The organism is Polaromonas sp. (assembly GCF_016185115.1).
Lineage (GTDB): Bacteria > Pseudomonadota > Gammaproteobacteria > Burkholderiales > Burkholderiaceae_C > Polaromonas.
In genome coordinates this window covers 1-54509 of the sequence record NZ_JACPOF010000017.1, presented here as the reverse complement: position 1 = coordinate 54509, position 54509 = coordinate 1, and the positions used below count along the sequence as shown (strand labels likewise).

58 protein-coding genes (1 of these 58 running past the window's edge) are annotated in these 54509 nt (G+C 61.2%); 25 read left to right on the top strand and 33 right to left on the bottom strand.

The window, feature by feature from the left end; all coding sequences use genetic code 11:
• The 3 genes from HYX42_RS10380 to HYX42_RS10370 all read left to right on the top strand — a co-directional run.
• Positions 1-181, top strand: the final stretch of a protein-coding gene (locus tag HYX42_RS10380; protein ID WP_293402595.1) for an HlyD family efflux transporter periplasmic adaptor subunit. Its footprint begins 1148 nt before the window's first position; only the last 181 of its 1329 coding nucleotides appear in the window; the start codon falls outside the window, past its left edge; its stop codon occupies positions 179-181.
• Positions 182-340: 159 nt separating this feature from the next.
• Positions 341-1858 carry a DHA2 family efflux MFS transporter permease subunit gene (locus HYX42_RS10375; RefSeq protein WP_293403471.1) on the top strand — a complete coding sequence of 506 codons (1518 nt, stop codon included), beginning with the start codon at positions 341-343 and terminating at the stop codon, positions 1856-1858.
• A gap of 63 nt (positions 1859-1921) precedes the next feature.
• Positions 1922-2773, top strand: a complete 852-nt coding sequence (locus tag HYX42_RS10370) for a tetratricopeptide repeat protein (protein WP_293402593.1) — start codon at positions 1922-1924, stop codon at positions 2771-2773.
• Here HYX42_RS10370 and HYX42_RS10365 read toward each other — a convergent pair.
• Together HYX42_RS10365 and purM are read right to left on the bottom strand one after the other, a co-directional pair.
• Positions 2770-3801, bottom strand: coding sequence for a ParA family protein (locus tag HYX42_RS10365; protein ID WP_293402591.1), 1032 nt, complete (start codon positions 3799-3801; stop codon positions 2770-2772). The genes HYX42_RS10370 and HYX42_RS10365 overlap by 4 nt on opposite strands.
• 151 nt (positions 3802-3952) lie before the next feature.
• On the bottom strand, positions 3953-4984 hold the full coding sequence (gene purM, locus HYX42_RS10360) for a phosphoribosylformylglycinamidine cyclo-ligase (protein WP_293402589.1): 1032 nt from the start codon (positions 4982-4984) through the stop codon (positions 3953-3955).
• 154 nt (positions 4985-5138) lie between these two features.
• Here purM and HYX42_RS10355 point away from each other — a divergent pair, with 154 nt between their 5' ends.
• From HYX42_RS10355 to folK, 5 genes are read left to right on the top strand one after another with little or no spacing between them, the layout of a single operon-like run.
• Entirely contained in the window at positions 5139-6209 is a 1071-nt protein-coding gene (locus HYX42_RS10355; protein ID WP_293402587.1) for an AI-2E family transporter, read from the top strand.
• 22 nt (positions 6210-6231) lie between these two features.
• Entirely contained in the window at positions 6232-6918 is a 687-nt protein-coding gene (hda, locus tag HYX42_RS10350) for a DnaA regulatory inactivator Hda (protein ID WP_293402586.1), read from the top strand.
• 9 nt (positions 6919-6927) lie between these two features.
• Positions 6928-7608, top strand: coding sequence for an HAD family phosphatase (locus HYX42_RS10345; protein WP_293402584.1), 681 nt, complete (start codon positions 6928-6930; stop codon positions 7606-7608).
• A 34-nt stretch (positions 7609-7642) separates the two neighbouring features.
• Positions 7643-9259, top strand: a complete 1617-nt coding sequence (pcnB, locus tag HYX42_RS10340; RefSeq protein ID WP_293402582.1) for a polynucleotide adenylyltransferase PcnB — start codon at positions 7643-7645, stop codon at positions 9257-9259.
• Positions 9219-9785: a 2-amino-4-hydroxy-6-hydroxymethyldihydropteridine diphosphokinase gene (gene folK, locus HYX42_RS10335; protein WP_293403469.1), complete on the top strand. Its 567-nt coding sequence runs from the start codon at positions 9219-9221 to the stop codon at positions 9783-9785. The genes pcnB and folK overlap by 41 nt, the downstream gene beginning before the upstream one ends.
• A gap of 91 nt (positions 9786-9876) precedes the next feature.
• Here folK and pdxH read toward each other — a convergent pair whose 3' ends face one another.
• A complete protein-coding gene (gene pdxH, locus HYX42_RS10330; protein ID WP_293402580.1) occupies positions 9877-10527 on the bottom strand; it encodes a pyridoxamine 5'-phosphate oxidase in 651 nt (216 codons plus the stop codon).
• Between the two features lie 20 nt (positions 10528-10547).
• Between pdxH and HYX42_RS10325 the strand changes: the two genes are divergently transcribed.
• Positions 10548-11108, top strand: coding sequence for a nucleotidyltransferase family protein (locus HYX42_RS10325; protein WP_293402576.1), 561 nt, complete (start codon positions 10548-10550; stop codon positions 11106-11108).
• Here HYX42_RS10325 and HYX42_RS10320 read toward each other — a convergent pair.
• Positions 11105-11653: a gamma-glutamylcyclotransferase gene (locus tag HYX42_RS10320; RefSeq protein ID WP_293403467.1), complete on the bottom strand. Its 549-nt coding sequence runs from the start codon at positions 11651-11653 to the stop codon at positions 11105-11107. The genes HYX42_RS10325 and HYX42_RS10320 overlap by 4 nt on opposite strands.
• 116 nt (positions 11654-11769) lie before the next feature.
• Here HYX42_RS10320 and HYX42_RS10315 point away from each other — a divergent pair, with 116 nt between their 5' ends.
• The 3 genes from HYX42_RS10315 to eda all read left to right on the top strand — a co-directional run bounded on the left by HYX42_RS10315 (position 11770) and on the right by eda (position 15012).
• Positions 11770-12315 carry an OmpA family protein gene (locus HYX42_RS10315; RefSeq protein ID WP_293402574.1) on the top strand — a complete coding sequence of 182 codons (546 nt, stop codon included), beginning with the start codon at positions 11770-11772 and terminating at the stop codon, positions 12313-12315.
• A gap of 112 nt (positions 12316-12427) precedes the next feature.
• Positions 12428-14353: a dihydroxy-acid dehydratase gene (locus tag HYX42_RS10310; protein WP_293402572.1), complete on the top strand. Its 1926-nt coding sequence runs from the start codon at positions 12428-12430 to the stop codon at positions 14351-14353.
• On the top strand, positions 14344-15012 hold the full coding sequence (eda, locus tag HYX42_RS10305) for a bifunctional 4-hydroxy-2-oxoglutarate aldolase/2-dehydro-3-deoxy-phosphogluconate aldolase (protein WP_293402570.1): 669 nt from the start codon (positions 14344-14346) through the stop codon (positions 15010-15012). The genes HYX42_RS10310 and eda overlap by 10 nt, the downstream gene beginning before the upstream one ends.
• A gap of 241 nt (positions 15013-15253) precedes the next feature.
• Here eda and HYX42_RS10300 read toward each other — a convergent pair whose 3' ends face one another.
• From HYX42_RS10300 to HYX42_RS10285, 4 genes are read right to left on the bottom strand one after another with little or no spacing between them, the layout of a single operon-like run.
• Positions 15254-15871 (bottom strand): DUF599 domain-containing protein, encoded by a 618-nt coding sequence (locus HYX42_RS10300; protein ID WP_293402568.1) that lies wholly within the window; start codon positions 15869-15871, stop codon positions 15254-15256.
• Between the two features lie 17 nt (positions 15872-15888).
• Positions 15889-16326: a DUF6691 family protein gene (locus tag HYX42_RS10295; protein ID WP_293402566.1), complete on the bottom strand. Its 438-nt coding sequence runs from the start codon at positions 16324-16326 to the stop codon at positions 15889-15891.
• Positions 16327-16338: 12 nt separating this feature from the next.
• Positions 16339-16773 carry a YeeE/YedE family protein gene (locus HYX42_RS10290; protein ID WP_293402564.1) on the bottom strand — a complete coding sequence of 145 codons (435 nt, stop codon included), beginning with the start codon at positions 16771-16773 and terminating at the stop codon, positions 16339-16341.
• 11 nt (positions 16774-16784) lie between these two features.
• Complete coding sequence (locus HYX42_RS10285) at positions 16785-17108, bottom strand: metalloregulator ArsR/SmtB family transcription factor (RefSeq protein WP_293402562.1); 324 nt, start codon at positions 17106-17108, stop codon at positions 16785-16787.
• Between the two features lie 99 nt (positions 17109-17207).
• Here HYX42_RS10285 and HYX42_RS10280 point away from each other — a divergent pair, with 99 nt between their 5' ends.
• Positions 17208-18098 (top strand): MBL fold metallo-hydrolase, encoded by an 891-nt coding sequence (locus HYX42_RS10280; RefSeq protein WP_293402560.1) that lies wholly within the window; start codon positions 17208-17210, stop codon positions 18096-18098.
• Here the strand turns inward: HYX42_RS10280 and HYX42_RS10275 are convergent.
• The 4 genes from HYX42_RS10275 to HYX42_RS10260 all read right to left on the bottom strand — a co-directional run bounded on the left by HYX42_RS10275 (position 18095) and on the right by HYX42_RS10260 (position 20821).
• Positions 18095-18895 (bottom strand): transporter substrate-binding domain-containing protein, encoded by an 801-nt coding sequence (locus HYX42_RS10275; protein ID WP_293402558.1) that lies wholly within the window; start codon positions 18893-18895, stop codon positions 18095-18097. The genes HYX42_RS10280 and HYX42_RS10275 overlap by 4 nt on opposite strands.
• A gap of 12 nt (positions 18896-18907) precedes the next feature.
• Positions 18908-19318, bottom strand: a complete 411-nt coding sequence (gene gloA, locus HYX42_RS10270; RefSeq protein WP_293402556.1) for a lactoylglutathione lyase — start codon at positions 19316-19318, stop codon at positions 18908-18910.
• A 31-nt stretch (positions 19319-19349) separates the two neighbouring features.
• A complete protein-coding gene (locus tag HYX42_RS10265) occupies positions 19350-20177 on the bottom strand; it encodes a hypothetical protein (RefSeq protein ID WP_293402554.1) in 828 nt (275 codons plus the stop codon).
• Between the two features lie 83 nt (positions 20178-20260).
• Positions 20261-20821 (bottom strand): PaaI family thioesterase, encoded by a 561-nt coding sequence (locus HYX42_RS10260; protein WP_293402552.1) that lies wholly within the window; start codon positions 20819-20821, stop codon positions 20261-20263.
• A 59-nt stretch (positions 20822-20880) separates the two neighbouring features.
• Between HYX42_RS10260 and HYX42_RS10255 the strand changes: the two genes are divergently transcribed.
• The 5 genes from HYX42_RS10255 to HYX42_RS10235 all read left to right on the top strand — a co-directional run bounded on the left by HYX42_RS10255 (position 20881) and on the right by HYX42_RS10235 (position 25494).
• On the top strand, positions 20881-21393 hold the full coding sequence (locus tag HYX42_RS10255) for a MarR family winged helix-turn-helix transcriptional regulator (RefSeq protein ID WP_293402550.1): 513 nt from the start codon (positions 20881-20883) through the stop codon (positions 21391-21393).
• The gene (locus HYX42_RS10250) at positions 21386-22627 is read left to right on the top strand and encodes an MFS transporter (protein WP_293402548.1); all 1242 of its coding nucleotides are present in this window, start codon (positions 21386-21388) and stop codon (positions 22625-22627) included. Before HYX42_RS10255 ends, HYX42_RS10250 begins: the two co-directional genes overlap by 8 nt.
• An 8-nt stretch (positions 22628-22635) precedes the next feature.
• Positions 22636-24030, top strand: coding sequence for an MATE family efflux transporter (locus HYX42_RS10245; RefSeq protein WP_293402546.1), 1395 nt, complete (start codon positions 22636-22638; stop codon positions 24028-24030).
• Between the two features lie 284 nt (positions 24031-24314).
• Positions 24315-25025, top strand: a complete 711-nt coding sequence (locus HYX42_RS10240; RefSeq protein WP_293402544.1) for an SDR family oxidoreductase — start codon at positions 24315-24317, stop codon at positions 25023-25025.
• A 16-nt stretch (positions 25026-25041) separates the two neighbouring features.
• Entirely contained in the window at positions 25042-25494 is a 453-nt protein-coding gene (locus HYX42_RS10235; RefSeq protein WP_293402542.1) for a MaoC family dehydratase, read from the top strand.
• A 201-nt stretch (positions 25495-25695) separates the two neighbouring features.
• Here HYX42_RS10235 and HYX42_RS10230 read toward each other — a convergent pair whose 3' ends face one another.
• Both HYX42_RS10230 and HYX42_RS10225 read right to left on the bottom strand, forming a co-directional pair.
• Positions 25696-26337 (bottom strand): DNA-3-methyladenine glycosylase I, encoded by a 642-nt coding sequence (locus HYX42_RS10230; protein WP_293402540.1) that lies wholly within the window; start codon positions 26335-26337, stop codon positions 25696-25698.
• Positions 26338-26379: 42 nt separating this feature from the next.
• Positions 26380-27642 (bottom strand): DUF4010 domain-containing protein, encoded by a 1263-nt coding sequence (locus tag HYX42_RS10225; protein ID WP_293402538.1) that lies wholly within the window; start codon positions 27640-27642, stop codon positions 26380-26382.
• Positions 27643-27960: 318 nt separating this feature from the next.
• Between HYX42_RS10225 and HYX42_RS10220 the strand changes: the two genes are divergently transcribed.
• Entirely contained in the window at positions 27961-28344 is a 384-nt protein-coding gene (locus HYX42_RS10220; protein ID WP_293402536.1) for a hypothetical protein, read from the top strand.
• 63 nt (positions 28345-28407) lie between these two features.
• Here the strand turns inward: HYX42_RS10220 and HYX42_RS10215 are convergent, their stop codons facing one another.
• A complete protein-coding gene (locus HYX42_RS10215; RefSeq protein WP_293402534.1) occupies positions 28408-30153 on the bottom strand; it encodes a DEAD/DEAH box helicase in 1746 nt (581 codons plus the stop codon).
• A 287-nt stretch (positions 30154-30440) separates the two neighbouring features.
• Between HYX42_RS10215 and ettA the strand changes: the two genes are divergently transcribed.
• The 3 genes from ettA (at position 30441) to HYX42_RS10200 (ending at position 35158) form a co-directional block, all read left to right on the top strand.
• Positions 30441-32102 carry an energy-dependent translational throttle protein EttA gene (gene ettA / locus HYX42_RS10210; protein ID WP_293402532.1) on the top strand — a complete coding sequence of 554 codons (1662 nt, stop codon included), beginning with the start codon at positions 30441-30443 and terminating at the stop codon, positions 32100-32102.
• A gap of 108 nt (positions 32103-32210) precedes the next feature.
• Positions 32211-32747, top strand: coding sequence for a DUF1415 domain-containing protein (locus HYX42_RS10205; protein WP_293402530.1), 537 nt, complete (start codon positions 32211-32213; stop codon positions 32745-32747).
• An 80-nt stretch (positions 32748-32827) separates the two neighbouring features.
• Complete coding sequence (locus HYX42_RS10200) at positions 32828-35158, top strand: DUF1631 family protein (protein WP_293402528.1); 2331 nt, start codon at positions 32828-32830, stop codon at positions 35156-35158.
• Positions 35159-35176: 18 nt separating this feature from the next.
• Here the strand turns inward: HYX42_RS10200 and HYX42_RS10195 are convergent, their stop codons facing one another.
• The gene (locus HYX42_RS10195) at positions 35177-36493 is read right to left on the bottom strand and encodes a TAXI family TRAP transporter solute-binding subunit (RefSeq protein WP_293402526.1); all 1317 of its coding nucleotides are present in this window, start codon (positions 36491-36493) and stop codon (positions 35177-35179) included.
• 598 nt (positions 36494-37091) lie between these two features.
• Between HYX42_RS10195 and HYX42_RS10190 the strand changes: the two genes are divergently transcribed.
• Both HYX42_RS10190 and HYX42_RS10185 read left to right on the top strand, forming a co-directional pair.
• Complete coding sequence (locus HYX42_RS10190; protein WP_293402524.1) at positions 37092-37505, top strand: hypothetical protein; 414 nt, start codon at positions 37092-37094, stop codon at positions 37503-37505.
• Positions 37506-37588: 83 nt separating this feature from the next.
• Positions 37589-39742: a copper-translocating P-type ATPase gene (locus tag HYX42_RS10185; RefSeq protein WP_293403466.1), complete on the top strand. Its 2154-nt coding sequence runs from the start codon at positions 37589-37591 to the stop codon at positions 39740-39742.
• Positions 39743-39850: 108 nt separating this feature from the next.
• On the opposite strand, the gene HYX42_RS10180 is transcribed toward HYX42_RS10185, so the two are convergent.
• From HYX42_RS10180 to HYX42_RS10150, 7 genes are all read right to left on the bottom strand, one after another.
• Positions 39851-40204 carry a copper-binding protein gene (locus HYX42_RS10180; protein WP_293402522.1) on the bottom strand — a complete coding sequence of 118 codons (354 nt, stop codon included), beginning with the start codon at positions 40202-40204 and terminating at the stop codon, positions 39851-39853.
• Positions 40205-40295: 91 nt separating this feature from the next.
• Positions 40296-40808 carry a cupredoxin family protein gene (locus HYX42_RS10175; protein ID WP_293402520.1) on the bottom strand — a complete coding sequence of 171 codons (513 nt, stop codon included), beginning with the start codon at positions 40806-40808 and terminating at the stop codon, positions 40296-40298.
• Positions 40809-40848: 40 nt separating this feature from the next.
• The gene (locus tag HYX42_RS10170) at positions 40849-42291 is read right to left on the bottom strand and encodes a copper oxidase (protein WP_293402518.1); all 1443 of its coding nucleotides are present in this window, start codon (positions 42289-42291) and stop codon (positions 40849-40851) included.
• A gap of 29 nt (positions 42292-42320) precedes the next feature.
• Positions 42321-43751, bottom strand: coding sequence for a TolC family protein (locus HYX42_RS10165; protein WP_293402516.1), 1431 nt, complete (start codon positions 43749-43751; stop codon positions 42321-42323).
• Positions 43748-44092, bottom strand: a complete 345-nt coding sequence (locus HYX42_RS10160) for a hypothetical protein (protein ID WP_293402514.1) — start codon at positions 44090-44092, stop codon at positions 43748-43750. Before HYX42_RS10160 ends, HYX42_RS10165 begins: the two co-directional genes overlap by 4 nt.
• 111 nt (positions 44093-44203) lie before the next feature.
• A complete protein-coding gene (locus HYX42_RS10155) occupies positions 44204-44671 on the bottom strand; it encodes a hypothetical protein (RefSeq protein ID WP_293402512.1) in 468 nt (155 codons plus the stop codon).
• A 70-nt stretch (positions 44672-44741) separates the two neighbouring features.
• On the bottom strand, positions 44742-45395 hold the full coding sequence (locus HYX42_RS10150) for a cation transporter (protein WP_293402511.1): 654 nt from the start codon (positions 45393-45395) through the stop codon (positions 44742-44744).
• A gap of 80 nt (positions 45396-45475) precedes the next feature.
• Here HYX42_RS10150 and HYX42_RS10145 point away from each other — a divergent pair, with 80 nt between their 5' ends.
• Positions 45476-45949 (top strand): Cd(II)/Pb(II)-responsive transcriptional regulator, encoded by a 474-nt coding sequence (locus HYX42_RS10145; RefSeq protein WP_293402510.1) that lies wholly within the window; start codon positions 45476-45478, stop codon positions 45947-45949.
• 14 nt (positions 45950-45963) lie between these two features.
• Here the strand turns inward: HYX42_RS10145 and HYX42_RS10140 are convergent, their stop codons facing one another.
• The 10 genes from HYX42_RS10140 to HYX42_RS10095 form a co-directional block, all read right to left on the bottom strand.
• Positions 45964-46242 carry a hypothetical protein gene (locus tag HYX42_RS10140; RefSeq protein WP_293402508.1) on the bottom strand — a complete coding sequence of 93 codons (279 nt, stop codon included), beginning with the start codon at positions 46240-46242 and terminating at the stop codon, positions 45964-45966.
• A complete protein-coding gene (locus tag HYX42_RS10135; RefSeq protein WP_293402506.1) occupies positions 46239-47420 on the bottom strand; it encodes an MFS transporter in 1182 nt (393 codons plus the stop codon). Before HYX42_RS10135 ends, HYX42_RS10140 begins: the two co-directional genes overlap by 4 nt.
• A 38-nt stretch (positions 47421-47458) precedes the next feature.
• On the bottom strand, positions 47459-48427 hold the full coding sequence (locus HYX42_RS10130) for a glycerophosphodiester phosphodiesterase (protein WP_293402504.1): 969 nt from the start codon (positions 48425-48427) through the stop codon (positions 47459-47461).
• A gap of 69 nt (positions 48428-48496) precedes the next feature.
• Positions 48497-49279, bottom strand: a complete 783-nt coding sequence (locus tag HYX42_RS10125) for an amino acid ABC transporter ATP-binding protein (RefSeq protein ID WP_293402502.1) — start codon at positions 49277-49279, stop codon at positions 48497-48499.
• Positions 49263-49916, bottom strand: a complete 654-nt coding sequence (locus tag HYX42_RS10120; protein WP_293402499.1) for an amino acid ABC transporter permease — start codon at positions 49914-49916, stop codon at positions 49263-49265. The genes HYX42_RS10125 and HYX42_RS10120 overlap by 17 nt, the downstream gene beginning before the upstream one ends.
• Positions 49917-49919: 3 nt before the next feature.
• Positions 49920-50582, bottom strand: coding sequence for an amino acid ABC transporter permease (locus tag HYX42_RS10115; RefSeq protein ID WP_293402497.1), 663 nt, complete (start codon positions 50580-50582; stop codon positions 49920-49922).
• A 153-nt stretch (positions 50583-50735) separates the two neighbouring features.
• Positions 50736-51524 (bottom strand): transporter substrate-binding domain-containing protein, encoded by a 789-nt coding sequence (locus tag HYX42_RS10110; RefSeq protein ID WP_293402495.1) that lies wholly within the window; start codon positions 51522-51524, stop codon positions 50736-50738.
• Complete coding sequence (locus tag HYX42_RS10105; RefSeq protein WP_293402493.1) at positions 51521-52309, bottom strand: GntR family transcriptional regulator; 789 nt, start codon at positions 52307-52309, stop codon at positions 51521-51523. The genes HYX42_RS10110 and HYX42_RS10105 overlap by 4 nt, the downstream gene beginning before the upstream one ends.
• A gap of 154 nt (positions 52310-52463) precedes the next feature.
• Positions 52464-53426 (bottom strand): tripartite tricarboxylate transporter substrate binding protein, encoded by a 963-nt coding sequence (locus HYX42_RS10100; RefSeq protein WP_293402491.1) that lies wholly within the window; start codon positions 53424-53426, stop codon positions 52464-52466.
• Between the two features lie 71 nt (positions 53427-53497).
• Positions 53498-53935, bottom strand: coding sequence for an OsmC family protein (locus HYX42_RS10095; protein ID WP_293402489.1), 438 nt, complete (start codon positions 53933-53935; stop codon positions 53498-53500).
• Between the last annotated feature and the right edge of the window lie 574 nt (positions 53936-54509).

The window sequence follows — 54509 nt, the reverse complement described above, 5'->3', positions numbered from 1 at the left end:
TTACGGCGTGCCGGGTGATGCAGCCGACCAGGATGTCAAACGTGTGATTGCCGCGAACATGGGCAAATCCGTCGTGGCAGCCAACGCCGGGAAAGCCAGTGCCGCGAAAGTGGACGCCAGTTCAAACCTGGCAAAAGCTGCCGTGGTGTCCAAACCCGTCCTGGTGACCTCGACGTTCTAAACCCCGGGTTACTGATTTCTTCAACGGCATTTTTCGGCATCTTCCCGGGCTTTCATGGCTACTGAAACTCTTACTGATACGGCTGGCGTAGCGCCTGCACCAGTGGCCGAAAGGCCCTACGAGCACATCGAGCTGCCGCCGCTGACGGGCTCGGCCCGCATGTGGGGCACGCTGGCCCTGTCGGCTGCAACCTTCATGAACGTGCTCGACACCTCGATTGCGAATGTGTCGCTGCCTGCGATTGCGGGGGACCTTGGCGTCAGCCCCAACCAGGGCACCTGGGTCATCACCAGTTTTGGTGTGGCCAATGCCATATCGGTGCCGCTGACCGGCTGGCTGTCGCAGCGCTTCGGTCAGGTGCGCCTGTTCATGATCAGCGTGATTTTGTTTGTCATCAGCTCCTGGCTGTGCGGCCTGGCGCCCAACATGACGACGCTGATCATCTTCCGCATCATGCAGGGCCTGGCTGCCGGCCCGCTGATCCCGCTCTCGCAAACGCTGCTGCTGTCGAGTTACCCCAAGGCACTGGCGGGGCTGGCGATGGCGCTGTGGTCCATGACGACGCTGGTGGCGCCCGTGCTTGGACCTCTGCTGGGCGGCTGGATCACCGACAACATTTCATGGCCGTGGATTTTCTACATCAACATACCGGTCGGCTTTGCCGCAGCCTTCATGATATGGAAGATTTACCACAAGCGCGAAAGCCAGATACGCAAGCTGCCGATCGACTCGGTGGGGCTGGCGCTACTTGTGCTGTGGATTGGGGCGCTGCAGATCATGCTCGACAAGGGGCAGGAGCTGGACTGGTTCCACTCCGGCGAAGTGATCGCGCTGGGCATCGTCGCATTGGTGGGACTGATTGCGTTTGTGATCTGGGAACTGACTGAAGAACATCCCGTCGTCGATCTGCGCCTCTTCAAACGGCGCAACTTCTGGGCCGGTGCACTGGCGCTGTCGGTTGGGTATGGCCTCTTCTTCGGCAACGTGGTGGTGCTGCCGCTCTGGCTGCAGCAGTTCATGGGCTACACCGCCACGCAGGCCGGCATGATCATGGCGCCGGTCGGTTTGATGGCGCTGGTGTTCTCGCCCATCGTTGGCAAGAACATCGGCAGGGTTGATCCGCGCAGGATGGCGACCTTTGCCTTTTTGACCTTCGCGCTGGTGCTGTGGATGCGTTCCCACTTCAACACCCAGGCCGACTTCTGGACCATCATGATCCCCACCATCATCCAGGGTGTGGCCATGGCGTTCTTCTTCATTCCGCTGGTCACGCTGACGCTGTCTGGCATTTCGCCCGACAAGATTCCGGCGGCCTCGGGTTTGTCGAACTTTGCGCGCATCACGGCCGGTTCGTTCGGCACCTCGATTGCCACCACCGTCTGGCAGGACCGCGCCGCCATGCACCATGCGCATATCACCGACAGCGTCAACACCGGCAGCCAGGCGGCGAACAGTGCGATGGCCGGTCTGGGCAGCGCCGGGCTCACGCCCGACCAGGCGCTGGGCACCATCAACCGGCTGGTGGACCAGCAGGCTTACATGCTTGCTGCATCCGATGTGTTTTATGTGTCGGCGCTCATCTTCCTGGCGCTGATACCGCTGGTTTATCTTGCACGCCCGGCCAAACCTGGTGCCGGCGGAGCGAGCAGCGCGGATGCTGCGGCAGGGGCGCATTGACCACGTTGTTGCTGTGAGTCAACGGGCGTCGCCATGGCGCCAAAATTGTGAGACAGTAGGGCCATGGCATTAAATCTGGACGTTCCTTCACCGCTGCAGTACTTCGCCAGCCTGGTCCAGAGCGACGAACACTTTCCGCTGCTTGAAGCCGCCATCAGCCTCGCGCAGGACGAATACCCCGACCTCGACGTGCAGCAGGTGCTGGGCGATGTGGACCAGTTGATGGCGCGCATCAAGCGCCGCCTGCCGGCCGATGCCTCGGCCCTGCAAAAACTCCGCCTGCTGAACCAGTTCTTCTTTCACGACCTGAATTTCGGCGGCAACATCAATGACTATTACGACCCGGACAACAGCTACCTGAACGCCATGTTGAAAACCCGGCGCGGGATTCCCATCACGCTGGCGGTGTTGTGGCTGGAACTGGCAGGAGGGTTGGGTTTGAATGCGCGCGGTGTGGCTTTCCCCGGGCATTTCATGGTCAAGGTCAATCTGCCCAAGGGCCAGGTGGTGATAGACCCGTTTACCGGCCAGTCATTGAGCCGCGAAGAGTTGTCAGAACGTCTTGAGCCTTTCAGGCAGAAAAGCCGGCTTGATGAAGAGTTTGAAATGCCTATCGGCCTGTACCTGCAGTCGGCCCCGCCACGCGAGATCATCAGCCGCATGCTGCGCAACCTGAAGGAAATCCACAAGACGCAGGAAGACTGGCAACGGTTGATCGCGGTGGAAGACCGCCTCATCGTTCTTCAGCCCGACGCATGGCCCGAGTACCGCGACCGCGGCCTGGCCTGGGCTGTTCAGGGGCATGCCGAAAGGGCGGTGTCTGATCTTGAGAAGTATCTTGAACAGGCCGAAGACGCGCAGGACCTGGATTCAGTCGCCAAACGGCTGGAGCAACTGCGCCGCGAAACGAGCTAGTTTTGACCGCTCCGGAGTGGCGTACGCTTGAGGAATTGCGGAATCTGCAGCCCATCCTGCGAATTGACATTGCGCGTCATGGCCGGTTTGCCGCTGGCCAGCACCGGTGAGCTGCCGACGCGGCCGCTGCCGTGTACGGACAAACGCCCGCCGTGAACCAGCGACTCCTGCGCCGGTACAAGACTGTTGGGCAAAGAGCTTTTTACCGCCGGTGCGGCTACTGCCTGATGCCCGCCTGATGCAGCAGGGGCGCCAGGCCTGAGCCTGCTGGCAGTCGCAGAGGCGGCGTTGACTGCAAGCCCCGTCAGCGAATGGCGGACGGACTGCTCGACGGGTCTGTGGGCTGGTGATATGAGGGGCGCTGAAGCTACCACGGCGTCATTGGCTGCCTGCTGCGGGTAGAGCACCTGCTCCAGCCATTCGAGAATCGGCTCCCACTGCTGAAGATCGGTGGCGGCCACCTGACTTGGCAGGTCAAAAATTGTCATGCCGCGTTCGAGGCTTTTGACATAGAGCTGGGTTTCACGCAAGGCACCCAGAAAGGGCACGCCCAGGTTTTCAGACCAGTCCCTGAGCGTCTGCGAGGCGTTGGTGCGTCCATCAATGCGCATGCCTATGGTGACCAGCTTGCAGCGGCCGCTGGCGACACGCGGCATGGCCATCAGTTCGGCATGGCATGCGGCGGCGGATTCGCGGTCAAACATGGAGTTGCAAACCGGCATGACGATGGCGTCGGCAAACATCACGACCCGGGCAAGCTCGAAACCATGCATGCCGCCCGGTGTATCGAGCACGACATGGGTGATGCCGGTGGGCACGCGCAGCATGTTTTTCTGGTCAACCGCCCAGGGGGCAATGGCGGGAAGGGATGCATCGCGGCGCTTGAGCCAGTTGCGCGCAGACTGCTGGCGGTCTACGTCGCCCAGCATGACGGAACTGCCATGGCGCGAGCACCAGGCCGCGATATGTGCGGCGAGGGTACTTTTACCGCTACCGCCCTTGCGGTTGACGACTGCGATGACTGGCATGGCTGTTCCGTGAGCGAATCGGAGGCACAGTTTGATACAACTGGGCCTGATTGTCCAGCAGGCCTAACAGCCACAAGCCTGCCCAGCTAGGGTTTTTGTAGCAAAAAGGCCTCATTTGAGGCCTTTTTGATGGTCTGGAGTGGGCTGGGTTTCAGGCCACAAGCACCGGGGCGGTATCCCCGAGCGCTGCAATTACGCCAATCTCGTAGACCTTTTCACCCGCGTCGCCCAGTGTTTTGGCGGTGGCCCGGGCGTTGGCCGCGTCCACCACAACGACCATGCCGATGCCGTTGTTGAAGGTCCGGTTCATCTCGAAATCGTCAATGCCGGCGGTTTTCTGCAGCCAGGCAAAAAGCTCTGTCTGCGGCCAGCTGCCCTTTTTGAGGTGGGCTGCAGTGCCTTCTGGCAACACGCGTGGAATGTTCTCCAGCAGGCCGCCGCCGGTGATGTGGGCCAGCGCCTTGATCGGGTGGGCGGCCAGTGCCGCCAGCACATTCCTGACGTAAAGGCGGGTAGGCTCCATCAGGGCCTCTTTGAAGGGCTTGCCGTCCAGTTGGGCGGGTGCGCCGCTGCCGGCGCGCTCAATGCATTTGCGGACCAGGCTGAAACCGTTGGAATGCACGCCGCTGCTGGCCAGGCCCAGCACCACGTCGCCGGGCTTGACTTCCTTACCCGTCAGGATTTTTGACTTCTCGACGGCGCCCACGGCAAAACCGGCCAGGTCATATTCACCTTCGGGGTACATGCCGGGCATTTCTGCCGTTTCGCCACCTATCAATGCACAGCCGCTCAGCTCACAGCCCTTGGCGATGCCGCCGACAACTGCGGCGGCGGTGTCTACATCGAGCTTGCCGCAGGCGAAATAGTCGAGGAAGAAGAGGGGTTCTGCACCCTGTACCAGCACGTCGTTGACGCTCATGGCCACCAGGTCAATACCCACGGTGTCGTGCATATTCCACTCAAAAGCCAGGCGCAGCTTGGTGCCCACGCCGTCGGTACCGCTCACCAGTACCGGCTCCTTGTAGCGCTTGGGCACTTCAAACAGGGCGCCGAAACCGCCAATACCTGCCAGCACGCCTTCACGCATGGTCTTTTTGGCCAGAGGCTTGATACGTTCGACCAGCGCGTCGCCCGCGTCAATATCAACGCCGGCGTCTTTGTAGGAAAGGGGGGTATTCGTCATGTGGGGTCTTGGGGGCGGCTGGTGGAGTCGGGAGGGACGCGGGCCTTGCCGGCAGTCTTTGCCGGTATTTCGAGCCCGATAGAATCAAGGCATGATTCTAAAGGCTCTGCAAAGGGCCGATTTCCAGGCCTTAGCCGGCGCTTTACAGGGCTTTATGCAATTCACCAACACCCAAAAACGCGCATCTGCCTGGTGCCTGATTGCCGCGGTGGTTGTTCTGGCCCTGTGGCTTTTGGGCCCGGTGCTCACGCCGTTTGTAGTGGCGGCCGTGCTCGCATATGCGCTGACGCCCCTGGTCAACCGCATTGACCGCATCGGCAACGGCCGCATGCCGCGCGTGATCGCCGTCATCATCGTCGAGGTGCTTTTCCTGATTGCGCTGCTGGGCCTGCTGCTGCTCATCGTGCCCATCCTGGTCAAGGAACTGCCCATGATGCGCGAGCAGATTCCCGTGCTGGCGGACCGCCTCAACACCGGCCTGTCGCCCTGGCTGGCGCAGTTCGGCATCAATGTGGCGCTCGACGTGCCCAGCATCAAGGCCTTCGCCCTCAAGTACCTCAATGCCAATTACGAAGACGCCTTCGGCTCGCTGTTGTCGTCACTCAAGCTGGGTGGCAGCGTGGCGTTGACCCTGGTTGGCAATGCCATGCTGATTCCCGTCGCGCTGTTTTACCTGCTCATGGACTGGGACAGGTTTGTCTCGCGCCTGCTGGAACTGGTGCCCCTGGGCATGCGCGCCGGTGTGGACAGTTTTACCGATGAGGCCGACAGCGTGCTGGGCCAGTACCTGCGCGGCCAGTTGCTGGTGATGCTCATCATGGCGGCGTTTTATGCCATAGGGCTGGCGCTTTTCGGGCTGGACCTGGCCCTGCCCATCGGTGTATTCACGGGTCTGGCCATGTTCATTCCCTATGTCGGCTTCGGCATCGGCCTTATCCTGGCCGTCCTGGCTGGCCTGCTGCAGTTCGCCGGGCTCAAGGTGCTGGTCATGGTGAGTGTGGTGTACGGCATCGGGCAGGTGGTCGAGAGCCTCTTCCTCACGCCTCGCCTGGTGGGTGAGCGCATAGGCCTGCACCCGCTGGTGGTGATTTTTGCACTGCTGGCATTCGGCCAGCTCTTCGGTTTTGTCGGTGTTCTCATTGCGCTGCCCGCCAGCGCGGTGCTGCTGGTGGCCATCCGCCGCATCAAGGTGAGCTACATGACCAGCAAGCTTTACCAGGGCTGATGCACAGATACATATGTCAGGCATGAAACAGATTGCACTTGATATCGGGCTGGCTTCTGTTCCGTCGTTTTCCAATTTTTTTGCCGGCCCGAATGAGGCTGCGCTCAGGCATCTTGAGCTCTGGGCCGGCAACAGCCTGCGCTCACCCGTGCCAACCTATCTTTGGGGCGCACCCGGAAGCGGAAAAACCCATTTGCTGAAAGCGGTGGCCGAGTCATTGCGGGAGCAGGGCGCCCGCACCGGCTGGCTGGATGCTTCTGTACTGGAGCCGCCGGCGTTTGACGAGTCCTGGGCCGGTGTGATCCTCGATGAATGCCACCTCTATACGGCTGTGCAGCAGCAGGCCGCGTTCAACTGGTTTGTCAATGCGCTGAGTTCGGCCGACGGCCACCCGCGCTGGGTGCTTGCGGCGGGCAACCTGCCGCCGGCCGACCTTGTGCTGCGTGATGACCTGCGTTCGCGCCTGGGCTGGGGCCATGTGTTTGAGCTGCATGCACTGACCGAAACCGAACGCCGGGCCGTGCTCAGGCGTGAGGCTGATGCGCGTGGTGTCTTCCTGAGTGACGAGGCCATGGACTTCATGCTGACCCGCTTTTCGCGCGATCTGAGCAGCCTCATGCAGTTGCTTGACCAGCTCGATGCTTATGCCCTGCAAACCCAGCGCGCCATCACCATACCGCTGATCAAGTCCATGCTTGAAAACCAATAACGATTGCCCATGACTGCCCGCAAAAAGATAGCGCTATTTGACCTTGATCACACCCTTATCCCGCTGGATTCCGATTACGAATGGGGTGAGTTCACCATCGCCGAAGGCTGGTGCGACAGCACGGAGTTCAAGCGCCGCAACACCGAATTTTTTGAGCAGTACCGGGCCGGCACGCTGAACATCAACGAGTACGTGCGCTTCGCCACCCAGGCCATCCGCGAGAAGGGCGAGGCCGAAGCGTTGGCCGGCCATGGGCGTTTCATGAAAGCGGTTGTAGGCAAAGGCATCACCCAACAGGCGCTTGAGCTGGTCAAGGGCCACCAGGATGCCGGTGAAGAGGTCGTCATCGTCACGGCCACCAATGAGTTTGTGACACGCCCCATCGCCAGCGTTTTTGGCGTGAAGGACCTGATCGCGGTAGAGCTTGAGCGTGATGATTCTGGCTGGTTTACAGGCGACATCAAGGGCATACCGTCGTTTCGCGAAGGCAAGGTCACCCGCGTTGAAGCCTGGCTCGCAGAGCGTGGTCTGGGCTGGAACGATGTCGAAACCACTTTCTACACCGACTCCATGAATGACCTGGCCCTGCTTGAAAAAGCGACCCATCCCGTGGCCACCAATCCGGACGAGCGCCTGCGTGCACTCGCCACAAAGCGCGGATGGCGCATACTTGACCTGTTCGGGGCCTGAATCAGGTTTTCAGGCTTCCCTAAATCGCGACCTCATGATCAAAAAATTTATCGACAAGCTGTTTGGCAAGTCCGGCACCACCGAAGCCGCCACCAAACGGGTCAAGAAATCCCCCTACGGAACCCGCCAGGAAATCGGCGTCAAGGACCACGGCATCAACCCCAAGCTGGTCGATGAACGTGCTTGGGACGTGGTGCATACGCTGAAGGAAGCGGGTTTTGAAGCCTACATCGTCGGCGGCGCGGTGCGCGATCTGCTGGTCGGCTTGCGCCCCAAAGACTTCGACGTGGCCACCGACGCCACGCCCGAACAGGTCAAACAGCTGTTTCGCCGCGCCTTCATCATCGGCAGGCGTTTTCGCATCGTGCACGTCATTTATGGCCGCGGCCGCGAGCATGAGGTGATCGAGGTGTCGACCTTCCGCGCGCACCTCGACAGCGCCTTGGCCGAGCAGGTGGGCGGCAATGAACGGACCAGCAAGAGCGAACTGGCCGGCATGAAACACGCGGTCGATGCATCTGGCCGCGTGCTGCGCGACAACGTCTGGGGCCCGATGGAAGAAGACGCGGCGCGCCGCGACTTCACCATCAACGCCATGTACTACGACCCTGAGACCCAGATCGTCGTCGATTACCACAACGGTATTCGCGATGCCAAAAAACGCATCATCCGCATGATAGGCAACCCGGTTGTGCGTTACCGCGAAGACCCGGTGCGCATCATCCGGGCGGTGCGTTTCTCGGCCAAGCTGGCAGCGCTGGGTTTCAAGTTCGAGGACAAGACCGTTGCCCCGCTTGCGGAGATGAAGGGCTTGCTGGCCGACGTGCCGCAGTCGCGCCTGTTTGATGAAATGCTCAAGCTGCTGCAGACCGGGCATTCGATTGCCAGCGTGGCGCAACTCAAGGCGCTGGGTCTGAACACCGGCATCTATCCCTTGCTGGACGTGGTGGTCGAGGCGGCCGAAGAGCCCTTTCTCAACCTTGCGTTGAAAGACACCGACCGCCGGGTTGGCGAAGGCAAACCCGTTGCGCCGAGCTTTCTGCTGTCATGTGTGCTGTGGGTGGACGTGCGTGAGGGCTGGGAGAAACGGCGCAAGCTCGGCGAGCACACCATGCCCGCACTCCAGGATGCGATTGACGATGCCTTCAATGCCAAGATTGGTGACGTGACGGGCCGCGGCAAGCTGGGCACAGACATGCGCGAGATATGGACCATGCAGCCGCGTTTTGAAAAGCGCGTGGGCTCTTCGCCTTACTCGCTGCTGGAGCAGCCGCGCTTTCGCGCCGGTTTCGACTTCCTGCGCCTGCGCGCGCAGACCGGCGAGATCGACATGGAACTGGCCGAGTGGTGGGAGAAATTCAGCACCGCCTATGACGACGAGCGCCATGCCATGATTGAAGCCGCGCGGCTGGAGCAGCAGGGCAGGCCACAGCAGCCGCGTACGCGCGTGAAGCGGCAGGATGCCGAAGCGGCAAGTCCTCCGGCCCGTGCGGGTGACGATGATTTCGCCCCGGCAGATGCTGCCGTGCCCCCGGACGGTTCAGCCCCGGCGAAAAAGCGCCGTCGCCGCCGCAAGCCCGTCAATCGTGCCGGCGGATCTGCTGACGGTGCTGGCCATTCTTCGCCTTCGGACACCGGGTCTGCCGACTGAGGACTTCGACGTGGGTGCCAGGGACGCTGTCACGGCTTACGTCGCCCTCGGCGCCAATCTGGGTGATGCGGCCCTGGCCTTGCGGCAGGCGATTGCCGCTGTCAAACAACTGCCCCTGACGCAGCTCACAAAGACATCAAGCCTCTACAAAACCGCGCCGCTTGAGACGGGAGCCTCTGGCGAGCAGCGCGCGCCGGGCGGCGATTACCTCAATGCTGTGGTTGAGGTGCAGACTCTGCTGACCGCACCTGAACTGCTGGGTGAACTCCAGCGTATCGAACTGGCTGCCGGACGCGAGAGGCCGTACATCAATGCGCCGCGGACGCTTGATCTTGATGTGCTGCTTTACGGCAGCAGCACGATTGAATCATCGCAACTGACAGTGCCGCACCCGCGCATGATGCAGCGTGCCTTTGTGCTGGTGCCTTTGGCTGAAATCGCGCCTGCCTTAGTCAGCGCTGCGCAATTGCAGGCTGTCGCGCATCAAGCCATCAAACGCCTTGAGGATCTGTCATTGCGGGCTTGACCCGCAATCCATGTTCATTCAGTGGGATGTTTGAAGCTGCTCTGAACCCGCAGTCATGGATCCCGGGTCAAGCCCGGGATGACGCGCCAGGCTAGGGCGCCAGGCGCTCGCGCAACCAGTTCGCATCGGCCTGCAGCGTGTAGCGCAGCCGGTCATGCAGGCGACTTCTGCGCCCCTGCCAGAACTGCCAGCTGTCCGGCTTGAGGCGGTAGCCGCCCCAGTGCGGCGGACGCGGCGGTTGCAGCAGAAATTTGGCGCCGTATTTGGCAGCGTTGGTGACCAGCACGCTGCGGCTTGGGATCACCTCGCTCTGCGGGCTGGCCCAGGCGCCTATGCGCGAGTCCAGCGGCCGGCTGTTGAAATAGGCGTCGCTTTCTTCGGCAGATACTTTTTCGACCACACCCTCGATGCGCACCGTGCGCTCAAGCTCTACCCAGTGAAACTGCAATGCCGCATACGGGTTGCCTGCCAGTTCGATGCCCTTGCGGCTGTCGTAGTTGGTGTACCAGTCAATGCCGCGTTCGTCATAGCCCTTGATGAGCACCACACGGGTTGAAGGCCGCAGGTTGCTGCCGACGGTGGCCAGCGTCATGGCGTTGGGCTCGGGCACCTTTGCCGCAATGGCTTCTTTCAGCCACTGCTCAAACTGCTTGAGCGGATCGGCCTGCGAAGCGTCTTCGCTGAGTTCAGCCCGCTCGTAGCTCTTGCGGAGATCGGCGATGGATGTGGGGGTGTCTGCCATGCCTGAAGTATAAGGAGGGCATGTCATCCCTACCTGTCGTGATTGTTCTGGCCGCCGGCCGCGGCGAACGCTTTGCTGCGTCGGGCGGGCAGGTGCACAAGCTGCAGGCCCTGCTGGGCGGCAGGCCTGTCATTGACCATGTGCTGGATGCCGTCAGGGCCAGCGGCTTGCCGTTCCATGTGGTGCAGGCCGACCCTTCGCGCCCGGGTATGGGTGATTCGATTGCAGCGGGTGTGCGCGCAACGCCCGACGCAGATGGCTGGCTGATCCTGCCGGCTGACCTTCCGCTGGTCAGGGCTTCAACCTTGCTGGCCATTGCAGCACCTTCATCCATGGCCGTCACGGTGCCGGTGCATGAAGGCCAGCGCGGCCACCCCGTGCGCTTTGGTTCTGTTTGCGGGCAGGCGCTTTTGCAGCTTGAAGGCAGCAGGGGCGCTGCATCGGTGTTGCAGGCGCAGATGGCTGCAGGCTCTGTGGCATTGATCGATGTTGATGACGCCGGTGTGGTGACGGACATTGACACGCTGGATGATTTGCAGCGCGCCGAAGCACTGCTCGCACAGCGCAAGGATGCTGCCTAGTCGTCCGCCAGCTTCAGCAGCTTCGCCAGCGCATGGTCATTGATGCCCAGCGTTTTGAGCTTCTCATAGGTCAGCCGCGCATATTCTCTGGTCGTGCCGTAGCGGCCGCACGCATCTGAAAAAATCTGCCGGTAGACGTCTTCGCTCAGTACGCCGGTGTGATTGGGGCTGCGTTTTGACAGCGTGAAGGCCAGCGCCTGCACATCGCCCTTGCCCGTATGGCAGCGCAGCCATTTCGGGTCATACACGCCGTTGGGCATTTCGCGCTCCCACAGGGCTGGCAGTGAGGCCTCGACGCGGGCGCGCGGGATCCTGAAAACCACGCCCCTGCAGCTGCCACCATGCAGAAGGCCGAACACCAGCCCCGGGCATTCAGGCGTGCCGCGGTTGAGTCGGCTCCACATCTTGAGCGCGCGGTGATAGCCGTAGATGGTTGCAAAACGCTCCTCTGCAAATTCAAACTCGGGCCGCCAGATCAGCGAGGCGTAGCCAAAAATCCAGAGGTCGCCTTTGCCGCCCCACTCGCGGCGCACCACCTCCAGCATGCGCGCCGGATTGCGCGGGATGAAAGCACTTGTTACAGGGGGTTTTTGAGAGGGAAACACCACAACCCCACTTTACAATGCGGCTGCTTCCAACGCTTTTACAGGAATAAAAAAAGATGTTTTCCCAGGACGATGACGGCCAGCAAGGCCTTGTACTCACGGTGGTGTTTGGCCTGATCGCGCTGGTTGTTGCGTTCGTCATCGGCATATCAATATTCAAGGCGGGGCAGGTCGGCACGACGCCAAAGGCCGCACCGGCCAACACACTTGCAGTGGCGGCGCCCGCTACTTCAGCCCCTGCCGATGCGGCCAGTGCCGCGCTGGCTGCTTCAGACGCAGCCAGCGTCAAGGTTGAAAACGGCGTGGTGAAGTTTTACTTTGCATCCGGCAAGGCCGACCTGGCTTCTGGCGCGGGTGACGCGCTGGCTGATGTGGTCAAGGGTGCAAAGACGGGCCGCAAGCTGGTGATTTCAGGGTTTCATGATGCAACAGGCGATGCCGATAAAAATGCAGCGCTTGCCAAACTGCGCGCCATCAAGGTCAGTGATGCGCTCAAGGCTGCGGGTGTGCCCGAGCAGCAGATAGAACTCAAAAAGCCCGAGCAGATGAGCGGCAGCGGCAGCAATGCCGAGGCGCGCCGCGTGGAAGTCGCGCTGCAATAAGAAAGATTTAAGCCCCGCTCCGGTAACCCACTGGTAACCCGGACTACAGCGCAGGCGCTTCCCCGGGGTTACCATTGGTTGTAATTAAGTTACAACCGCAGGGTCGAAGCGCATGGCACAGCAGTTTTCTTCCGGCAGCCTGCATCCGGCTGTCATCAAGGTCACCACCCGCATCATCGAGCGCAGCCTGCCCACGCGCGGCGCCTACCTGCGCCAGTTGCAGGCAGCGGCCACCCGTGACCGTGGCGCTGACCGCATGGGCTGCGCCAACCTCGCACATGCTGTTGCCGGCATTCCACTGGATGACCGCTTCAAGGTCATCACTGCCCGTGCGCCCAACATCGCCATCGTCACCGCCTACAACGACATGCTCTCGGCCCACGCGCCGTTCAAGACCTACCCGGACCTGATCAAGGACGAAGTGCGCAAGGCCGGCGCTACTGCGCAGGTCGCCGGCGGCGTGCCTGCCATGTGTGACGGTGTGACACAGGGCACGGAGGGCATGGAGCTCAGCCTGTTCAGCCGCGACGTGATCGCCATGGCCACCGCCGTCGCGCTATCGCATGACATGTTTGATGGCGCGCTGATGCTGGGTGTGTGCGACAAGATCGTGCCCGGCCTGCTGATAGGCGCGCTGCATTTCGGCCATCTGCCCACGGTGTTTGTGCCTGCAGGTCCCATGGGCAGCGGCCTGCCCAATAAGGAAAAAGCCCGCGTGCGCGAACAGGCCGCGCAGGGCCTGGTCGGCCGCGAAGGCCTGCTGGATGCCGAGCTCAAGAGTTACCACAGCTCCGGAACCTGCACCTTTTACGGCACGGCCAACAGCAACCAGCTGCTGCTCGAAGCCATGGGCCTGCATGTGCCCGGCACCGCGTTCGTGAACCCCGGCAATCAGCTGCGCGAAGAGCTCACGCGTGAAGCTGCACGCACCGTGCTGGGTCGTCAGACTGGTGGTGACCGATTTTCCGCCGGGCCGCCCCAAGGAAAATCAGCCCCCTCGGGGGGCAGCGCATTACACGAAGTGAAAAGCGTGGGGGCACCAGGTTGCCCTCCGATTGGTTTGATCGTCGATGAAAAAGCCATCGTCAACGCCATGGTCGCGCTGCTGGCCACAGGCGGCTCGACCAACCACCTCATTCACTGGGTAGCCGTGGCGCATTCGGCCGGCATCGTCATCGACTGGAATGATTTTTCCGACCTGTCCGATGCCGTGCCGACGCTGGCGCATGTCTACCCGAACGGCAGCGCCGACGTGAACCAGTTCCAGGCCGCGGGCGGCCCCGGCCTAATTATTCGCGAGCTGCTGGATGCCGGTTTCATGCACGCCGATGTGCTGACGGTGCGCCAGGGCGGCATTCGTGAATACACGCGCGTGCCGGGGTTTGAAGCTGTGGCGCTGGCATGGCATGACACTGGGGATTCAAAAGACGAAGACATCGTTAGACCGGCAAGCAAGCCCTTCAGTGCCACCGGCGGCCTCAAGCTGTTGACCGGCAACCTGGGCCGCAGCGTGATCAAGGTGTCTGCGGTGCCGGACGATCGCCACGTGATTGAAGCGCCCGCGCGTCTCTTTGATTCACAGGAAGCCCTGCACGCGGCCTTCAATGCGGGCGAGCTGGACCGCGATGTGATCTGCGTGGTGCGCTGGCAAGGCCCGCAGGCCAACGGCATGCCCGAGCTGCACAAGCTCACGCCACCGCTGGCGGTTTTGCAGGGCAAGGGATTCAAGGTCGCGCTGGTGACTGACGGGCGCATGAGCGGCGCATCAGGCAAGGTGCCCGCTGCGATTCATGTCTCGCCCGAAGCGGCTGCAGGCGGCCCACTGGCAAAAGTGCGTGATGGTGATGTGGTTCGGCTCGATGCGCTGACAGGCGGGCTCAACGTGCTGGTGACTGAGGCCGAATGGGCGGCGCGCCAGCCGGATGTGATGCCGCAGGACCTGCGCGACGCGAACGCCGTGGGCATGGGGCGTGAACTTTTCACCGGCATGCGCCGTGGTGCACTGATGGCAGAAAAAGGAGCTTTGTCATGGACATGAACATGGACGTGAGCGGCAAGCTCACACCCCTGCAGATCATGCAGGACGCCCCCGTCATCCCCGTGATTGTGCTCAACGACGTGGCCCACGCCGTGCCCATGGCGCGTGCGCTGGTGGCCGGCGGCATACGCATGCTGGAGGTGACCTTGCGCACGCCGCAGGCGCTGGCCTGCATTGAAGCCATTGCGCGCGATGTGCCAGAGGCGGTCGTCGGCGCCGGCACCATACGCACGGCTGCTGATGCGCAGGCCTGTGCCATGGCGGGGGCGCGCTTTGCCGTCAGCCCCGGCTACACGCATGCGGTCGGCCAGGCCTGCCGCGATGCCGGTCTGCCGCTGTTGCCCGGCGTGGCCACCGGCAGTGAAGTCATGATGGCGCAGGAAGACGGCCTGACCGAGCTGAAGTTTTTCCCTGCCATGCAGATTGGCGGTGCTGCGCTGCTCAAGGCCTGGAACGGGCCTTTCGGCGACGTGCGTTTCTGCCCCACGGGCGGCGTGACGGTCGCCAACGCGCCTGATTTGCTGGCGCTGCCCAATGTGGTGTGTGTGGGCGGCTCCTGGCTGACGCCGGCCGATGCGCTGGTGCGCGGCGGCTGGGCGCAGATCACGGCGCTGGCGCACCAGGCCTGCCGGCTTCTCAGGCAGCCGATGTCGGCCTGAGTGTTTCCTGAAAGCCGGTTTTTAACGTGTACGGCAAAAATTTAACGTATACATTAAATTTTGGTGTAGGCGCGGTTTCGACAAGCGCAAAAAACTCAAAAAACGCCTGAAAAATGCCGTTTTCAGGCATCAAATAGGCCTCCAGCCCTTTAAATACGCACGTGACCAGCTATTGAATTAATAGCAAAACCGGGCTGTGTTCGCCAACCCGCGGTCTGTGCAGACGCCTTTACGCGTGCCTTCAAGCGGGAAAGCGGTCAAACGCAGCCAGTGCCAGTATCACCAGCACAGCCGCCACGGGGCCAGCCAGGGGGTAGACGATGGCAGCCAGAATCGGCGCCACCATCAGCAGGTGGCGCAAGCCCCAGCTGTAAAGCAGGCCTGCGCGGCGCAGGTACACGGCGGCGGTTGGTGCCCAGCGGCTGCGTTCTTCTGAACCCACCGGCATGGCCAGCACAAATCCGGCGTGGTTGTAGTAACGCACGGCCATCGCAGAGCACACCAGCGAGGCAAATAACATGGTCATCAGCATGAGCTCCAGCGCCAGCCGGGTGCTGAAGTGGGCGAGTACTCCGACCGAGGGTGCGCTCAGCGTCACGGCGCCTATCAGCGCCAGTGCGGCGGTGGATGCGGTCATGGTGGCCGACATCAATGCGTTGCGCAGCGTCTGGACCGCCAGGATTTCCGAACCCGGCTGCCGCGACAGTGCCGCCATCCATTCCTCACGCAGGCCGGCATGCGCCGAGCGTGCAAGGCGCTGGGGGTTGCGACGCTGTACCAGCAGCTGGGTGATCTCGTACACCAGCAGGATGGCCACCGTGAGGATGGCCGCAATCCAGCCTGAAGACAGGGTGTCCATGATGGATGAATCCGTGCTCAGGCTGATTGAAGCCGGCGCGGGCTGCGCAGCTTCTCGACCAACTCAAACACCACCATGCCTGCCAGCATTGCCGCCACAAATACCAGTCCCTTGGACTCACCCATGCCCAGCGCGACAAGGCCGGGGCCGGGGCAAAAGCCCGCCACGCCCCAGCCGACGCCAAACAACAGGCTGCCCAGCACCAGGCGGCGGTCGATGTGCCGCGCATCGGGCAAGCTCATGGCTGCGCCCAGCAGCGAGCGCGTGCGGTTTCTGGCCAGCAGGAAGGCGAAAAAGCCCACCGCGATGGCGCCGCCCATCACCAGTGCCAGCGACGGGTCCCATGGGCCGGCCAGATCAAGAAAACCCAGAACCTTGGCCGGGTTGGCCATGCCGGAGACGATGAGGCCGAGACCAAACACAAGGCCCGCGAGTAAAGACGTCAGTACAAACATGATGGGTTTCCCTTAAATTTTCAGAAGGTGGCGGAGCACAAACACGGTCGCGAACCCGGCACCCATGAAGGCAAGGGTTGCCGCCAGCGAGCGTGGCGAGAGGCGCGACAGGCCGCACACGCCGTGGCCGCTGGTGCAGCCCGAGCCGTAGCGTGTACCCACGCCGACCAGCAGGCCGGCGACGATGAGGGTGCCGTAGCCCGCCTCAATCTGAACGGGCGGCAGTACGGCAAAAAGCGCATAAACCAGCGGTGCCCCGATCAGCCCCAATACAAAGGCGGCACGCCAGGCGATATCGCCTCGCACGGGCCGCAGGAGGCCACCCAGCACACCGCTGATGCCGGCAATGCGCCCATTGAGCAGCACAAACAGCGCGGCGGCCAGCCCTATCAACATGCCGCCCAGCAGGGCAGACCAGGGTGTAAATGCATTCCAGTTGATGGTCATGATGGTGTTCCTCAGGCGGGTTCAGGGCAGTAAAGGCGGTACAGCACCGCCAGGATTTCCAGCGTTGCCGGGGTGGCCACGCTGTAGTAAATGTTCTTGCCATCGCGGCGGGTGTTGACGAGCCCCTCGTTGCGCAACACACCGAGCTGCTGTGACAGCGTAGGCTGGCGTATGCCCAGCTGTTCTTCAAGTTCGCTCACGCAACGCTCGCCCTGAGACAACTGGCACAGGAGCAGCAGGCGGTCTTCATTGGCCAGCGTCTTCAGCACGCCCACGGCATGGCCGGCTGCTTCGCGCAGGCGCCCGGTATCGAGAACGGTTGTTGCTTGTGTCATGGCTTCTGCTTTTAAAACATTGATTTCAATTGGCTTGCAAATATTATATTAATTTATATAATGTATGTCAACATAGTGTAAAAACAAGGACACATCCTCATGAGCACGCAGAAGGCACTCCCCCACCCCCATCCAGCCACCCAGGCGTTTTTCGACCCGGCCACATGGACGGTCACCTATGTGGTGGCTGATACCCAGTCGCGCCGCGCCGCCATCATCGACCCTGTGCTGGATTACGACCCCAAATCCGGCCGCACCAGTACCGCCTCAGCCGACCAGGTACTGGCCTTCGTCAGGGCGCAGGGCCTGCAGGTGGACTGGATTCTTGAAACCCACGCCCATGCTGACCACCTGTCTGCGGCCCACTATCTCAAGGAGCAGGTCGGCGGCCGAATTGCCATTGGCGAAAACATCCGCACGGTGCAATCCACCTTCAAGGCCATCTTCAATCTCGAGCAGTCGTTCGTGCCGGACGGCAGCCAGTTTGACCACCTGTTTGCCGATGGTGAGGTTTTCATGATTGGCAACATGGAGGCGACGGCAATGCTGGTGCCCGGGCACACCCCGGCCGACATGGCCTACCGTGTGGGCGATTCACTTTTTGTGGGCGACACGCTCTTCATGCCCGATGTCGGCACGGCGCGCGCAGACTTTCCCGGCGGCGATGCGCACGTGTTGTTCAGGTCCATACGCAAGCTGCTGGCCTTGCCGCCAGAGACAAAAGTGTTTGTGTGCCACGACTATCCACCCGAGTCACGCGAAGCGCAGTGGCAGACCACCGTGGGTGATCAGGCCGCCAAAAACATCCACGTGCATGAGGGCATCAGTGAAGAGGGGTTTGTGGCCATGCGCGCTGCGAGGGACGCCACGCTGGGCATGCCCACCCTGATCCTGCCATCCATACAGGTCAACATCCGCGCGGGTGAGATGCCGCCAGCCGAGGCCAATGGCGTGAGTTATCTGAAGATTCCGCTGAACGCGTTGGGTTAGCGTGAAGGTTGAGGGTTCGGAGGTGCAACACCCACACCCTCAACACCGCCACGCCTGACTGCTGCTTCCAGAAAACCAGAGTTGCGCATCTCGTCCAGCGCGCTGTTCACAAATGCCAGCAGGGCAGGGTTGCCAGGGTTGACGGCAATCGCCTGCGGCACGGCATAGAGGTTGTCAGGCAGCAAACGCAGGCCCAGGCTTTTGTCGATGGCTGCCGCCATGCCCAGGCGCTGGCGGTTGCCGCCGAACGCGATGACCTTGCCATCAGCCAGCCAGCGCACCGCCTCCTGCATGGTGTAGTCGGGGCTTTCAAGCACCTGCGCCTGTTTGAAGTTGCCCTTGATGTAAGTGCCTACCGAATCACCGGTGTTGGCACCCAGCACCTGGCCTGCGCGGTCCAGGTCTGCGGTGCTTTTGATGCTGCTGCTTTCGCGCACCAGAAAGCTCTGCTGCACCAGCATGTAGGTCTGTGAATACGCCAGCACCATGCGCGCCGGGTTGGGCGCCACAAAGCCGATGTCTGCCTCGCCCTTTTGCACTGCGCTGATCACGTCTGCAGCCGTGGCCTGCGGAAGAATTTCTACAGGTTTGTTCAGGCGCCGGCCCAGATCGCGTGCGACATCTGCAGACACGCCACGAAACTCACCGCTTTGCGGGTCACGCACCGCCTGCGCGTGGTTTGTTGATATGTAGGCTGCACGCAGGACAGGTGCGCTGACAAGGCCGGCCTGCTGCGCCATCGCGCCCATCGCAGTGCAGAGAAGAAGGGCTGCAAACGTGCGAAGGGGCGGGCGCATGAATGAAGCTGCCTAACGCAGGCCTGCGCCAGCACCGCCTTCGGGGCGCTGTATGAGTTCGATCTTGTAGCCGTCCGGGTCGGTCACAAAAGCAATCACGGTGGTGCCGCCCTTCACCGGGCCGGCCTCGCGTGTCACGTTGCCACCTGCTGCCTTGATCTTTTCACAGGCTGCGTACGCATCAGGCACACCGAGCGCGATGTGGCCATAGGCCGTGCCCATCTCGTAGCTGTCGGTGCCCCAGTTGTACGTCAGCTCAAGCTCGGCCTGTGCCGGGTTGCCTTCATAGCCGACAAAGGCCAGCGTGTATTTGTATTCAGCGTTCTCGGACTTGCGCAGCAGCTGCATGCCAAGCACCTTGGTATAGAAGTCGATGGAGCGCTGGAGATCGCCAACGCGGAGCATGGTGTGGAGGAGTCGCATGATGGTTCGTGGGGTTGAATGGTGGAATGGTTCAGGGCTTGACAAATTTCAGCACAAACTCGTCCTTGGGCTGGGGTGGCTCGGGGACGTTGCGGTCGCGCGGGTCGGCCGGGTTGCGCAGGAAGTTGCCGCTGGCAGCCAGCCTGAAACCTGCGGCTTCTATCTCGCGGCGCAAAAATGCTTCTTCAATGCGGTGCAGCGTGCCCGATTCTGAAATGCCTGTGCCAGGCCTGCCGGAGTGGTCGGCAAGAACGTAGGTACCGCCAGGTTTGAGTGCCGCAAACACTGCCTTGTTCATGGCAGCGCGGTCTACGCCCAGATAGCTCAGGTCATGGTAGTTGAACATCAGCGTGGCGAGGTCCAGTGTGCCGGGTTTGACCTCCGGCGGTACCGGGTCTTCAAAACGCCGCGTGACGGGAATGATGTGTGACAGCCCGGGCTTTGCAGCGCGATCAGCCACGGTCTGGCGCACGGGTGCGGTGACCGAGAGGGCGCGTGTGGCCGGCACGGTGGTCGATGGCGCGACCACACCTTCAGGTACTGCCGGCCGGGGCGGAGGGTTGGCGCTGTCACGCGGAGGGTTCTGGCCATACACACGGCCGGTGGGGCCTATGGCGCGTGCAAGCAGTTCGGTGGTGTAGCCGCCGCCGGCGCTCAGGTCCAGCGCCACCATGCCGGGCTGGGGTGCGATGAAGGCCAGCATCTGCACGGGTTTGCGGCGTATGTCATTTTGCCGGTCTGCCGCGCTGCGGTCGGGGCTGGCGACCAGGGCTTCCAGGCTTTGCTGGCCGGGTGTGGCGCAGCCGCTGAGCAAGGCAATGCACGTAAGGACAGAAGCAAAGGGAGCACGCAGATTCATGGCGGGTCTTTCGATGGGTGTTGGCTCAGTGTAGCGATTCAGCCCCTTCCCGGCGCGTTCTGGGGTTTGCCCAACACCCCACACTAACCCTGCCTGGGCAACTCAAACACCAGGCAGGTTGTTGTGGCATGCGCGTACAACTTGCCATCCGGCCCGACGATGCGGCCTTCTGCGGTTGCCAGCTGTTTGCCGCAGTGGATGACGGTGCCAGTCGCACGCAGCGGCCCGCTCTTGTGCGAAGCGGCGCGCACGATGTTCACGCTGAGTTCTGCAGTCGTATAACCGCGCCCCGCCGGCATCATGGTGTGTATGGCGCAGCCGACGGCTGAATCCAGCAGCGTGGCATACCAGCCGCCGTGCACGGTACCCAGCGGGTTGTAGTGCATGAGCTGCGGTATGCCCTGAAAGACCGCCTTGCCGGGTGCGACTTCGATCAGCGAAAAATCAAGCGTATCTGCAATGTGAGGGTAGGGCATGGCGCCCGACAGCATGGCCTGCATGACCTCCATGCCGGTCTTGCCGGCGACATCGGCGGGCTTTGCGAGGCCCGGTTTGCCGCCGCCTGCAAGCATGTGTTCGCGAACTGCCGCCGCCTGTGCAATCCATTGGTTCAGTGTGTCTTCGGGGTGATTGTTTGTGGTCATGCAGGGATTGTAAATAAAATTATGTTGCATATGCAATAGTTGTAGGTACAATATAAAAAATGAACACCAAAACCAGTGTGAAGATTCCCGCCCTGAAAGCACCTTCATCCACGCCGCCTGAACTCAAGGCGCTGGGCTGCACCAACCTGCGGCTGCGCCAGATGATGCGCCGCGTTGCCCATCACTACGACCTCGAGATGGCCAAGGCCGGGCTCAAGACTACGCAGTACTCGTTGCTGAGCTATGTGCTCAAGCTGGGCCCGCTGCGGCCGGGTGAACTGGCCAAAGGCCTGAAGATCAGCGCCTCGACCCTGACCCGCAACCTCAAGCCGCTGATCGATGCCGGCTGGCTGGAGTTGACGGCCGGCAGCGATGCCCGCAGCCGCACGGTCAGCATCACCACCGAAGGCCGCGCCAAGCGCGAGGAGGCGCGTCACCGCTGGAAGGTGGCGCAGGACAGCCTGAACGCGCTGCTGGGCACCGAGCGTGTGATTGCACTCCATGACCTCATCAATGACTCGCTTGAGTTGTTGTCGCCACTCCCTGCCGAACCGGAAACCGATCATGAATAAGTCCGCACCCACCGACAAAAGAAACATCGCCATGTGGCTGGTCCTGCTGGCCGCTGGCGGTGCCTTCGCGCTGACCATGGGTGTGCGCCAGAGCATGGGGCTGTTCCTGTCGGCGCTCAATACATCAACCGCACTGGGTGTGGGCAGCATCAGTCTGGCCTTTGCCTTTGGCCAGCTTTGGTGGGGGCTGACCCAGCCTTTTGCGGGGGCGATCGCTGATCGCATAGGCACGGGGCGTGTGATTCTGATCGGCGTTGTGCTGGTGGCCGTAGGCACCATCATCACGCCGCTGATGACGACCACCGCAGGGCTCATCTTTGCCATCGGCGTGCTGTCGGCTGGCGGCGCAGGTATGGCCGGCCCGTCGGTGCTGATGGCAGCGAGCGCCCGGCTGGTACCCGCCAGCAAACGTGGCCTTGCCACCGGCATCGTCAACGCGGGTGGGTCATTCGGCCAGTTTGCGATGGCGCCGATTGCGATTGGCCTGATGGCCACGGTGGGCTGGGCTGGTGCCATGCAGTGGATGGGCGTGCTGGCACTGCTGGCCCTGCCGGCGGTGTGGGTGCTCAAGGGCAATTCAAAAGCACTGGCGGCCGCCAGCGCTGCTGCGACAGGCACGAAAGCTCTGACCGCACGTGAGGCGATCAGCCAGGCGCTGGCCACCCCCAGCTTTCGCTACCTCACCATAGGTTTTGTGGTGTGCGGTTTTCACGTGGCCTTTCTTGCAACACACCTGCCGGGCGTTGTGGCGGCCTGCGGTTTGCCGCCGGCCATAGGCGGCTGGGCACTGGCCATCATCGGCCTGTTCAATATCTTCGGCAGCATTGCCATTGGCTGGGCTGTCGGGAAGTGGCGCATGAAGACGCTGCTGTCGCTGCTCTACGCCACCCGCGGCCTCGCCGTGCTGATTTTTCTGCTGGCGCCCAAGACAGCGCCGGTGATGCTGGTGTTTGCTGCAGTAATGGGCGTGACCTTCCTGTCGGTCGTGCCGCCTACCGTGGGGCTGGTGGCCAAGATGTTCGGTACCGCCAACATGGCCATGCTGTTTGGTGTCGCGATGCTGGGCCACCAGGTTGGGGGCTTCTTCGGTGCCTTTATGGGTGGTTATGTATTTGAGCGCACAGGCAGCTATGACCTGGTCTGGTACATCGACATCGTGCTGGCCATCGGTGCTGCACTGATTAACCTGCCGATTCGTGAGGCGCGCCTGCCTCGCGCCGGGCTGGCCGCATGAGTACCAGCATGGACGAACGCACACGCCTGCTGCTCGAAGCGCCTATTGGCCGCACCCTGCTGCGCCTGGCAGCGCCCAACATCGTGGTGATGGTGGCGCAGGCTGCGGTTGGCCTGGTCGAAACCTTTTTTGTCGGCAAGCTGGGCACCGATGCACTCGCGGGCATGGCCTTGGTGTTTCCCATCGTCATGCTGATGCAGATGGTGTCGGCTGGCGCCATGGGCGGCGGCATTGCTTCTGCCATTGCACGCGCACTGGGTGCAGGCCGGCGTGGCGATGCCGATGCACTGGTCCTGCACGCCATGGTGATCGCCGTGGGTTTTGGTGTGGTGTTTTCGCTGGTGCTTTTGTTGGGTGGCCGGTGGCTGTATGCGGAGATGGGCGGCAGCGGCGTCGCGCTGGAAGCAGCCGTCACCTACTCTCACTGGGTCTTTGCGGGGGCTATCCTGGTCTGGCTGTTCAACTCGCTGGCAGCCGTCATCCGGGGCACCGGCAACATGACGGTGCCTGCCAATGTCACCGTGGTGGGCGTCGTGGCGCTGGTGCCTTTGTCGCCCGTGCTGATCTTCGGCTGGGGGCCGATTCCGGCCATGGGTATTGCAGGTGGTGCTGTGGCCTTGCTGCTTTATTACCTGGCCGGTACGCTGGCGCTGGCGGCTTACCTGTGGTCAGACAGCAGCCTGCTCAAGCCTTCGCTGCAAAACGTCAAACTGCGCTGGCCGCTGTTTCGCGACATCCTGCGCGTCGGCCTGCTCGGCTCCATCTCAAGCCTGGCCACCAACCTGTCCATAGGCATTGCCACCTCACTGGCGGGTGGTTTTGGCACAGCGGCGATTGCGGGTTATGGCACTGCGTCGCGGCTGGAGTATTTGCTGGTGCCCCTGGTCTTTGGCCTGGGCGCGCCACTGGTCGCGATGGTGGGCACCTGCATGGGCGCGGGCCAGCATGAGCGTGCGCTGAAGGCGACCTGGATAGGCGCTGCGATGGCTTTCATGCTGGCAGGTGCAATAGGGCTGGCCGCGGCGATTTTCCCGCGGGCATGGCTGTCACTTTTCGGCAGCGACCCGGCCATGATCGAAGCGGGCACCCTGTACCTGCGCACAGTGGGCCCGCTCTATGGCTTCTTCGGCGTCGGCCTGGTCTTGTACTTCGCATCGCAGGGTGCGGGCCGACTGCTCTGGCCCGTGGCCGGCAATATCGCACGCCTGCTGGTCGCCGGCATAGGCGGCTGGCTGGCCATTCGCTGGGGTGGCGGCCTGTGGCATGTGTTTGTGGCACAAGGCGCTGCGCTGGTGGTGTACGGCTTGGTGATTGCGGGTGCGATTGCTGGCGGTGCATGGTTTGGCCGGGTCGGATGGCCTAAAGGCCTGTTCACCCTATTTTCAGGAATGCGAACGCGGTGAAAACAGCGCCAATCAAGGCGCGCGACGACGGCAAGGCTTGTGCCTTGCCTAGGAGTGCAACGCTGAGTGGCGCTGTTTTCACCCCGTTCCCTACGGGTTGTGATCAAAAGGGCCGTGCGCTGCGTTGCAAAGCCTTGACGGGGCTTACCCCGTCTGCGTTTTGCGCCTTGCTCACAGCCCTTTTGACTCACAACGCATCTCCTGAAAATAGGGTGAACAGGCCTTAGTACCAGTGCGTTGTTGCGTCGCATACACGCGGCCTGATTTTTAAAGAAAGACTTTTTATGTTCGTCAAAGACTCTGTCATTTTTATTACCGGCGCGAACCGCGGCCTCGGCCTGGCTTATGCACGTGGTGCAATCGCAGCCGGCGCCAAAAAGATTTATGCCGCTGCGCGCGACCCGGCCAGCATCACGCTGCCGGGCGTGATTCCTGTCGCGCTTGATGTGACCGATGCAGCGCAGATTGCCGCCGCCGTGAAGGCGTGCGGCGATGTCACGCTGCTCATCAACAACGCGGGCATTTCGCGTTCGTCCGGTTTCCTGTCGGGTGCGGGTGTTGAGGCGGCAAAAGCTGAATTTGAAACCAATTTCTTCGGCCCCTGGGCGCTCAGCCAGGCGTTTGCGCCTGTGCTGGCGGCCAACGGTGGCGGCGCCATCGTGAACGTGCTGTCAGCACTGAGCTGGCTCAGCTTTCCGTCTGTGGGAACCTACAGCGCATCGAAATCTGCAGCGTGGTCGTTGACCAACGGCCTGCGTAACGAGTTGCGTGCCCAGGGCACACAGGTGGTCGGTTTGCACGTCGCTTTCATGGACACAGACATGGCCAAAAATGCGCCCGGCGAAAAAACGCAGCCCGACGCTGTCGTTGAACAAACCTGGGCTGCGCTTGAAGCCGGTGCTTCAGAGGTGCTGGCCGATGGCGTGACGAGGCAGGTCAAGCAGGGGCTTTCGTTGCCGCACGGTGCCTATCTTGGCGAACCCTACGCCGCGTGATCAAGGACCTCCAGCCATGAGCGACAAGGCCCTTCTGCATATGGACGACCTGCAACCCGGCATGCGCTTTAAAAGTGCAGAGCATGCCATCGACGAAACGCAGATCAAGGCCTTTGCAACGCAGTTCGACCCGCAGCCTTTTCACCTTGACGCGGAAGCGGCCAAAACCACCTTGTTCGGCGGCCTGGCTGCCAGCGGCTGGCATACGGCCGCGATCACGATGCGGCTGCTCGTCGGTGGCGGCCTGCCGCTGGCGGGCGGCATCATAGGCGCGAGCGGTGAACTCTCATGGCCCAAACCAACGCGGCCCGGCGACGTACTGCAGGTCGAAAGTGAAGTCGTCAGCGTAACCCCGTCGCGCTCAAAGCCCGACCGTGGTATGGCGGTGATGCGCTGCGAGACGCGCAACCAGAAGGGCGATGTGCTTCAGCTTTTCACGGTCAACGTGGTGGTCAATCGCAAGGTGTGACCGCGACGTGCCTGCTCCGCCAATGGGAGAATCTTGCTACGCTTTTTATAGCTGCTCACGTGCATGTTTAATGGCCTGGAGGCCAATTTGGCACCTTAAAACAGGCATTTTTGGCCTTCAAGGAGGCCAAGAGGCATCACCTGAACCGCCCAGGCAGTCAAAATGTAAAGTCGACTTTACATTCCGACAATCTGGGTGATGTCAGGTCACTGACGGCGGCGTGAACGCCTTGCGCGCCGCCAGTGCTTTTTTGCGGCTGGCGCAGCCTTCGATATGGTCATTGACCAGGCCCATGGCCTGCATGAAAGCGTACATGGTTGTGGGGCCGACAAAGGTCCAGCCGCGTTTCTTCAGGTCTTTTGACAGTGCCGTCGAAGCAGCTGAAGAGGGCATGGCCTTGACGGCTTCATGCGTGATGCTGCCGGGCCTGTCTGCGGCCAGCGGCTCCAGCCGCCATACAAAAGCGCCCAGCGTGCCGAATTCCTTTCGCAGTTCAATCACCCGCTGTGCATTGTTGATGGTCGATGCAATCTTGCCTGCGTGGCGCACTATGCCTGCATCAGCCAGTAGCCGCTTGATGTCTTTGGCGTCAAACCTGGCGACCTGTTCTGCTTCGAAGTTGGCAAACGCCCTGCGAAAGTTTTCGCGCTTGTTCAGGATGGTGAGCCAGCTCAGGCCGGCCTGGAACCCTTCAAGGCAGATTTTTTCAAACAGCCTGCGTTCGTCATCGACGGGGAAGCCCCATTCGCTGTCGTGGTAGTTGCGGTAGACGTCACTGGCCTGGCACCACGCGCAGCGTGTGATGGTGGCGTCGGTAAAAAGTCCGGGGACATCAGCGGGCATGGCGCATTCCAGGTAGATGCCGCAGATGCCTCGAAGGCCCGGTCAGCCCAGCCACACACCGGCCCAGATCGTTGCGATCACCAGCACCAGTCCGGGCACGATGCGCGCTGCATAGACCACGCCGCCCGACTGGAGGGCCACGACTGCCTTCATCAGGGTGTTGGTGCTCAGGCCGACCAGCAGTGGCCACATCGCGGCGGCCTGAGGCAGCTTGCCGGCGGCCACCAGCGATGCCACCGAGGCGGCGGTCGCGTGGGCGTCGGCCAGTCCGGTCAGCGCGGCGGCCAGCAGGGTGCCGCGCTGACCCAGCCATGCGCTGAGCGCCGCTGACACCAGCAGCACGACGCTGACAAGCGCGGCGAATGTCAGTGCGGTTTTGAGGTCAAAGGCGCGGCCGAGCTCCTGTTGTTCTGCCTGTGCCTGCGCCTCGTCCGCCTTCGTAGTCGCGCGCGGGAAGAACAGCAGGCTGTAAGCGCAGGCCGTGCCACCGCCCAGCAGCAGCGGCCACAGCAGCGCCTCGAGCAGCGCCGGCTGCAGCGTGGCCACCACAATCCCGAGCTGCGCGATGGTGGACACGGTAGAAAGCACGGCGCCCGCGATAGCGCCGTCGGCCTGCGCTCCGGCCCCGGTCGCGCGCCTGCCCATGGCATGGATGGTGGCCGTGCTCGAGATGAAACCCGAAGCCAGGCCGGCCAGCGGCAGGCCATAGCGTGGGCCGAGGGCACGCGTGGCGATGTACCCGAGCGCGCTTATGGCCATCACGAGCACCACCAGTCGGGCGATCGAATGGGGATTGACGGCATCGAAAGGGCCCATGAAACGGTCCGGGGCCAGCGGCAGCACGATCAGGGCGGCGGCCGAAAACAGCAGGGCATCGTGCAGTTCGCGCTCGGTCAGCACGCTGGACACAAAATGGTGAAGGCGGTTTTTCGCCGCCAGCAGCCCGGCCAGCGCAGCCCCCACACCGGCAGCCAGAACGGCGTCACGCATCGCCAGTCCGCCCAGCAGGCAGGTCAGCAGCAGGGCGACTTCAGTGGTCATGCCCGGATCGTTGCCCGCAGTGCGCAGGTAGGCGGCTACGGCCAGCGCGCCTATGACCAGCGCCACCGCCGCCAGAACCGCAGCACCGCCGAGCAGGATTGCGACGGCACCGATGACGGCGGCGACTGCGAAGGTGCGAATGCCGGCCGCGCTGCGTGCCGGCCCGCTGCCCTTGCGGCGCTCGCGTTCCGCGCCTATCAGCAGGCCGATGCCCAGCGCAACGCTCAAGCCCCATAGTGTGGGGAAATCAATAAATGATGGCATGTGGCTGTGCCAGGCGGCTACACCGCAACCGTGTGGATCGGTGCCATGCGTCCCTCGGCGACCGGGGCGTTGTCGCCGCCGGTCACGATGCAGATCCGGCTTGCGAACTGAAAGACAATGTGGCGGAGTGTGGGAATGCTTTTGCGCTCATGGCCGCATGGTAGCAGCGCAGATCATGATGGATTTGCTGGTTCTTTTGTGCCAGAGGTGCAAGTCAAAGCGGTCATGTCTGGAGGAAAATGCACCTTCTCCTGACGCGGCGTAAAACCCTCGCACGAACACAACTTTCCCTGAACGTTACCTTTACCTGAATACCCCATGCCTGAGTTCACCAAAGTCATTCTTTACACCGGCAGCGATGGCCGGGCCAGATTCCGCGAAGAGACGCTCGCGCTGACCGAAGGCAACCCGCAGTCGATGTTGTCGGCGCTGATGCCTTCAGGCGGGTACCAGCTGCGTCACAGTCCCGTGGGCTTTCGCAGCACCTTTCATTGCACGGGTGCGCCGCAGTGGGTGTTCATACTGGGTGGCCAGATGGAGATAGGCCTGCAGGGCGGTGTGTCACGCGTCTTTCAACCTGGTGAGCATTTTTATTCGGCCGACCACCTGCCTGAAGGTGCAACTTTTGACCCGGCCGTGCATGGCCACTGGAGTCGACAGGTTGGGCCGGACCCCCTGGTGACCTTGTTCCTGCGAGCCTGAATCAACGCTGGCCAGAACGCAAAAAAGGCCCTGAATGGGCCTTTTGATTTGTGTCAGCTTGCGTTAACGGCCTGAGAAACCGCCACCCGAACGGCGTGGTCCGCCATTGCCGCCGCGGTTTCCGCCACCGCCACCGCCACCACCGCCGCCAGAGCGACCGCCCCGGAAGCCGCCGCGATTGCCGCCCGTGGGCTGGCCCGACGAAGGAAAGCCTGACGACACGTGGCTGGTAGGCTGGCGGTCGTCAAAGTCGTTGTGGGGCTCTGCGAAAGCGTCGTTGCGCGGTGCGCGTGGCTGCTCGTCACCACGCTGACGCGGTGGACGTGCCTGTGCGGGCTGCTGGCCGTAACCGGAGTTCTGGCGTGGCTGGCCCGGGTTGGGGGTACGTGGGCCGCGGCCAAAACCGTTGCCGCCACCACCATTGCCTGCGCCATTGCCGCCACCGGCAGGGCCGCGACCACGGCCACCACCACCACCATTTCCTCCGCCATTGCCGCCACCCGCGCCACGCGCAGGCGCTGCGCCCTTGGTGTCACGGATACGCTGCATCATCTCGCTGCGGGCAGCCTTGGCTGCGGCCTGCATCACTTCGCGGCTGGGCGGCTTGCCCAGGCCGCCCCAGATGGTCTGGCGACCCATGGCCAGCGGCTCTGCGCGTTCACCGGGTTCGGCTTCAAAACCGGGAACGATGACTTTTTCAATGTTCTGTTTGGTAAAGCGCTCGATGTCCTGCATGAAACCTTCTTCATCCAGGCAGACCAGGCTGACGGCCTCACCGCTGTTGCCCGCGCGGCCGGTGCGGCCGATACGGTGAACGTAGTCTTCACTGACGTTCGGGATCTCGTAGTTCACGACGTGTGGCAACTCGTCGATGTCAATGCCGCGTGCGGCAATGTCGGTGGCGACCAGCGCTCGAATGGTGCCGTCCTTGAAGCCCTGCAGCGCCTGGGTGCGCGCGGTCTGGCTCTTGTTGCCGTGCAGGGCCATGGCCTGAATGCCGTTTTTGGTCAGATGCTCGGCCACGTTGTTGGCACCGAACTTGGTACGCGTGAAGACCAGAACCTGGCTCCAGTTGTGTTCATTGATGATGTGGGTGAGCAGGGCTTTTTTCTTGCCGCGGCCCACCGGGTGAATGGTCTGCGTGATGCGCTGTACCGTGGTGTTGCGCGGTGTCACCTGAATGTGCAGCGGGTCGCGCAGCAGGCCGTTGGCCAGGTCGCGGATTTCGTCGCTGAAGGTGGCTGAAAACAGCAGCGACTGCTTCTGTTTGGGCACCAGCGCCAGCACCTTCTTGATGTCGTGGATAAAGCCCATGTCCAGCATGCGGTCGGCTTCGTCCAGCACCAGGATCTGCACCTGGCTCAGGTCAAGCGTGCCCTGGCCCGCGTGGTCCAGCAGGCGGCCGGGTGTGGCCACCAGGATGTCCACGCCGCGGCGCAGTTTTTCGATCTGGGCGCCCATGCCGACGCCGCCGAACATCACCATGGATGTCAGGTCGAGGTATTTGCCGTAAACGCGAACGCTTTCTTCAACCTGCGCTGCAAGTTCGCGCGTCGGCGTCATGATGAGGGCGCGCACGGCATTGACGCCGCGGCGGTTGGTCAGGCGGGGCTCGGTAGACAGGCGTTGCAGCAGTGGCAGCGTGAAAGCAGCGGTTTTGCCGGTGCCGGTCTGGGCGCCGCCCAGCAGGTCCTTGCCGGCCAGCACCGAAGGGATGGCCTGCGCCTGGATGGGCGTCGGTGTGTCATAGCCCTGCTCAAGCACGGCTTTAAGTATGGCCGGGGCCAGGTTCAATTCTTCAAAGGTCATGGTTTTGCGTCAGTGGACGCTAATGATCGGCCTGTTGGGTGCCCGGTTTGGGGAGCAACCCGCCAGTGATAGGCAGATGGGGTCAAAAATAGGGCTGTGAGACCCGGTGGGGACCTGAAAGGTCAACCGGAATCTGCCCAAATGTCGCGGGTAACTGGAGCCAGCGACAGGACTATTGTCTCACGAACGATAATGGAAGGTTAAAGGCGAAAATAGCGGTGAAAACCCAGCCGGTTTCTTTCAGCCCGCGCCTGCATTCGTTTCCAATTTTTTAAAGATCATTCCTGATGGCCCAGTACGTATTTACCATGAACAAGGTCGGCAAAATCGTGCCGCCCAAACGCCACATCCTCAAAGAGGTGTCGCTCAGCTTTTTCCCCGGTGCCAAGATTGGCGTGCTGGGCACCAACGGCTCCGGCAAGTCCACCCTGCTGAAAATCATGGCCGGCCTGGACACCGAAATCGAGGGCGAAGCCACCCCGATGCCGGGCCTGAACATCGGCTACCTGCCGCAGGAGCCCAAGCTCGACCCCGAGCACACCGTTCGTGAGAGCGTCGAGGCCGGCATGGGTGCCGTGTTTGCGGCGAAGGCGCAGCTGGAAGCTGTCTACACCGCCTATGGCGAACCGGACGCAGACTTCAATGCCCTGGCCGCCGAGCAGGCACGCCTTGAGGCCATCATTGCCACCGCGGGCACCGACTCGGAGCACCAGCTTGAAATCGCAGCTGATGCCTTGCGCCTGCCGCCCTGGGACGCCAAGATCGGCCTGCTCTCAGGCGGTGAAAAACGCCGTGTGGCGTTGTGTGCCCTGTTGCTGTCAAAGCCCGACATGCTGCTGCTTGACGAACCGACCAATCACCTTGACGCTGAATCCGTGGACTGGCTTGAGCAGTTCCTGCAGCGCTTCAGCGGCACCGTCGTCGCCATCACCCATGACCGTTATTTCCTCGACAACGCGGCTGAGTGGATTCTTGAGCTTGACCGTGGCCATGGCATTCCCTGGAAGGGCAACTACAGCAGCTGGCTCGACCAGAAGGGCGAGCGCCTGGCGCAGGAGCAAAAGGGCGAGGAAGCCCGTGCCAAGGCTTTGAAGAAAGAACTCGAATGGTCACGCCAGAACCCCAAGGCCCGCCAGGCCAAGAGCAAATCACGGCTGGCCCGCTTTGAAGAACTGTCTGATTTTGAATACCAGAAACGCGCTGAAACCAATGAAATTTTCATCCCGGTGGCAGAGCGCCTGGGCAATGAAGTCATTGAATTCAAGAACGTCAGCAAATCTTTCGGCGACCGCCTGCTGATCGACAACCTGAGCTTTCAGGTTCCCGCGGGTGCCATCGTCGGCATCATCGGCCCCAACGGCGCGGGCAAGTCGACGCTGTTCAAACTGATTGCAGGCAAGGAAAAGCCGGACAGCGGTGAGGTCATCATCGGCAAGACCGCACACATGGCCTTTGTCGACCAGAACCGCGATGACCTCGCCAATGAAAAAACCGTCTGGGAAGACATCTCGGGTGGCCTTGACATGCTCAACATCGGCAAGTTCACCATGGCCAGCCGTGCCTATGCCGGGCGTTTCAACTTTAATGGCGCAGACCAGCAAAAACGTGTCGGCATGCTGTCCGGCGGTGAGCGCGGGCGCCTGCACCTGGCCAAGACCCTGATCGCTGGCGGCAACGTGCTGCTGCTTGACGAACCATCAAACGACCTGGACGTTGAAACCCTGCGCGCACTGGAAGACGCCCTGCTGGAGTTTGCCGGCTCCGTCATGGTCATCAGCCATGACCGCTGGTTTCTCGATCGCATCGCCACGCATATTCTTGCGGCCGAAGGCGACAGCCAGTGGACCTTCTTCAACGGCAACTATCAGGAATACGAAGCCGACAAGAAGAAGCGTCTGGGTGAAGAGGGTGCCAAGCCCAAGCGCGTTCGTTTCAAGGCACTTCATTGAGCCCCCACGCTTGTCACTTCGTGTACCACGCTGCCCCCCGAGGGGGCGCTGCGCCTGCGGCCTGGCAAAGCCAGTTCCGCGGCCCCTGCTTGTAAAGACACTGCTCCGATGACGGATGAAGAAGTTTTGGCGAAAACCCGAATGTGGCTAGAAAAAGCCGTCATCGGCCTGAACCTCTGCCCCTTCGCCAAGGCGGTCTATGTGAAGAACCAGGTGCGCCTGGTGGTGAGCAAGGCGCGCCATGCGGATGACCTGCTGGAGGAACTGGACCGTGAGCTTGACCTGCTGGTGGCCACGCCGGCAGAAGAGCTCGACACCACGCTGCTGATTCACCCGACGCTGTTCGAGGATTTTCTTGACTTCAACGATTTTCTTGAAGTCGCCGAGGGCGTGGTTGATGAGCATGAGCTTTTGGGCGTGATCCAGCTTGCAAGCTTTCATCCGCAGTTCCAGTTTGACGGCACAGAGCCGGACGACATCGGCAACTACACCAACCGCGCGCCCTTTGCCATCCTGCATTTGTTGCGTGAGGAAAGTGTGGACAAGGCGGTGGAGGCTTTTCCTGAAGCCGATGCAATTTTTGAGCAGAACATCGCCACACTCGAAAAACTGGGGCACCAGGGCTGGAAAGCGCTGGGACTCTAGCGGTACCAGCGTACTCTCGTACGCCGGTTCGGGCCTGACCGGCCTTTACAGGTGACGCTGCATTCATGGACACTATCAGCATGAGCATTTCCCCTCAAGCACTCACCGACGCCTACACCGATTGCCTGAACGAAGCTTTCAGGCAATGCCCGTTGATCATCCAGGGCTGGTGCGGCCAGCTTGTTGACGCCATGTATGACCGATCCATGCTGATCGGGGACAACGCCGAAAAGCGTCAGTTACAGGATGCGATCGCTTCACTCAAGAGAAACCAGGCCGCCATAGAACATGGTTTTGCACCTGCGCTGGCGCGCGAGATTGCCGATGACACCAAACCCCCGTCCGCCGGTAAGTCTGACCGGGGCGGCAAGTCTTTTTCTTCGCTGAGTTTTGATGATCTGGAGTTGATGGGTGACAACCAGGTCCAGGAAACCGTTGACAGCGCGAGGCTGATGCAGGTCATCAGCATGGGGTGCGAGGCCGGACTGAGCGTGTTGTCGGCACGCCTGAGCACTGCCCAGGGCTTCAAATCCGTGAAGACTGACAAGAATCCGCTCAGGCCAGAGATCATCTCGCAGGCCCTGCTCAAGCTCCTGCAGGGCCTGCCGGCAGACAGTAACGCCCGGTCGCGCTGGCTGGTGCATGGTGCCCAGATCATGGGCCGACAGCTTCAGTCACTCTATGTGGAACTGAACGAGCAACTCGTGAAGCATGGCATCGCCCCGGCAGCCTACGGCGTGATTCCACCCGCAGAAAAAGGTGGTCGGGCTGCAGAAGCACCGGCGGAACCTCCGCAGTCTGGTCAGCTGCCGTCTGTCCCCGCTGGCGAGCCGGTCGCGGCGGCACCGGGCAAAGCAGGTGCGGAGGCCGTGCTGACACTTGACCGTCTGCACCACCTGCTCGTAGGCGACTATGACGAATCTTTCAAGGCAGACCTGCTGCCGTCCGGCTTTGACCAGTCGGCACAGCAGAATTTTTCACACACAGTGCCTGCAGCCATGGAAGTGCTGGCCGAGCTGAAGGAAAAGGGCACTGCATCCACCCGTGCAAGGAAGGCCCGCACGCCGCCGCCGCAACAGCTGACCCAGATGCGCGCCCAGTTGAAACTTGAAGCCAAGAGTCTGGGGCAGTCACTGGCCATTGAAGTTGTCGGCCTGATGATCGAACAGATGGCCCGTGACCCGCGTCTGCTGGAGCCGGTACGCAAGGTGATCGCCGATGCCGAGCCAGCCTATTTGCGGCTGGGCGTCAACGACCCACGATTTTTCAGCGACAAAAATCATCCTGGCCGGCGCCTGCTGGAGGCCATCACGGCCAGAAGTCTTGCGTATTCGAGCGAGAGCGTACCCGGTTTTGCGGGTTTCATGGATGACCTCCAGGCTGTGGCCAGCCTGCTGACGGAAGAGCATGCGACGGATGCACAGCATTTCGCCACCCTGCTGAAGAGCTTTGAGCAAAGCCAGGCCCTTCGCAAGACGGCGGACGGCGAATCCCAGGGCCGTGCGGTGCAGGCGCTGCTTCAGGCCGAACAGCGCAACCTGATGGCAGAAAAGGTTGCAGCCGAAATACGCGCCCGCCCGGATTTTGTCAGTGGCAACCGTATCGTGACCGCGTTTTTTACAGGCCCGTGGGCGCAGGTCATGGCCCAGGAGCGTCTGATGGGTGAGCATGGCGGCGAGGGGGCGAGAAAGGCCGAATTCAGTCTGACGCTTGGTGAAGTGCTGTGGAGCCTGGACCCCGGGCAGACCTCGAAGCACCGCAAGCGCCTCGTCAGGATGATTCCCGACATGCTTGAGAAATTGCGTGCCGGCCTGCTGTCCATCGACTATCCGCTGGCCCAGTCGAAACCCTTCTTTGATGAGTTGATGGCCCTGCATCAGGCTGCACTCAAAGCCGAGCCGGATGTTCTGGACGAGCAGGCTGAAAAGGCCCGGAAACGCCGTGACCTTGAGGACGCGTTCGATGCACGGGATGCTTCCCACAGCATGCGCCCCTGGCTTGCGCCGACGGAAGCGCAAAACTCCGGCTTCATGAACGATGTCGGCGACAACAAGCCCGGCTTCGAGCCGACACAGCCGCACTCACAGCCTCCCTCGCCCGGGGATGCCGTGCAGGATCAGCGGACGGCAGACCCTTCGGGCAGCGTGGCGCTCCGCCTTGGCGACTGGGTCGAATTGCTGCAGGACACGCAGTGGGTGCGCGCACAGCTGACATGGATCAGCCCCTACCAGACCCTCTACATGTTTACCAGTGAAGGCGGGCGTACCCATTCAATGACGGGTCCGTTGCTTGAGTACCTGCTGCTGCAGGAACTGGTCAAGGTTGTCAGCCAGCAAGGCGTGCTCGATGGGGCGCTCGACACCGTGGCGCGAACGGCCATGCGCAACAGCGTGGATGGCAGCGGGCATTGATGCCCGCCGCACCCGGGGTCAGGTACGCTGCAGCTTCCTGCGCACCAGGTGAATATTGCTGCGCAGCGCATAGAGTTCATCGGTGTAGGAAAGTGGCACACTGACTTTTTCCGCGAGGCTTTCAAGCTGGTCAAGTTCCGCGAGCAGCTTGCCGTTGTCCTCGGTGGCAATGCGCACCTCTATGTTGCGCAACTGGCCGTACCACCTGAAGATTCGTGAGCGCACCCTGAACGCATAGAGCGGCGGCACGATGCGCGACAGCGGCAGCATGATGGCGATGATGATGCCCATGACCAGCCACATGCGTTCTATGAGGTTGGCAACCCAGAACGGCAGGTAGCGCTGCATCAGGGGCGTGTCGGTCTTGATGGCGCGTTCAGCCTCCTTGGCAATCGGCAGCTCGTTGTTTTCGATGTTCGGGTATTCGCGCACCCGCTTGAACCAGCCCGCACCGCCGTGAATCTGGTTGCCGGCCTGGGCAAAAAGCTGCAGCAGGGCAGGGTGCGTCTTCTGCTGCGTGATGAGGGCCGTGGTCGATGCAACCAGCCGGACGTCTTCAGGCGGAATATTGCCGGCGAGGTCAACCACACCACGCGGCAGCCGCACCGGGCTCAGGAACGCGAAACGGCGCGAGTAGGCCTCGCTTTGGGCAAAGTTCATCAGTTTGATACCCGGCGTTTGCAGCAGCATCTGGACCATCAGGGACTCGGGGGCCGAGGCAAACACAATCGCGTCAAGTTCGCCACCCAGAAAGGCCACGGTGGCCGGCGTCTGCGTCAGTGTCGACAGCCTGATTGTGGCGGGTTCTATGCGGTTGCTTTCAAGCAACTTGATCATCAGGCTGGGTACGCCGCTTCCAGGTGTGCCGATATTGACGCGTAGCCCCTGGAGTTGGGCAAGGCTTGAAAGCGTCGCAGTCGCAGTCACCTTGCGTGCCGATTCTTCACGATAAAACAGCCATACCGGCTCCACAAACAGGCTGCCCAGTGAGGTCAGCCGTTCCTCATCTGTGTCGGTGTAGTCGCTGGTGCCGCCCTGAACAAAACCGAGGTCTACCTTGCCTTCACGCAGCAGCTGGAGATTGGCCGCAGAGCCTTCCGAGGCGACCTGTACCACCTCTATGCCCTCAACCGCCAGCGCCTTGGCATAACGTTTGCCGAACTCTTCATAGGCGCTCTGCGCCGGCCCGGTTGCGAGCGTCACGCGCTTGGGCGGGTTGGGGTCAAGCCACCAGTAGGCCAGCGCCAGAAGGGCAACAGCCAGAAAAACGAACGGCCCGGCAGATACCGCCATATCCCGTATGGACAGCAGTGTGTAGCGTATGTTTTTTGTCATGGGCGCACCATAGCACGGGCGCACGGCACAGAAAAATGCCCGTCGGCCCTGGATCAATTGTTGCTGACAGTAAAGGCTGCTTTCAATGCTGCGGCGGCACGAAAGGGAACCAGCCGCCCGACCCGTCAACAACCAGACCCGGCATGCAGAGCCGCAGGGAGAACCCCGGGGTGCGCGGCAAGACCTCCGCAGCAAGGCGTTGGCAGCGCACATCCAGGGCTCGGTGCGCATCACGCGACTGTTGTTGACGAAGATCAATACTTTGGCGTTGCCGCTGCGTAATATGAACTTCCGCCACGCCTAGTTGCAGTCTTGAGGACCGAAGCTGCGCTTGTCAGCTCGATGCGTGATCGGCCAGGCGGCATGCAGTGCGTGATACCTGCGTTGCCCATCCGGGTGAGTTGCTCGCGGCTGGCGCTCTAGCCGCCCCGCCGCGTGAGTCCGGTCCCGCATGGCGTTGCCTGGTTCCGTCTTGCAACGTGATCTGGCTTTGTGCTTGTTTGTATCTGCAGCCTGCAGAACTGTTCAGGAATCGCAGCTGTGTTGATTCAGGTCTTTCGCATTTTTGTCCTCATTCGTTACCAAACCGGAGTCTTTCATGACACATTTCAGATTTATTCCCCTCGCACTGGCCCTGACAGCAACCAGCACACTGATTGCCTGCAACACCGCTCCCATGATGCCCATGGGTCACACCGCCTCCAACAGCATGGCTGCGCCTGACCACATGGCCAAAATGGATGCGCAGATGAAAAGCATGCAGGGCATGCACGAAAAAATGATGAACGCAAAGACGCCTGAAGAGCGAAGCAAGCTGATGGCGGAACACATGAAAACCATGCGCGACGGCATGGCCATGATGGATGGCATGTCGGGTGCCGGCATGGGCGACATGAAAGGCATGCAGATGATGGAAAAGCGTATGGACATGATGCAGGGCATGATGAAAATGATGATGGACCGGATGCCTGTTTCGCCAGCGACGCAGGGCGCAGGCCATGAACACCATTGACCTCGAAGTTCAGGCCATCCGGCAAGTAAAAAAACCAGGTGACGGGTTCTGCTGTGCATGACCATGACCCGGCCATGCACGGCATGACCTCAAAGTCTGCAAAACCGGATACGCAGACACGGCTTCCCATCCAGGCGGGCGCCATTTACACCTGCCCCATGCACCCGCAGATACGCCAGGACCATCCCGGCAACTGCCCCATATGCGGCATGACGCTGGAGGCGTTGATCCCCGAGCTTGAAGAGGGCGAGAACAGGGAACTCACCGATTTCCAGCGACGCTTCTGGTGGACCCTCCCTTTGACGGTGGTGGTCACGGCGCTGGCGATGGGCGGGCACAGGCTGAACCTGTTCAGCATGGCGTTCCAAAGCTGGATTGAACTCGCACTGTCCCTGCCTGTGGTGATGTGGGCTGGCGGGCCGTTTTTTCAGCGTGGCTGGCAGTCCCTCGTGAAGCGCAGCCCCAATATGTGGACGCTGATCAGCCTTGGCACTGGCGCCGCGTTTGTCTACAGCGTGGTGGCAACTGTTGCGCCGCAGGTCTTCCCGGCCTCATTCGTTTCCATGGGAAGGGTGGCTGTTTATTTTGAAGCAGCTGTTGTCATTATTTCCCTGACCCTGCTGGGGCAGTTGCTTGAGCTGAAAGCCCGGTCGCAGACTTCGGCAGCCATCAAGTCGCTGTTACGGCTGTCGCCAAAGACAGCGCGGCGGATTGGCAGTGACGGCATCGAGGAGGACGTGCCTTTGAATAACGTGCATGTCGGTGACATGCTGCGCGTGCGCCCCGGTGAAAAAGTGCCGGTCGATGGTGTCGTGATTGAAGGCAGCAGCGCACTGGATGAGTCCATGCTGACGGGCGAGCCTCTGCCCGTCAGCAAACGCGCAGGAGACAAGGTGATAGGCGCAACGCTTAACACCAGTGGCGCGCTGGTCATGCGCTCGGAGAAGGTGGGCTCTGCCACGATGCTGTCGCAAATTGTGCAAATGGTGGCGCAGGCACAGCGATCCAAAGCACCCATGCAGCGCATGGCTGACCAGGTTGCCGGCTACTTTGTTGTTGCAGTTGTATTGCTTGCCGTGTTGACATTTCTGGCGTGGGGATTTTTTGGGCCCGAACCAAGCTGGGTATTTGGCTTGATCAATGCGGTTTCTGTATTGATCATCGCCTGTCCATGTGCATTGGGGCTGGCCACGCCGATGTCCATCATGGTGGCCACCGGTAACGGCGCGACGCGGGGCGTGCTGTTTCGCGACGCAGCTGCGATCGAAAATCTGCGCAGGGTAGATACGCTCGTCATCGACAAAACCGGCACTCTCACGGAGGGCCGGCCATCATTTGATCGTGCGGTTCCTGCACCCGGCATTGAAGCTGACGAAGTGTTGCGCCTCGCCGCCAGTCTGGACCAGGGCAGCGAGCATCCGCTCGCCGAAACAATCGTGCGGGCCGCCCGCGAACGTAATATGACACTCGGCAAGCCCGAAAACTTTGACTCTGCCTCTGGCATAGGCGTGAAAGGGCAGGTAGAGGGACGTCAGCTTGCGCTGGGCAACACCACCTTGATGGAGCAGACTGGCGCATCTGTCGCGGCCATGGTTCCTGAGGCAGAGGCCTTGCGCGCGGAGGGCGCCAGCGTGATGTATCTGGCGGTAGATGGCCAGCTGGCCGGATTGCTGGCTGTATCTGACCCGGTCAAGCAAAGCACGCCGGAGGCGCTGGCCACGCTGAAAGCGGCCGGGCTGCGCATTGTGATGGCTACCGGTGATGGCCTGACCACCGCCAGAGCGATTGGCGCGCGACTGGGCATCGACGAGGTGCATGGTGAAGTCAAGCCGGCCGACAAGCTGACTCTGGTAGAGCGCCTGCAAAACGAAGGGCGCATTGTTGCCATGGCGGGAGACGGCATCAATGATGCCCCCGCACTGGCCAGGGCCGATGTGGGAATCGCCATGGGTACCGGTACAGATGTTGCCATGAACAGCGCGCAGGTCACCCTGGTCAAGGGCGATTTGCGCGGGATCACCATTGCCCGGTCGCTGTCAGAAGCCACCGTCGCAAACATGAAGCAAAACCTGATGTTTGCTTTTTTATACAACTCGCTCGGTATTCCCATTGCTGCTGGCGTGTTGTATCCGTTCACGGGCTGGCTGCTGTCACCGATGATTGCCGCGCTGGCCATGAGCCTGAGTTCAGCCTCGGTGATTGGCAACGCATTGCGGCTGAGGCGTGGCCGGGGCTGAGTCTGGTGGAGCTGGCGTTGCATCCGCAAGGTGTACGCCGCATCGCAAGCGAAGGAAGAAGTCCTGTGCCGGCAATCCACTCACGCCTGCGGCCGTACTGCGGAGTGTTTATTTCTCCGGCTGGATGTCGGTCACGACAATCGCACCGTTGGCCTTTTCTGCCCTGAAACGGATTTTGTCCCCGGCCTTTACTTTCCCAAGCATGGCCGGGTCCATGACCTGAAACACCATCGTCATGCCAGGCATGTCAAGGTTTTTGATGGTGCCATGCCTGATGGTGATTTTTTGGTTTTCCACATCCACTTTTCGGACTTCACCTTCGGCCATGTCTGATGCGTCCGTGGCGGCCTCATTGGTGGAGTCACCCATGGTGCTCGGGGCCCCCTCGGGGGACGCTGCATAAGAAGGCGAAGCACCGATCAACAGCGCACAAATGATGACCGTGGGGTTGAGATTTTTCATACTGGTTTCTTTCAGGATTTATCGCAGCAGCTGTGCCACTGGGGTGTCATGACTAACCATGCTGCAAGTTATCGTCGTATGACCCTGCACATCAGTGTTTGTGAGTGTCATGACCGTCTTCTTTTGGTGCTGTTTTGCTGCCAGTGACCGTTACCACGCCTTTCATGCCGGCATCGTAGTGGCCGGGTTGCAGGCAGGCAAAGTCTACTTTTCCGGCTTTGGTGAACTGCCAGATGATTTCACCGGTTTTGCCCGGTGCCACCGTGACCATGTTGGCGTCGGCGTGTTCCATCTCCGGGTTCTTTTTCATGACCTCATAGTGTTCCCTGAGCTCTTTTTCGGTGCCCAGGACCATTTCATGTTTGACCTTGCCCGAGTTCTTCACCACAAAGCGGATGGTTTCGCCCTGCCTTGCCATGATGTTTGAACTGTTGAAGCGCATCGCATCTGTCATGTCGACCACGACAGTGCGCGAAACCCTTGATGCAACGCCTGGCTTGCCAATGGCGTCTTCGCCCTGTCCGCCGCCATGGGTACCGGCCGCTGTGGCCGTCATGGCCAGCAGTAGCGAAGAAAGTGCAATAAGAGTGTTTCGGATTTTCATGGGTCAACTTTCTGTGTGCGGTTAAAAATAAAAAATCGGGTCAATGGTGCATGCCGCCTGCGCCCCTGATGTCATTCGCGGCCTTCGTGGCGGGCTTGCGGATCTGCACCTCAACTTCTTTGGCTGGCATGTTTTGCGCCCGCATGGTTTGCCCGCCTTCCGACGAGAAGCGCGCCGGATTCGGAGTTGCGCCTGTCCATTCATGCGCCACCGTTCCAGCCGGGTGCCTGTACCAGCCGGGGTCCTTGTAGTCGCCGGCTTTTTGATCCTTGCGTACCTTGAGCATGCTGAACATGCCGCCCATCTCGACCGAACCGAACGGGCCTTCACCCGTCATCATCCGGGCGGTGTTGTCCGGAAGAGGCATCTCCATTTCGGCCATGTCAGCCATGCCGCGTTCGCCCATGACCATGTAGTCGGGAATGACGTTGGTGATATCGCGCACGATTTTTCTGTGATCCACGCCAATCAGTGTGGGTACGTCATGGCCCATGGCGTTCATCGTGTGGTGGCTCTTGTGGCAATGAAACGCCCAGTCGCCCTCTTCGTCGGCGACAAACTCGATCTGCCGCATCTGGCCGACAGCCACATCAGTCGTGACCTCCGGCCATCGCGCGGTTTTGGGAACCGGCCCGCCGTCAGTGCCGGTGACGGTGAATTCGTGGCCATGGATATGGATCGGGTGATTGGTCATGGTCAGGTTGCCGAGGCGAATCCGTACCTTGTCGTTCTTGCGCACCACCAGCGGGTCAATACCCGGGAAGACCCGGCTGTTCCAGCTCCAGATGTTGAAGTCCAGCATGGTCATGATTTTTGGGGTATAGGCACCGGGATCGATGTCGTAGGCATTGAGCAGAAAGACGAAGTCCCGGTCCACCTCGTCAATCAGGGGGTGCTTCGCCCTGGGGTGCGTGATCCAGAAACCCATCATGCCCATCGCCATCTGCGTCATCTCGTCAGCGTGCGGGTGGTACATGAATGTGCCAGGCCTGCGCGCGACAAACTCATAGACGAAGGTCTTGCCTGAGGGAATGGCTGGCTGGTTCAGGCCTGCCACGCCGTCCATGCCGTTGGGCACACGCTGGCCATGCCAGTGCACGCTGGTGTGCTCGGGCAGCTTGTTGGTGACAAAGACCCTGACACGGTCGCCTTCCACCACCTCAATCGTGGGGCCGGGTGACTGGCCGTTATAGCCCCACAAATGCCCCTTGAAGCCCGGTGAAAATTCACGCACAACAGGTTCGGCGACCAGGTGGAATTCCTTGATGCCATTGTTCATGCGCCAGGGCAGTGTCCAGCCGTTCAGTGTGACCACCGGGTTGTAAGGCCTGCCTGAGTTGGGAACCAGCGGGGCCATGGTGTCAGGCTTGTCCTGAATGACAGGCTCCGGCAATGCGGCCATCGCCACGCGGCTTACGGTGGCCGCACTGACGGCGGCAGTGATCGCGCCTGCACCCGTCAAAAATTTTCTTCGGTTGTTCATTTCTGTTGTCCTTGTTGGGGTGCGGGTACTCAATGCCCGGCTCTTTCGCCGCTACCTGTCGAAGGTGCGGCCATCAGCACTGCAGTCGGTTTGCCAGTCATGGAGGCGTTGAGTGCGGCATCAGCCAGCCAGAACTGTTCATAGGCATTGATGGCCGTGACCACGCCTGCAATCTGATCGCGGGTGTCGGCGAGCAGCTCAAGGACACCGATCAACATGCCGTTGTAGCGCAGAACGTTTTCGTCCGCCATTGTTTTGCGCAGGGGCAAAACTTCATCGCGATAGTGACGCGCCAGGTCATACGCGGTGCGGTAAGCCGAGTAGCTTTCCCGCAGTTGTGATGATGCGTTTCTCACCGTGGTTTCATAGCGGTTCGCGGCGGCCAGTGATTGCGCGTTCATCACATCGCGTCTGGCGCTGCCCCAGTCGAAAATCGGCAGGCGTATGCCAAGCTCGTACCCGCGCTTCGGGAAGGCCCTGCCTGCGCCGTTGTCAAACACCGTGTCCCGTCGAACACCCAGCTCCACGTCCACCACGCTGGTCAGAAGGTTCAGCCCTTGTGACTGCCCTGCGGCATCGAGCTGGCTGCGGGCCAGCTGTACGTCCAGCCGCTGGTCGCTGGCCGTGCTGCTCACCAGGCTGGCAGGACGCGGTTCCACAGGCAAATCCGGCAGGCGACCCGGCAGCGTGAGCTGCGCGGCCTGTGCGTCGGTCAGACCGAGTTGCCGTACAAGTTCTTCGCGCGCTGCCAGTGCGCGGTGTTGCGCCGACGCCAGCCTTGCAACGCTATCCGCATAAAAAACCTGCTGGCGCGCCCGCTGGAGTTTGTTGAAGTTACCCACCTGCTGCATACGCCGCGCCAGTTCTGCACTCGCCTCGGCTGCGGTACTGATTTGTTGGGCGTACTGCAGAACCTGGCCGGACGTCACCGCGCGCACCCACGCCTGCCTGATTTGTGTCACCTGTTCAACCACGTTTGCGGAGAGCTGGACTTTGGCTTGCGCCTGCCGCGCCTGGGCAATAGCCTGTCTTTTCGGCAGGGTCAGCAGGTCAAGCAGGCCAAACGACACCAATCGTCCCAATTCGAGCTCGTCCTTGAAGGTGATGCGTTCAAAGGTAAACACCGGGTTGGCGATACGCCCATCCCTGTCGGCCTGGGACAGGTCGTTCCAGCTCTGCGCGAGCAGGGTTTGCAGGGCAGGGCTGTTGGCCAGTGCCAGTTGCACGGCATCATCCATCGAAAGAGGCCGTGCCAGCAGTTCACTGGCAAGCTTTGCACGCGCCTGCTTTTGCTGCTCGCCGCGAACCAGTTCCAGCCTGCCTTGCGTGAAGCTGCCTGTTGTGCCGTTGGTTTCGCTGATGGTCTTGTCCATGTCGACCGCCGCGCAACCTGCCATTACCAGTACAGCCAGCGTCAGGGCGGCCCGTTTGAAAAGGGGTTTGATGGGTGCTGCGGTCATGGCTTGCCGTGCCCTGCATGTGGGTCAGCCCCTGCCGGTGGCGACGCGTCCTTTTCAGGGGGGGCGGTCGACGGCGCCTGAGCCTGCTTTGCATACGCGCGCCAGCCGCCAATACGGCGCGTGGTGTCGTTGGCATCTTTCCAGTTGACGATTTTTTCGTCGGTGAGGGGCTGGTAGCCCTCAAATGCAGACCTGAAGGTCAGAGGCGTGTCAGGCGCGGTGGCTGGGGCGGGGGATTGCGCACGCGCCGTGTTGGCGCCCGCCACAAGAAAGCCGGCAGCGGTGAGGGCCAGGCAGACACCAGGCCGTGGACCTGATTTGAAAACAGATGTGAGAGTCACGGAAACCTCCTGAAATACATGCGGGCGATTGAAGAAATCGCGGTTTTCCGGGCTTTTCGCGCTTGGATGCGCGAGCCCGTTGCAGGTACAGGCCCAATACGGGCCTTGAACTCAGGAAATCGGTGGTTTTTGTCCCAGGGCCAGGCTGGCACTGGTAAATGACGTCAGCAGGTCGTGAGCCAGGGTGGGCGTGTCAAAAGAAATGCCCCGCAGGTCAGGGGTTGGCGACAGTGCAACGGTGTGGCAGGCCTGGCAGGCTTCGCAGGTATTGCAAGGGCCGTCATGAGTAGCCGTGCTCTCCGCAGTGCCCTGGTCATCCCGGCCTGCATGTCCATTGCAGTCGTGCATCGCTTGAGCCGGAGCCTGTTCTGCCATTGAGTGGGATGCGTGTGATTCAGTGCCTGAAGCGTGGTCGTGGTCAACCATGTCTTCTGCATCCGACATTGGTTGCGTGCCACCTGGCATGTGATGCGTGGCACTGCCTGTAGTGCCCAATGCCATTTGCGTGGCCATCGCATCGCCGACCCCGCCGCGCAGGGGCAGCAGGACGATCATGAGGGCGAGCAACAGGTGGCGCATGGGTTTAATGATAGTCGGCTGTGACAAAAGTTCAATCAGCGAGCGGGTTGCCGTGGTGTTTTCTTTACGCTCAGTGGGGGTGGTTGTGGCCGTGGTCACCTGCAACGGCCGCAACGCCAGTGAGTTCGGTGCGAGCCTGCCGCAACACCGACCAGCCCCCGCTGATGGCCAGCAGCGCCATCACCAGTGCCACGGCCAGGTCTGGCCAGGCTGTTCTGGTGCCCGCTACGCCCAGTGCTGCCAGCATGACGGCGACGTTGCCCAGGGCGTCGTTGCGGGAGCACAGCCAGACGCTGCGCATGTTGGCGTCGCCTTTGCGGTAGGAGTAGAGAAGGGCCGCCACCGTCACATTGGCGATCAGGGCCAGCAGGCCCACGGTGCCCATGGTGATGGCCTCGGGCGTCACACCCTGGCTGGCGTTCCAGGCGGTTTTGCCCAGGACAAACAACCCGAAGCCCAGCATGCTGAAACCCTTGAGAACTGCTGCCCACGAGCGCCATGCCATGCCCATGGACAACACGGCCAGGGTCACGGCGTAGTTCGCCGCATCACCGAAAAAATCGATGGCATCGGCCAGCAGGGAGACCGAGCCTGACTTGAAGCCCGCACCCAGCTCGACCGCAAACATGGCCGCGTTGACCACCAGCGCTATCCACAAAATCCTGCGGTAGCGCGGGGTGTAGTCGCTCGTGTCGGTGGCATGGTTGTGGCAATGTGCAGACATCTGTTCTTTCTCTTTGAAAACCACGGTTTTTGTGGTTCATGGCATGATTTGAAACCCTGAAGTCACTTTAAGGTCAAGCGATGCCTTCTTCAAGCCCCCTGCCGGTACAGGGTTATCTGATCGGCGATGCTGCAAGGCTGAGCGGCGTCAGCACGGCCAACATCCGCTTTTATGAAAAGGAAAAGCTGCTCAGCCCGCATGGCCGAAGTGAGAACAGCTACCGCTTCTACAGCGAAGGCGACGTGCACCAGCTGCGTTTCATACGTCTGTGCCGCGCGCTGGACATGTCGCTGGACGAAGTGCGCACCCTGCTTGGACTTGACCTCAAGATCAAGGCCGATTGCGAGACCGCCCGGGGCGCGCTCGATGGCCACCTGGCCCACGTGCGAGCCCGGTTGGCTGAACTGAAAGTGCTTGAAAAGGATCTGCAGGCCCTGCGCAGCCGCTGTGACGGATCGGACACGCACTGCCACATCATTGAAGCACTGCATGAGCGCGCCGATGCGATGCCTCTGGCGGCGAAGGCGCCTGCAGGCCGCAAACGTCACGTGTAGGGCCACGTTCAGGATCAGCCCTTTTTCAGCTGCAGCTGCGCCTTGTCCATCCACATTTGCAGGCTGTCGAGCAGCCCGGCGTGACTGAAAGAACAACTCTCTTCCGTGAACAGTGCGCTCGACTCAAGCCTGTCCAGCAACTGCAGCAACACCTCGTTGAAGCGTTCCGGCAGCGCCGCCGTCAGCGTTTGCTGACCTCGTGCAAGGTTTGAAAAAGCCGATGGTTGTGAGGGCTCGTTGCGCAGCTGTTGCAGCGCAGACTGCAGGATGTCCAGTTGGGATTGGGGTGTCATGAGCGGCACTCCGACGCTACGGCCGCTGTGGCCCTGACTGGCAAAGCTTGCGGTGTGCGATCAAACAGCAGCGTCAGGACGGCGGCCAGTCCAAACGGTGTGCCCACCCACGCGATGTGCGCAAACCCGGTGTGGCTGATGGCCGCGCCGCTGATGATGGCGCCCAGCGCCGTGCCTATGTAAAGCATGGATGAATTCAGACTGAGCAAAAGAGGTGCCTGCGCGGGCGACAGGCTGGCCAGCAGGCTTTGCTGTGGCGACATCAGGCCAAAGCCGAAAATGGCCCATACGGCCAGTACCAACAGCATCAATGGCATATGGCCGGCCGTGAAGGGCAGTACGGCAAGCATGGCAATCAGCACAACCAGACCGGTTTGGATGGTTCTCATGGCACCGAAACGGTCGCTCGCCCAGCCGCCTGCCGCCGAGCCGACCACACCTGCAAGGCCAAACATGACCAGTATCATCGCCAGCTGGCTGGAACCCATGGGGTTGAGCGTCAGCAGCACCGGTCCGATGTAGGTGAACACGCTGAAGATCGCCACAAATGACAGCAGGGTACGCAGCCATATGCGCAGCACCGCACCCTGGCGCGCCGCAGCCCTGAAGCCGGCAAAGCTTGCAGAGCCGCTGCTCATGCCTGACGGGATCAACCAGCTGGCGGCCACCAGTGCCGACAGGCTTGCGGCAACAGACAGCCACATGGGTACGCGCCAGCCGTATTCAAAACCCAGCCAAGCCCCCAGGGGCAGCCCGACGGCATAGCTGATGCTCATGCCCATGAATACGGTCGACAGTGCACGGCCCCGCAGCGCAGGCGACACCATGGTCACGGCCAGCGCCGATGCGGTTGCCGTGAACATCGCGCCCGCGCCCATGAGCGCGCGGCCCATCAGCAGCGTCAGCAGGTTGGGCGCCAGGGCAGACAGCAGGCACCCCGCGGTAAACAGCGCCAGTGAAAACTGCACCGTACGTTTTTTGGGCCATCTTGCCGTCAGCACAATAAAGAGTGGCGCCAGTACTGCGGTGGCAATGGCATAGGCCGTCATGACCTGGCCTGCCGCTGCGACGCTGATACCGAGTGCCGTGCTGACAGGCTGCAGAATGCCGTTCAGCGCAAAGGCACTGCTGCCAATGACGAGGTTGCAGAGCGCGAAGAAATAAAGAATCGGCGGCATGAAATTCGGCAGGAAAGTAACGCGGTTATTGAAAGAAGCTAGCGGTTGAAGGCCGGAGGCAGCGGCATGCCGCGTTGTTGCATCACGGTCCGCAGGCGGTCAGGGTAGTCGGTGATGATGCCATCGACATGCCATTCCAGCAGCTTCTGCATGTCGGCGGGGGCATTGACTGTCCATGGGAGTACCTTGAGGCCGAGCGCCTGTGCCTGCTTCACCAGATCCTGCGTGAGCGACGCCGCATTGGGCGACCAGATGGTGCAGCCTGCGGCCTTCACGAGTTGCGGCACACCAGCGTAGTTGGCCAGCTTCAGACCCGCCGTCCACACGCCGCTTTGCAGCGTGTCGCCGGTTGCAGATTGTGCACCCAGGCAGGCTGTGTTTACGGACGGTTCAAGTTGCTGGACAAGTTTCAGCGAACGCCAGTCAAAGCTCTGCACCGTCACACGTTGGGTCAGGCCCGCTTCGCGCACGACTTTCAGCAGGGCCTGCGTCATGGCCTCCGGGCTGACTGTGTCTGCGGGTGCCAACGGGTTGAGTTTGGTTTCAATATTGAAACGCATGCTGTTCGCGCCCGCCGCCTTGATCATCTCGAACAATGCGGAGAGTGCCGGAATACGCTGTCCGTCCACCGCTTGCTGGCTGCTGAACTGGCTGGCATAGCTGGATGCCGGGTTGATGCGCCCGACGTCATACGCCTGAAGCTGTGCAAATGTCAGTGAGCGAAGCAGCGGCCCGCGCGGGCCTTGCAGCCACTGGCCATTCGCATCACGGGTAAAGGCAGGGTTGAGCCAGGGGTCGTGAGAGATGATCACCACGCCGTCGGCGGTGACGCCGATGTCCAGCTCCAGTGTGGTGACGCCGGTTTTCAATGCCTGCTCAAAAGCGGCGAGTGTGTTTTCAGGTGCCAGCCCACGGGCGCCCCTGTGGCCTTGCAGGTCAAATGCAAAACTTCCGGCTGGCAGGCAGCAGAGCAGGAGAAGGGCGTAAAAAAAGCGGCGTAGAGTCACGCCGCTTATTGTGCCGTTCCCGCATTAAAGCTGGGTGACGGCCAGGAGTGTCCCGCCTGCGCTTATGCCTTAGTCGTGCAGTGACGACAGGAACTGCTTGAGTTCAGGCGTTTGCGGGTTACCGAACACTTCTGCCGGTGGGCCCATCTCATGCACCCGGCCCTGGTGCATGAAGATCACGCGGTCAGACACCTTGCGCGCAAAACTCATCTCATGCGTGACCATCAGCAGGGTCATGCCTTCGTCGGCCAGGCTTTCGACCACGCGCAGTACCTCGCCTACCAGTTCAGGGTCCAGCGCCGAGGTGATCTCATCGCAGAGCAGCACGGCTGGTTCCATCGCCAGCGCGCGTGCAATCGCCACACGTTGCTGCTGGCCACCCGAAAGCTGTTCGGGCATGGCATCGAACTTTTCAGCCAGGCCCACACGTGCCAGCAGCTTGCGGGCCTGCTCGATGGCCGCAGCCCCCGCCGTCTTTTTGACCAGCGATGGCGCAAGCATTATGTTTTTGCCGACTGTCAGGTGCGGGAATAAATTGAAGCTCTGAAAGATCATGCCCACGCGCTGGCGCAGTTCGCGCATGGCCATGGCGCTCTCATGCAGCAGGGGTTTGCCGTCAACGGTGAGCGAACCTTCCTGGAAGACTTCCAGCCCGTTGATGCAGCGCAGCAGCGTGCTTTTGCCGGAGCCGCTTTTGCCTATGATGGCAATGACTTCGCCCTGTTTGACATTGAGGTCAATGCCTTTGAGCACTTCGTTCGTACCGTAGGATTTGCGCAGTGCAGTGATCTGCACGATGGCGCGCAGCGAGGTGTCTGCGGCAGCGGTGGTGGTTTCAGCGACGGCTTGCATTGATTTTCCTTTCCAGGATCTTGGCGTACAGGCTGATGGGGAAACACAGCGCAAAGTACATGAGGGCGACACAGCTGTAGACGACAAAAGGCTTGAAGGTGGCGTTGGTGATCATGGTGCCGGCCTTGGTCAGCTCGATGAAGCCGATGACCGACGCCAGCGCCGTGCCCTTGACCACCTGAACCAGGAAGCCGACGGTGGGCGGGATGGCAATCTTGATGGCCTGTGGCAACACGATGTACTGCAACTGCTCACGAAAGCTCAGCGCCAGGCTCTGGCCCGCCTCCCACTGGCCCTTGGGGATGGAGGCCACGCAGCCGCGCCAGATCTCGGTCAGGTAGGCGCTGGTGTAGAGGATGAGCGCCATCGATGCAGCCACCCATGCAGAGGTCCGCACCCCAAACAGGGCCAGTCCGAAGTAGGCCAGAAAGAGCTGCATCAGCAGCGGTGTGCCCTGGAAGAGCTGCACATAACCGCCGACAAAGGGGCCTATGCCCTTGACCTTGGACAGCCTCGCAACCAGCAGCAGCAAGGCGACCAGCCCGCCGCCAATAAAGGCGATGAGTGAGAGCACAACAGTCCAGCGCGCTGCCAGCAGCAGGTTGCGGAAGATATCCCAGACAGAGAAGTCAACCATGGCTTATCTCCCGAAAAGAAATTTTGGGCCGAGCCAATTCAATAGCTGACGAACGGCTATGGCGAGCGAAAGATAGATCACAGTCGCCACGATATAAGCCTCAAACGCGCGGAAGTTGCGGCTCTGTATCAGGTTGGCGGCGTAGCTCAATTCTGCGGTCGAGATCTGCCCGCACACTGCCGAGCCCAGCATGACGATGATGATCTGGCTCACCAGCGAAGGCCAGACCTTGCGCAGCGCAGGCGGCAGCACCACGCGGATGAATGTCTGTATGCGGTTAAGCGCCAGGCTCATGGCCGCCTCGATCTGCCCCTTGGGTGTGGCGTCGATGCCTGCACGAATGATCTCCGTCGCATAGGCGCTGAGGTTGATCACCATCGCGATGATGGACGCTACCTCAGGCGACAGCTTGACCCCCGCAGCCGGCAGTCCGAAGTAGACAAAAAAGAGCTGCACGATAAAAGGCGTGTTGCGTATGAGCTCCACATAGGTGCCCACCACAGCCTTCAACCACACCGAGCCATGCGAGCGCGACCAGGCAAAGGCAATGCCGATCACCACGCCAATCACGGCAGAAATAACCGTCAGGCCGACCGTCCACGCGACACCTTTGACAAGCAAAGGCCACTGGCTCAGCACAGCAACAAAATCGAGTTCAACACGCATATTTGGGCTCCCCCCTGTCTCGGCTCACTTCGTGTAGCCGGAACCCCCTCAAGGGGGCGACATCTGCGGCCCGGCGAAGCCGGTTCCGCGCTGTCCCTTGCCTGGATATCGCCGAGACCAACGCTTCGCGATAGGTCGCTGCGACGCTAAGTGTTATTTAGGTAGATCGCCTGCTGGGCGACCCAGCCACTTCACGGCCATCTTGTCGAGGTCTCCTGACGACTTGGCCGCAGCAATGATCTCGTTGACCTTCAGGCGCAGCTTGTCTTCGCCCTTGCCTACGCCGATGAAGTTGGGCGAATCCTTGAGCAGCAGCTTGAACTCGGTGCCGAGTTGCGGGTTTTTCGCCATCATGTTGCCGGCCACGGATGCGCCTGTGGCAATCGCCTGCACCTGGCCAGCCACATAGGACGACACTGTGGCGTTGTTGTCTTCGAAACGTTTGACGTCTGAGCCCGCAGGGGCCAGTTTGGTGAGTTCCTGGTCTTCAATCGCGCCGCGCGTTACGCCCACGCTTTTGCCAGCCAGGTCGGCAAAGCCCTTGATGTTCACGGTTTTGGGGGCAAACACCGCCTGGAAGAAAGGTGAGTAGGCCGAGGTGAAATCGATGACTTTTTCGCGTTCGGGGTTTTTGCCCAGCGTAGAGATCACCAGGTCGGCCTTGCGGGTAGACAGGTAAGCAATGCGGTTGGCGCTGGTCACCGGGGCCAGTTCAATCGCCACGCCCATCTTGGCAGCGATGTAGTTGGCCATGTCGATGTCCAGGCCCTGTGGCTTCAGGTCTGTGCCGACAAAACCATAGGGAGGGAAGTCTGTCGGGATGGCGATGATGATTTTTTTCGCTTTCACGATGTCATCGAGCGCATCAGCGTGCGCGCCAAAGGTGGCCAGCAGTGCTGCTGCGGCGAGGCCGATTGAAAAAATACGTTTGCTGGCTTTCATAACAATGCTCCCAGGTAGGTTGAAGGTTCATCAGGGGTTTTGGCCGCACCCCGGCGGGTTTTGGGTGGCCTTGTATGCAAGTCTTGTGCCGATTTGGCGGAGGCTTGCTCAGGGGTCATCAGTGGGCTGAGTGCATTGCGCAACTGCGCCAGCGGATCGCCGCTGGCGGTTTGCAATTTGAGTGTGGCCTGCACGCTGCCGATGTGCGATTGCATGAGTTTTTCAGCCAGAGCCAGGTCGCCTTTTTCAAGCGCCTGGACAATCTGCACGTGCTCTTCACACGACTGCGCCGCATCGTGCGACGACTGGTACAGCATGGCGATCAGCGTGGTGCGCGCGGTGAAGTCGCGCAGGGTATCGGCCAGCAGGCTGTTGCCCAGGCACTCGGCCAGGCAGACATGAAAATCACCCAGCAAAAAGCTGCGCAGGCCGACGTCACTGCCCTTGATGGCGGCTTTCTCGCGGCTGAGGTGGTTCTTCAGTTGCTTGATGGCCGCCTTGTTGACCTCTGGCGTGCAGCGGATCAGGCCCATCTCTATCACCCGGCGCGCTTCAAAGGCCTCGCGGGCTTCTTCCTGTGAGGGTTCGATCACATACCAGCCGCGGCGGCTGCTGACGGTGACGATGCCTCGCGCAGCGAGCTGGTTGAGCGCTTCACGAACAATGGTGCGACTGCAGTCGAACAGCATGGCCAGTTGCTGTTCGCCAAGACGGGAGCCCGGCGCAAGCTTCTGCGCCATGACAGCTTCAATGATGCGGTTGCTGATGTCTGATGCAGTGGCCATGCATCCACAGGTGCAACTAGCGTGCCAGCTATTTCAAGTGCTTATAAAACTGGTATACAAGTTGTGGGCACCAGTCTGGCGTATTTGGAGCACTGTTTGAGCGCGTGCAACCGGGTTTGCATGACTGGCCGCACCAGGTTTGGGAACCTCGTGTTCAGTCCAGCCGCGCGCCCGAGGCTTTCACGGCTGCCGCCCAGCGCGGCATTTCTGCCGCCAGGAACTGCCCGAACTCCTCGCTGCCCATGAAGGCCGGGTCTGCGCCCTGGGCCACCATGCGGTTGCGGATATCGGGGTTGGTCATGACCTGTTTGAATGCATCGCTCAATTTGGCGGTGACGTCTTTCGGCAGGCCTGCGGGCGCCAGGAAGCCGTAGAAACCAACCACCTCAAAACCCTTGACGCCCGATTCAATGACGGTAGGTACATCCGGCAAGGCAGGGTTGCGCTCTTTGCTGGTGACGGCCAGGGCGCGCACCTTGCCCTGCTTGTGATAGTTGGCTGCCTGGGGGATGGATTCCCCCATGAACTGCACCTGCCCGGCCATCAGGTCGGTAAACGCCGGTGCACTGCCACGGTAGGGAATGTGCACAAGAAAGAGCCCAGTCGCGTTCTTGAACATCTCAGGCACCAGGTGGCTGATGCCGCCGTTGCCCGCCGAGCCGTAGTTGACCTGGCCCGGCCGCGCCTTCGCGTAGGCGATGAATTCCTTGAGGTTGTTCACCGGCAGTTTGGGGTTGACCAGCAGCGCAAGCGGCTGCATGGCGGTGCGCGCAATCGGTGTGAAGTCTTTGAGCGTGTTGTAGGGCAGTTTTGTGTAGAGGGCAGGGTTGATGACCATGACGCCGGTGTTGGCCAGCATGAGCGTGTAGCCGTCAGGCGCTGCCTTCATCACATCCTGCGCACCCACGGTACCGCCCGCGCCGGATTTGTAGTCGACGATGATGGGCTGGCCGAGCACGGCCTGCAGCCTGTCGGTCAGCAGGCGCGCATGCTGGTCCAGCGGGCCGCCAGCCGGGAAGCCTATGACGATGCGAATCGGTTTCTCAGGGAAGGCTGCATTCGCAACGGTGCTGGCAGCGAGCAGCAGGGCGACCAGGGCGGCTTTGGGTTTGAACATGCGTGTCTCCTGTTGTTATGCATTGAACACGCATGATAAACAGCGGTCGCGCCGCCGTGCCTGATGCGGTTTTACTTGAGCAGCGTTGCCTTGAGTGTGATCTCGTGCACGCCGGCCAGCGCTTTCGACAGCGGGCAACCGGCCTTGGCGCCCTGGGCAATTTGCTGGAAGGTGGCTTCGTCAATGCCCGGTACTTTGGCATCGAGCGTCAGCGCGATGCGGTCAATCTTGAAGCCATCACCGTCCTTTGCCAGGCGTACGACGGCTTTGGTGTCTATGACCTCTGTGTTGATGCCGGCTTTTTCGCAGGCAAAGGCAAATGCCATGGTGAAGCAGGCGGCATGTGCCGCACCCACGATTTCTTCCGGGTTGGTGCCCTTGCGGTCATCACCGAAGCGGCTGCCGAAGCCATAGGGATAACTTTTTAGTGCACCGGTCTCGGTGCTGATCTGGCCCTGGCCGGTTTTGCCAGCGCCTTGCCAATGGACTGATGCAGATTTTTCGATCATGTTTGCTCCTTTTAAGTCAAACAATGATTCTGGGGTTGGGTCTGGTTATCGTCTGTAGGACGGGGTTGATGACTGTTCTGGTTTGACGTTGTTGCCCTTCATGACCAAGCCGGGGGTAGCCCGGCGGCTAGTCACTTTTCTTTTGCTTCGCCAAAAGAAAACTAACGAAAAGAAAAGGCGACCCTGTTCGTCGTCCCCTGCGGGGCACCCTGCGATGCTCGGTCCAGGCGGGGTCTGAAACAACTCGCTTCGCTCAGACAAGTTTCAGCCCTGATCCGTCTGGCCCTGCGCTTCTCGGCTCCTCTCCAAGGGTTAGGGGAGGAAGACAAATACAGATACAAAACCCCAAGACTCGCCTCAAGCGCTTCGCGCTTGAGGCTCCCCGGATCCGAATCCGAGCCCGAATTTAATCCCCACCCCGTTGAGGCTGGGCCGAGGAGCGGAGATGGAGACGGCATCAAGGGGAAAAACTTGTGTGAGCGAAGCGAGTTGTATTTCCCGCCGACGTAATCGAGCACCGCAGGTTGCCTGTAGCGCAGCGAAAGGACCCAGACGTCGGGTCGCCTTTCTTTTG

Bases quoted from the DNA above. Each gene is read 5' to 3' on its own strand.
- HYX42_RS10170 (WP_293402518.1), bottom strand. From the start codon at position 42,291: ATGAACAACCGAAGAAAATTTTTGACGGGTGCAGGCGCGATCACTGCC.
- pcnB (WP_293402582.1), top strand. From the start codon at position 7,643: ATGATCAAAAAATTTATCGACAAGCTGTTTGGCAAGTCCGGCACCACC.
- HYX42_RS10320 (WP_293403467.1), bottom strand. From the start codon at position 11,653: ATGCTGGAGGTGGTGCGCCGCGAGTGGGGCGGCAAAGGCGACCTCTGG.
- HYX42_RS10140 (WP_293402508.1), bottom strand. From the start codon at position 46,242: ATGACACCCCAATCCCAACTGGACATCCTGCAGTCTGCGCTGCAACAG.
- HYX42_RS10240 (WP_293402544.1), top strand. From the start codon at position 24,315: ATGTTCGTCAAAGACTCTGTCATTTTTATTACCGGCGCGAACCGCGGC.
- pdxH (WP_293402580.1), bottom strand. From the start codon at position 10,527: ATGGCAGACACCCCCACATCCATCGCCGATCTCCGCAAGAGCTACGAG.
- HYX42_RS10165 (WP_293402516.1), bottom strand. From the start codon at position 43,751: ATGACCGCAGCACCCATCAAACCCCTTTTCAAACGGGCCGCCCTGACG.
- HYX42_RS10150 (WP_293402511.1), bottom strand. From the start codon at position 45,395: ATGTCTGCACATTGCCACAACCATGCCACCGACACGAGCGACTACACC.
- HYX42_RS10310 (WP_293402572.1), top strand. From the start codon at position 12,428: ATGGCACAGCAGTTTTCTTCCGGCAGCCTGCATCCGGCTGTCATCAAG.
- HYX42_RS10110 (WP_293402495.1), bottom strand. From the start codon at position 51,524: ATGAAAGCCAGCAAACGTATTTTTTCAATCGGCCTCGCCGCAGCAGCA.
- HYX42_RS10175 (WP_293402520.1), bottom strand. From the start codon at position 40,808: ATGAAAATCCGAAACACTCTTATTGCACTTTCTTCGCTACTGCTGGCC.
- HYX42_RS10285 (WP_293402562.1), bottom strand. From the start codon at position 17,108: ATGACACAAGCAACAACCGTTCTCGATACCGGGCGCCTGCGCGAAGCA.
- ettA (WP_293402532.1), top strand. From the start codon at position 30,441: ATGGCCCAGTACGTATTTACCATGAACAAGGTCGGCAAAATCGTGCCG.
- HYX42_RS10195 (WP_293402526.1), bottom strand. From the start codon at position 36,493: ATGACAAAAAACATACGCTACACACTGCTGTCCATACGGGATATGGCG.
- HYX42_RS10120 (WP_293402499.1), bottom strand. From the start codon at position 49,916: ATGGTTGACTTCTCTGTCTGGGATATCTTCCGCAACCTGCTGCTGGCA.
- HYX42_RS10235 (WP_293402542.1), top strand. From the start codon at position 25,042: ATGAGCGACAAGGCCCTTCTGCATATGGACGACCTGCAACCCGGCATG.
- HYX42_RS10255 (WP_293402550.1), top strand. From the start codon at position 20,881: ATGAACACCAAAACCAGTGTGAAGATTCCCGCCCTGAAAGCACCTTCA.
- HYX42_RS10215 (WP_293402534.1), bottom strand. From the start codon at position 30,153: ATGACCTTTGAAGAATTGAACCTGGCCCCGGCCATACTTAAAGCCGTG.
- HYX42_RS10185 (WP_293403466.1), top strand. From the start codon at position 37,589: ATGACCTCAAAGTCTGCAAAACCGGATACGCAGACACGGCTTCCCATC.
- HYX42_RS10200 (WP_293402528.1), top strand. From the start codon at position 32,828: ATGAGCATTTCCCCTCAAGCACTCACCGACGCCTACACCGATTGCCTG.
- HYX42_RS10290 (WP_293402564.1), bottom strand. From the start codon at position 16,773: ATGACCATCAACTGGAATGCATTTACACCCTGGTCTGCCCTGCTGGGC.
- HYX42_RS10370 (WP_293402593.1), top strand. From the start codon at position 1,922: ATGGCATTAAATCTGGACGTTCCTTCACCGCTGCAGTACTTCGCCAGC.
- HYX42_RS10315 (WP_293402574.1), top strand. From the start codon at position 11,770: ATGTTTTCCCAGGACGATGACGGCCAGCAAGGCCTTGTACTCACGGTG.
- HYX42_RS10225 (WP_293402538.1), bottom strand. From the start codon at position 27,642: ATGCCATCATTTATTGATTTCCCCACACTATGGGGCTTGAGCGTTGCG.
- HYX42_RS10230 (WP_293402540.1), bottom strand. From the start codon at position 26,337: ATGCCCGCTGATGTCCCCGGACTTTTTACCGACGCCACCATCACACGC.
- HYX42_RS10095 (WP_293402489.1), bottom strand. From the start codon at position 53,935: ATGATCGAAAAATCTGCATCAGTCCATTGGCAAGGCGCTGGCAAAACC.
- HYX42_RS10180 (WP_293402522.1), bottom strand. From the start codon at position 40,204: ATGAAAAATCTCAACCCCACGGTCATCATTTGTGCGCTGTTGATCGGT.
- HYX42_RS10105 (WP_293402493.1), bottom strand. From the start codon at position 52,309: ATGGCCACTGCATCAGACATCAGCAACCGCATCATTGAAGCTGTCATG.
- HYX42_RS10300 (WP_293402568.1), bottom strand. From the start codon at position 15,871: ATGGACACCCTGTCTTCAGGCTGGATTGCGGCCATCCTCACGGTGGCC.
- HYX42_RS10275 (WP_293402558.1), bottom strand. From the start codon at position 18,895: ATGCGCCCGCCCCTTCGCACGTTTGCAGCCCTTCTTCTCTGCACTGCG.
- HYX42_RS10365 (WP_293402591.1), bottom strand. From the start codon at position 3,801: ATGCCAGTCATCGCAGTCGTCAACCGCAAGGGCGGTAGCGGTAAAAGT.
- purM (WP_293402589.1), bottom strand. From the start codon at position 4,984: ATGACGAATACCCCCCTTTCCTACAAAGACGCCGGCGTTGATATTGAC.
- HYX42_RS10115 (WP_293402497.1), bottom strand. From the start codon at position 50,582: ATGCGTGTTGAACTCGATTTTGTTGCTGTGCTGAGCCAGTGGCCTTTG.
- HYX42_RS10220 (WP_293402536.1), top strand. From the start codon at position 27,961: ATGCCTGAGTTCACCAAAGTCATTCTTTACACCGGCAGCGATGGCCGG.
- gloA (WP_293402556.1), bottom strand. From the start codon at position 19,318: ATGCGACTCCTCCACACCATGCTCCGCGTTGGCGATCTCCAGCGCTCC.
- HYX42_RS10355 (WP_293402587.1), top strand. From the start codon at position 5,139: ATGCAATTCACCAACACCCAAAAACGCGCATCTGCCTGGTGCCTGATT.
- HYX42_RS10325 (WP_293402576.1), top strand. From the start codon at position 10,548: ATGTCATCCCTACCTGTCGTGATTGTTCTGGCCGCCGGCCGCGGCGAA.
- HYX42_RS10375 (WP_293403471.1), top strand. From the start codon at position 341: ATGTGGGGCACGCTGGCCCTGTCGGCTGCAACCTTCATGAACGTGCTC.
- HYX42_RS10265 (WP_293402554.1), bottom strand. From the start codon at position 20,177: ATGAATCTGCGTGCTCCCTTTGCTTCTGTCCTTACGTGCATTGCCTTG.
- HYX42_RS10295 (WP_293402566.1), bottom strand. From the start codon at position 16,326: ATGTTTGTACTGACGTCTTTACTCGCGGGCCTTGTGTTTGGTCTCGGC.
- hda (WP_293402586.1), top strand. From the start codon at position 6,232: ATGAAACAGATTGCACTTGATATCGGGCTGGCTTCTGTTCCGTCGTTT.
- HYX42_RS10260 (WP_293402552.1), bottom strand. From the start codon at position 20,821: ATGACCACAAACAATCACCCCGAAGACACACTGAACCAATGGATTGCA.
- HYX42_RS10250 (WP_293402548.1), top strand. From the start codon at position 21,386: ATGAATAAGTCCGCACCCACCGACAAAAGAAACATCGCCATGTGGCTG.
- HYX42_RS10135 (WP_293402506.1), bottom strand. From the start codon at position 47,420: ATGCCGCCGATTCTTTATTTCTTCGCGCTCTGCAACCTCGTCATTGGC.
- HYX42_RS10155 (WP_293402512.1), bottom strand. From the start codon at position 44,671: ATGCGCCACCTGTTGCTCGCCCTCATGATCGTCCTGCTGCCCCTGCGC.
- HYX42_RS10100 (WP_293402491.1), bottom strand. From the start codon at position 53,426: ATGTTCAAACCCAAAGCCGCCCTGGTCGCCCTGCTGCTCGCTGCCAGC.
- HYX42_RS10190 (WP_293402524.1), top strand. From the start codon at position 37,092: ATGACACATTTCAGATTTATTCCCCTCGCACTGGCCCTGACAGCAACC.
- eda (WP_293402570.1), top strand. From the start codon at position 14,344: ATGGACATGAACATGGACGTGAGCGGCAAGCTCACACCCCTGCAGATC.
- HYX42_RS10205 (WP_293402530.1), top strand. From the start codon at position 32,211: ATGACGGATGAAGAAGTTTTGGCGAAAACCCGAATGTGGCTAGAAAAA.
- HYX42_RS10345 (WP_293402584.1), top strand. From the start codon at position 6,928: ATGACTGCCCGCAAAAAGATAGCGCTATTTGACCTTGATCACACCCTT.
- HYX42_RS10125 (WP_293402502.1), bottom strand. From the start codon at position 49,279: ATGCAAGCCGTCGCTGAAACCACCACCGCTGCCGCAGACACCTCGCTG.
- HYX42_RS10245 (WP_293402546.1), top strand. From the start codon at position 22,636: ATGGACGAACGCACACGCCTGCTGCTCGAAGCGCCTATTGGCCGCACC.
- HYX42_RS10145 (WP_293402510.1), top strand. From the start codon at position 45,476: ATGCCTTCTTCAAGCCCCCTGCCGGTACAGGGTTATCTGATCGGCGAT.
- HYX42_RS10280 (WP_293402560.1), top strand. From the start codon at position 17,208: ATGAGCACGCAGAAGGCACTCCCCCACCCCCATCCAGCCACCCAGGCG.